Annotated in this window: 58 protein-coding genes and 4 pseudogenes (2 of these 62 only partly in view); 30 read left to right on the top strand and 32 right to left on the bottom strand. The window is 62.5% G+C overall.

What is annotated here, in order from left to right; all coding sequences use genetic code 11:
- From NOV72_RS22245 to NOV72_RS22230, 4 genes are all read right to left on the bottom strand, one after another.
- Positions 1-1,282, bottom strand: the 5' portion of a protein-coding gene (locus tag NOV72_RS22245; RefSeq protein WP_106856723.1) for an aspartate aminotransferase family protein. 128 nt of this gene lie to the left of the window's left edge; the window shows 1,282 of its 1,410 coding nt (coding positions 1-1,282); its start codon is at positions 1,280-1,282; the stop codon falls past the left edge of the window.
- Positions 1,283-1,445: 163 nt separating this feature from the next.
- Positions 1,446-2,372: a 2-hydroxyacid dehydrogenase gene (locus NOV72_RS22240; RefSeq protein ID WP_106856722.1), complete on the bottom strand. Its 927-nt coding sequence runs from the start codon at positions 2,370-2,372 to the stop codon at positions 1,446-1,448.
- A 4-nt stretch (positions 2,373-2,376) separates the two neighbouring features.
- Complete coding sequence (locus tag NOV72_RS22235; protein WP_106856759.1) at positions 2,377-3,249, bottom strand: GNAT family N-acetyltransferase; 873 nt, start codon at positions 3,247-3,249, stop codon at positions 2,377-2,379.
- 70 nt (positions 3,250-3,319) lie between these two features.
- Positions 3,320-4,513: a YbfB/YjiJ family MFS transporter gene (locus NOV72_RS22230; protein WP_106856721.1), complete on the bottom strand. Its 1,194-nt coding sequence runs from the start codon at positions 4,511-4,513 to the stop codon at positions 3,320-3,322.
- Positions 4,514-4,610: 97 nt separating this feature from the next.
- Here NOV72_RS22230 and NOV72_RS22225 point away from each other — a divergent pair, with 97 nt between their 5' ends.
- Positions 4,611-5,471, top strand: coding sequence for a LysR family transcriptional regulator (locus NOV72_RS22225; RefSeq protein ID WP_106856720.1), 861 nt, complete (start codon positions 4,611-4,613; stop codon positions 5,469-5,471).
- Here the strand turns inward: NOV72_RS22225 and NOV72_RS22220 are convergent, their stop codons facing one another.
- Positions 5,472-6,989, bottom strand: a complete 1,518-nt coding sequence (locus NOV72_RS22220) for a hypothetical protein (protein ID WP_106856719.1) — start codon at positions 6,987-6,989, stop codon at positions 5,472-5,474. It abuts the gene before it with no gap.
- Between the two features lie 97 nt (positions 6,990-7,086).
- Here NOV72_RS22220 and NOV72_RS22215 point away from each other — a divergent pair, with 97 nt between their 5' ends.
- Complete coding sequence (locus tag NOV72_RS22215; RefSeq protein ID WP_106856718.1) at positions 7,087-7,419, top strand: cupin domain-containing protein; 333 nt, start codon at positions 7,087-7,089, stop codon at positions 7,417-7,419.
- A 29-nt stretch (positions 7,420-7,448) separates the two neighbouring features.
- Here the strand turns inward: NOV72_RS22215 and NOV72_RS22210 are convergent, their stop codons facing one another.
- Both NOV72_RS22210 and NOV72_RS22205 read right to left on the bottom strand, forming a co-directional pair.
- Positions 7,449-7,691 carry a hypothetical protein gene (locus tag NOV72_RS22210; RefSeq protein ID WP_106856717.1) on the bottom strand — a complete coding sequence of 81 codons (243 nt, stop codon included), beginning with the start codon at positions 7,689-7,691 and terminating at the stop codon, positions 7,449-7,451.
- A 200-nt stretch (positions 7,692-7,891) separates the two neighbouring features.
- A complete protein-coding gene (locus tag NOV72_RS22205) occupies positions 7,892-8,275 on the bottom strand; it encodes a nuclear transport factor 2 family protein (RefSeq protein WP_106856716.1) in 384 nt (127 codons plus the stop codon).
- 162 nt (positions 8,276-8,437) lie between these two features.
- Between NOV72_RS22205 and NOV72_RS22200 the strand changes: the two genes are divergently transcribed.
- Complete coding sequence (locus tag NOV72_RS22200) at positions 8,438-9,244, top strand: NAD(P)-binding domain-containing protein (RefSeq protein WP_106856715.1); 807 nt, start codon at positions 8,438-8,440, stop codon at positions 9,242-9,244.
- Here the strand turns inward: NOV72_RS22200 and NOV72_RS22195 are convergent.
- A complete protein-coding gene (locus NOV72_RS22195; protein WP_106856714.1) occupies positions 9,208-9,837 on the bottom strand; it encodes a TetR/AcrR family transcriptional regulator in 630 nt (209 codons plus the stop codon). The genes NOV72_RS22200 and NOV72_RS22195 overlap by 37 nt on opposite strands.
- Positions 9,838-9,964: 127 nt before the next feature.
- Here NOV72_RS22195 and NOV72_RS22190 point away from each other — a divergent pair, with 127 nt between their 5' ends.
- Complete coding sequence (locus NOV72_RS22190; RefSeq protein WP_106856713.1) at positions 9,965-12,001, top strand: NADH:flavin oxidoreductase; 2,037 nt, start codon at positions 9,965-9,967, stop codon at positions 11,999-12,001.
- 17 nt (positions 12,002-12,018) lie between these two features.
- On the opposite strand, the gene NOV72_RS22185 is transcribed toward NOV72_RS22190, so the two are convergent.
- On the bottom strand, positions 12,019-12,612 hold the full coding sequence (locus NOV72_RS22185) for a BPSL1445 family SYLF domain-containing lipoprotein (protein WP_106856712.1): 594 nt from the start codon (positions 12,610-12,612) through the stop codon (positions 12,019-12,021).
- A 153-nt stretch (positions 12,613-12,765) separates the two neighbouring features.
- On the opposite strand from NOV72_RS22185, the gene NOV72_RS22180 reads away from it, so the two are divergent.
- Positions 12,766-13,230, top strand: coding sequence for a septal ring lytic transglycosylase RlpA family protein (locus NOV72_RS22180; RefSeq protein WP_106856711.1), 465 nt, complete (start codon positions 12,766-12,768; stop codon positions 13,228-13,230).
- Here NOV72_RS22180 and NOV72_RS22175 read toward each other — a convergent pair.
- Genes NOV72_RS22175 through NOV72_RS22165 form a run of 3 tightly spaced genes read right to left on the bottom strand, consistent with a single transcriptional unit; the run spans position 13,227 to position 17,811 of the window.
- The gene (locus NOV72_RS22175; RefSeq protein WP_245933128.1) at positions 13,227-14,612 is read right to left on the bottom strand and encodes a sigma-54-dependent transcriptional regulator; all 1,386 of its coding nucleotides are present in this window, start codon (positions 14,610-14,612) and stop codon (positions 13,227-13,229) included. The genes NOV72_RS22180 and NOV72_RS22175 overlap by 4 nt on opposite strands.
- Positions 14,605-16,446, bottom strand: coding sequence for a sensor histidine kinase (locus NOV72_RS22170; protein WP_106856710.1), 1,842 nt, complete (start codon positions 16,444-16,446; stop codon positions 14,605-14,607). The genes NOV72_RS22175 and NOV72_RS22170 overlap by 8 nt, the downstream gene beginning before the upstream one ends.
- A 6-nt stretch (positions 16,447-16,452) precedes the next feature.
- Complete coding sequence (locus NOV72_RS22165; RefSeq protein WP_245933127.1) at positions 16,453-17,811, bottom strand: 2-hydroxycarboxylate transporter family protein; 1,359 nt, start codon at positions 17,809-17,811, stop codon at positions 16,453-16,455.
- A 423-nt stretch (positions 17,812-18,234) separates the two neighbouring features.
- Between NOV72_RS22165 and NOV72_RS22160 the strand changes: the two are divergent.
- A pseudogene (locus tag NOV72_RS22160) lies at positions 18,235-18,945 on the top strand (GNAT family N-acetyltransferase); the annotation flags it as partial.
- Between the two features lie 37 nt (positions 18,946-18,982).
- Here NOV72_RS22160 and NOV72_RS22155 read toward each other — a convergent pair.
- Positions 18,983-19,381: an FKBP-type peptidyl-prolyl cis-trans isomerase gene (locus NOV72_RS22155; RefSeq protein WP_106856708.1), complete on the bottom strand. Its 399-nt coding sequence runs from the start codon at positions 19,379-19,381 to the stop codon at positions 18,983-18,985.
- Between the two features lie 50 nt (positions 19,382-19,431).
- Entirely contained in the window at positions 19,432-19,728 is a 297-nt protein-coding gene (locus tag NOV72_RS22150) for a DUF4148 domain-containing protein (protein WP_106856707.1), read from the bottom strand.
- A 239-nt stretch (positions 19,729-19,967) separates the two neighbouring features.
- Between NOV72_RS22150 and NOV72_RS22145 the strand changes: the two genes are divergently transcribed.
- Both NOV72_RS22145 and NOV72_RS22140 read left to right on the top strand, forming a co-directional pair.
- A complete protein-coding gene (locus NOV72_RS22145; RefSeq protein WP_106856706.1) occupies positions 19,968-21,230 on the top strand; it encodes an MFS transporter in 1,263 nt (420 codons plus the stop codon).
- A 57-nt stretch (positions 21,231-21,287) separates the two neighbouring features.
- A complete protein-coding gene (locus tag NOV72_RS22140; protein WP_106856705.1) occupies positions 21,288-22,217 on the top strand; it encodes a LysR family transcriptional regulator in 930 nt (309 codons plus the stop codon).
- 46 nt (positions 22,218-22,263) lie between these two features.
- Here NOV72_RS22140 and NOV72_RS22135 read toward each other — a convergent pair whose 3' ends face one another.
- On the bottom strand, positions 22,264-23,145 hold the full coding sequence (locus NOV72_RS22135) for a LysR family transcriptional regulator (protein WP_106856704.1): 882 nt from the start codon (positions 23,143-23,145) through the stop codon (positions 22,264-22,266).
- 320 nt (positions 23,146-23,465) lie between these two features.
- Here NOV72_RS22135 and NOV72_RS22130 point away from each other — a divergent pair, with 320 nt between their 5' ends.
- Both NOV72_RS22130 and NOV72_RS22125 read left to right on the top strand, forming a co-directional pair.
- Positions 23,466-24,653, top strand: coding sequence for an amidohydrolase family protein (locus NOV72_RS22130; RefSeq protein ID WP_106856703.1), 1,188 nt, complete (start codon positions 23,466-23,468; stop codon positions 24,651-24,653).
- 69 nt (positions 24,654-24,722) lie between these two features.
- On the top strand, positions 24,723-25,073 hold the full coding sequence (locus NOV72_RS22125) for an amidohydrolase family protein (RefSeq protein ID WP_245933126.1): 351 nt from the start codon (positions 24,723-24,725) through the stop codon (positions 25,071-25,073).
- On the opposite strand, the gene NOV72_RS22120 is transcribed toward NOV72_RS22125, so the two are convergent.
- Positions 25,057-25,893 carry a bifunctional allantoicase/(S)-ureidoglycine aminohydrolase gene (locus tag NOV72_RS22120; protein WP_106856702.1) on the bottom strand — a complete coding sequence of 279 codons (837 nt, stop codon included), beginning with the start codon at positions 25,891-25,893 and terminating at the stop codon, positions 25,057-25,059. The genes NOV72_RS22125 and NOV72_RS22120 overlap by 17 nt on opposite strands.
- Positions 25,894-25,912: 19 nt before the next feature.
- A pseudogene (locus NOV72_RS22115) lies at positions 25,913-26,281 on the bottom strand (amidohydrolase family protein); the annotation flags it as partial.
- Positions 26,282-26,875: 594 nt separating this feature from the next.
- Here NOV72_RS22115 and NOV72_RS22110 point away from each other — a divergent pair.
- Complete coding sequence (locus tag NOV72_RS22110) at positions 26,876-28,075, top strand: DUF2235 domain-containing protein (protein ID WP_106856701.1); 1,200 nt, start codon at positions 26,876-26,878, stop codon at positions 28,073-28,075.
- A gap of 45 nt (positions 28,076-28,120) precedes the next feature.
- On the opposite strand, the gene NOV72_RS32430 is transcribed toward NOV72_RS22110, so the two are convergent.
- The 3 genes from NOV72_RS32430 to NOV72_RS22100 form a co-directional block, all read right to left on the bottom strand.
- Positions 28,121-28,285, bottom strand: coding sequence for a hypothetical protein (locus NOV72_RS32430; RefSeq protein WP_181291141.1), 165 nt, complete (start codon positions 28,283-28,285; stop codon positions 28,121-28,123).
- 61 nt (positions 28,286-28,346) lie between these two features.
- The gene (locus NOV72_RS22105; protein WP_106856700.1) at positions 28,347-29,432 is read right to left on the bottom strand and encodes a tartrate dehydrogenase; all 1,086 of its coding nucleotides are present in this window, start codon (positions 29,430-29,432) and stop codon (positions 28,347-28,349) included.
- Positions 29,433-29,537: 105 nt separating this feature from the next.
- Entirely contained in the window at positions 29,538-30,461 is a 924-nt protein-coding gene (locus tag NOV72_RS22100; RefSeq protein WP_106856699.1) for a LysR family transcriptional regulator, read from the bottom strand.
- Positions 30,462-30,602: 141 nt separating this feature from the next.
- Here NOV72_RS22100 and NOV72_RS22095 point away from each other — a divergent pair, with 141 nt between their 5' ends.
- Complete coding sequence (locus NOV72_RS22095) at positions 30,603-31,907, top strand: MFS transporter (RefSeq protein WP_106856698.1); 1,305 nt, start codon at positions 30,603-30,605, stop codon at positions 31,905-31,907.
- Positions 31,908-31,928: 21 nt separating this feature from the next.
- Positions 31,929-32,105 (top strand): annotated as a pseudogene (locus NOV72_RS22090) (L(+)-tartrate dehydratase subunit beta); the annotation flags it as partial.
- Here the strand turns inward: NOV72_RS22090 and NOV72_RS22085 are convergent.
- Positions 32,098-32,748, bottom strand: coding sequence for a TetR/AcrR family transcriptional regulator (locus tag NOV72_RS22085; RefSeq protein ID WP_106856697.1), 651 nt, complete (start codon positions 32,746-32,748; stop codon positions 32,098-32,100). The pseudogene NOV72_RS22090 and the gene NOV72_RS22085 sit on opposite strands and share 8 nt — an antisense overlap.
- Positions 32,749-32,981: 233 nt before the next feature.
- Between NOV72_RS22085 and NOV72_RS22075 the strand changes: the two genes are divergently transcribed.
- The 7 genes from NOV72_RS22075 (at position 32,982) to NOV72_RS22045 (ending at position 39,182) form a co-directional block, all read left to right on the top strand.
- Entirely contained in the window at positions 32,982-35,270 is a 2,289-nt protein-coding gene (locus NOV72_RS22075) for a sigma-54-dependent transcriptional regulator (RefSeq protein ID WP_106856695.1), read from the top strand.
- 165 nt (positions 35,271-35,435) lie between these two features.
- Positions 35,436-35,633 carry a hypothetical protein gene (locus NOV72_RS22070; protein WP_106856694.1) on the top strand — a complete coding sequence of 66 codons (198 nt, stop codon included), beginning with the start codon at positions 35,436-35,438 and terminating at the stop codon, positions 35,631-35,633.
- 128 nt (positions 35,634-35,761) lie between these two features.
- Complete coding sequence (locus NOV72_RS22065; RefSeq protein ID WP_245933124.1) at positions 35,762-36,022, top strand: LysR substrate-binding domain-containing protein; 261 nt, start codon at positions 35,762-35,764, stop codon at positions 36,020-36,022.
- Between the two features lie 8 nt (positions 36,023-36,030).
- A complete protein-coding gene (locus NOV72_RS22060; RefSeq protein ID WP_106856756.1) occupies positions 36,031-36,663 on the top strand; it encodes an NUDIX hydrolase in 633 nt (210 codons plus the stop codon).
- A 231-nt stretch (positions 36,664-36,894) separates the two neighbouring features.
- Entirely contained in the window at positions 36,895-37,218 is a 324-nt protein-coding gene (locus tag NOV72_RS22055) for a DUF6566 family protein (protein WP_106856693.1), read from the top strand.
- A 124-nt stretch (positions 37,219-37,342) separates the two neighbouring features.
- Positions 37,343-38,386: a Dyp-type peroxidase gene (locus NOV72_RS22050; protein WP_106856692.1), complete on the top strand. Its 1,044-nt coding sequence runs from the start codon at positions 37,343-37,345 to the stop codon at positions 38,384-38,386.
- Complete coding sequence (locus tag NOV72_RS22045; RefSeq protein ID WP_106856691.1) at positions 38,379-39,182, top strand: family 1 encapsulin nanocompartment shell protein; 804 nt, start codon at positions 38,379-38,381, stop codon at positions 39,180-39,182. Before NOV72_RS22050 ends, NOV72_RS22045 begins: the two co-directional genes overlap by 8 nt.
- A gap of 26 nt (positions 39,183-39,208) precedes the next feature.
- Here the strand turns inward: NOV72_RS22045 and NOV72_RS22040 are convergent, their stop codons facing one another.
- Together NOV72_RS22040 and NOV72_RS22035 are read right to left on the bottom strand one after the other, a co-directional pair.
- Complete coding sequence (locus NOV72_RS22040; RefSeq protein WP_106856755.1) at positions 39,209-39,595, bottom strand: VOC family protein; 387 nt, start codon at positions 39,593-39,595, stop codon at positions 39,209-39,211.
- 183 nt (positions 39,596-39,778) lie between these two features.
- On the bottom strand, positions 39,779-40,390 hold the full coding sequence (locus tag NOV72_RS22035) for a TetR/AcrR family transcriptional regulator (protein ID WP_106856690.1): 612 nt from the start codon (positions 40,388-40,390) through the stop codon (positions 39,779-39,781).
- 113 nt (positions 40,391-40,503) lie between these two features.
- On the opposite strand from NOV72_RS22035, the gene yghU reads away from it, so the two are divergent.
- From yghU to NOV72_RS22000, 7 genes and pseudogenes are all read left to right on the top strand, one after another.
- The gene (yghU, locus tag NOV72_RS22030; protein ID WP_106856689.1) at positions 40,504-41,379 is read left to right on the top strand and encodes a glutathione-dependent disulfide-bond oxidoreductase; all 876 of its coding nucleotides are present in this window, start codon (positions 40,504-40,506) and stop codon (positions 41,377-41,379) included.
- A gap of 449 nt (positions 41,380-41,828) precedes the next feature.
- Positions 41,829-43,031: a glycosyltransferase family 87 protein gene (locus NOV72_RS22025; protein WP_245933123.1), complete on the top strand. Its 1,203-nt coding sequence runs from the start codon at positions 41,829-41,831 to the stop codon at positions 43,029-43,031.
- A gap of 38 nt (positions 43,032-43,069) precedes the next feature.
- Positions 43,070-43,996: pseudogene (locus NOV72_RS22020) on the top strand (LysR family transcriptional regulator); the annotation flags it as partial.
- Between the two features lie 388 nt (positions 43,997-44,384).
- Positions 44,385-45,395: a glycoside hydrolase family protein gene (locus NOV72_RS22015; RefSeq protein WP_106856754.1), complete on the top strand. Its 1,011-nt coding sequence runs from the start codon at positions 44,385-44,387 to the stop codon at positions 45,393-45,395.
- A 97-nt stretch (positions 45,396-45,492) separates the two neighbouring features.
- Positions 45,493-45,753: a hypothetical protein gene (locus tag NOV72_RS22010; RefSeq protein ID WP_106856686.1), complete on the top strand. Its 261-nt coding sequence runs from the start codon at positions 45,493-45,495 to the stop codon at positions 45,751-45,753.
- A 227-nt stretch (positions 45,754-45,980) separates the two neighbouring features.
- Positions 45,981-46,358 carry a hypothetical protein gene (locus tag NOV72_RS22005; RefSeq protein ID WP_106856753.1) on the top strand — a complete coding sequence of 126 codons (378 nt, stop codon included), beginning with the start codon at positions 45,981-45,983 and terminating at the stop codon, positions 46,356-46,358.
- Positions 46,359-46,386: 28 nt separating this feature from the next.
- Positions 46,387-46,917: a hypothetical protein gene (locus NOV72_RS22000; RefSeq protein WP_106856685.1), complete on the top strand. Its 531-nt coding sequence runs from the start codon at positions 46,387-46,389 to the stop codon at positions 46,915-46,917.
- A gap of 238 nt (positions 46,918-47,155) precedes the next feature.
- Here NOV72_RS22000 and NOV72_RS21995 read toward each other — a convergent pair whose 3' ends face one another.
- Complete coding sequence (locus NOV72_RS21995) at positions 47,156-48,952, bottom strand: ShlB/FhaC/HecB family hemolysin secretion/activation protein (protein ID WP_106856684.1); 1,797 nt, start codon at positions 48,950-48,952, stop codon at positions 47,156-47,158.
- Between NOV72_RS21995 and NOV72_RS32825 the strand changes: the two genes are divergently transcribed.
- Positions 48,915-49,193 carry a SymE family type I addiction module toxin gene (locus NOV72_RS32825; RefSeq protein WP_245933122.1) on the top strand — a complete coding sequence of 93 codons (279 nt, stop codon included), beginning with the start codon at positions 48,915-48,917 and terminating at the stop codon, positions 49,191-49,193. The genes NOV72_RS21995 and NOV72_RS32825 overlap by 38 nt on opposite strands.
- A gap of 50 nt (positions 49,194-49,243) precedes the next feature.
- On the opposite strand, the gene NOV72_RS21985 is transcribed toward NOV72_RS32825, so the two are convergent.
- The 6 genes from NOV72_RS21985 to NOV72_RS21965 form a co-directional block, all read right to left on the bottom strand.
- Positions 49,244-49,543, bottom strand: coding sequence for a contact-dependent growth inhibition system immunity protein (locus NOV72_RS21985; protein WP_106856682.1), 300 nt, complete (start codon positions 49,541-49,543; stop codon positions 49,244-49,246).
- Positions 49,540-50,643, bottom strand: coding sequence for an RNase A-like domain-containing protein (locus NOV72_RS21980; RefSeq protein WP_146150035.1), 1,104 nt, complete (start codon positions 50,641-50,643; stop codon positions 49,540-49,542). Before NOV72_RS21980 ends, NOV72_RS21985 begins: the two co-directional genes overlap by 4 nt.
- Entirely contained in the window at positions 50,630-50,911 is a 282-nt protein-coding gene (locus NOV72_RS32425; protein ID WP_181291138.1) for a hypothetical protein, read from the bottom strand. The genes NOV72_RS21980 and NOV72_RS32425 overlap by 14 nt, the downstream gene beginning before the upstream one ends.
- On the bottom strand, positions 50,908-52,011 hold the full coding sequence (locus NOV72_RS21975) for a hypothetical protein (protein ID WP_106856680.1): 1,104 nt from the start codon (positions 52,009-52,011) through the stop codon (positions 50,908-50,910). Before NOV72_RS21975 ends, NOV72_RS32425 begins: the two co-directional genes overlap by 4 nt.
- Before the next feature lie 95 nt (positions 52,012-52,106).
- Entirely contained in the window at positions 52,107-52,457 is a 351-nt protein-coding gene (locus NOV72_RS21970) for an immunity protein Imm33 domain-containing protein (RefSeq protein ID WP_245933121.1), read from the bottom strand.
- Between the two features lie 21 nt (positions 52,458-52,478).
- A complete protein-coding gene (locus NOV72_RS21965) occupies positions 52,479-52,895 on the bottom strand; it encodes an ESPR-type extended signal peptide-containing protein (protein WP_106856679.1) in 417 nt (138 codons plus the stop codon).
- Positions 52,896-52,999: 104 nt separating this feature from the next.
- On the opposite strand from NOV72_RS21965, the gene NOV72_RS32050 reads away from it, so the two are divergent.
- Both NOV72_RS32050 and NOV72_RS21960 read left to right on the top strand, forming a co-directional pair.
- Positions 53,000-53,266, top strand: a complete 267-nt coding sequence (locus tag NOV72_RS32050; protein WP_146150034.1) for a hypothetical protein — start codon at positions 53,000-53,002, stop codon at positions 53,264-53,266.
- Entirely contained in the window at positions 53,212-53,532 is a 321-nt protein-coding gene (locus NOV72_RS21960; protein WP_425428750.1) for a hypothetical protein, read from the top strand. Before NOV72_RS32050 ends, NOV72_RS21960 begins: the two co-directional genes overlap by 55 nt.
- Positions 53,533-53,541: 9 nt before the next feature.
- Here NOV72_RS21960 and NOV72_RS21955 read toward each other — a convergent pair whose 3' ends face one another.
- Together NOV72_RS21955 and NOV72_RS21950 are read right to left on the bottom strand one after the other, a co-directional pair.
- Positions 53,542-54,435 (bottom strand): tyrosine-protein phosphatase, encoded by an 894-nt coding sequence (locus NOV72_RS21955; protein ID WP_106856678.1) that lies wholly within the window; start codon positions 54,433-54,435, stop codon positions 53,542-53,544.
- Positions 54,432-54,489: the end of an ATP-binding protein gene (locus NOV72_RS21950; RefSeq protein WP_106856677.1), read on the bottom strand. Its footprint extends 1,250 nt past the window's final position; only the last 58 of its 1,308 coding nucleotides appear in the window; its start codon lies off the right edge, out of view; its stop codon occupies positions 54,432-54,434. The genes NOV72_RS21955 and NOV72_RS21950 overlap by 4 nt, the downstream gene beginning before the upstream one ends.

The raw sequence follows: 54,489 nt of genomic DNA, 5'->3' as shown, positions 1-54,489 counted from the left end.
AGCACAGCGCCGGTGCGAAGCCGAGAATGTTGTCGCCGAATGCGCGGAACACGAGGCCATTGCCATACGCTGCGGCGGCGATGCGGTCGGGCAGCTTGAGCGATGCATCGAAGCCGCGTTTGCTTTCCTTGTCGGCGACGAGTTCGAGCGCGCCGAGCAAGCCGCGATGACGCGAATCGCCGACGAGCGGATGGTCGAGCAACGCGTCGAGCCCTTGCGCGAAACGCGGCGCCTGCGCCTGGCCATTCGCGAGCAAACCGCCTTCGTGATAGAGCCGCATCACTTCGAGACCGATGGCCGCGCTCACCGGATGCGCCGAATATGTGTGGCCATGACCGATGACCGCGGATGCATCGGCGCCATCGGCGATGCCTCGATAGATTGCATCGGACATGAGGACCGCGCCCATCGGCGCATAGCCCGCCGTCAGGCCCTTCGCGACCGTCATCAGGTCCGGCTCGACGCCTTCGCCTTCACACGCGAAGAGCGGACCCGTGCGGCCGAATCCGGTGATGACTTCATCGGCGACGAAGAGGATATCGAGCTTGCGGCATGCGTCGCGCATCGCTTTCAGCCAGCCGGCCGGCGGCACGATCACGCCGCCCGAACCTTGAATCGGCTCGCAGAAAAATGCGGCGACGTTGTCCGCGCCGAGCTCCGCGACTTTCGCTTCGAGCGCCCGCACCGATGCCGCGATGAGCGCGGCGTCATCGGCGTAATCGCTGCGATACGCATACGGCGAAGGAATGTGATGCTGCGTCGAAAGCGGCAGATCGAAGTTGCGATGGAACGCGGGCAGCGCGGTCAGCCCCGCGCCGATCGACGACGAACCGTGATAACCGCGTTGCTGCGCGATGCAATGCTTCTTCGACGGACGGCCCGTCGCGTTGTAGTAGTGCGTGATGAAGCGCAGCGCGGAATCGACGGCATCCGAGCCGCCGAGCGTGAAGTACACGTGTTGCAGCGACGCCGGCGCGAGTTCGACGAGCTTCGCGGCGAGTTCGATCGCGGGCTCGGAGCCGAAGTGAAAATAGCTCGTGGCGTAGGGCAGTTTCGCCATTTGCTTCGCGGCGGCCTCGACGATGCTCGCGTGCCCATAACCCGTGTTCACGCACCACAGGCCCGAGAAAGCGTCGAGCAACTGCTTGCCTTCGATATCGCGCAGGAACACGCCATCGGCGGAATCGAGCACGGTGACGCCGCGCGCTTCATGCGCGCGATAACTGACGACGGGATGAATCAGATGTTGACGGTCGGACTCGACAAGCGACTTGATCGACATGATGCGGCTCTCTCTTCGCGAAGGGGCGGAATGGCTCTTGACCGTTTCATACTATCGGCAGAGCGGCATCGCGCGCATCGCCAAAAAAATCGCCAAAAAGCAAAATCGCGGCGTTTTTCAGAGGGCGCGCAGCATTTTGTGCTGCGCGCGTCCGACGCAGCGTTCAGTAGCCGCGCGTCCGGTCGATTTCGCCGATCATGCGCTCTCCCGCGCGATGACGGCGCAGATTTTCCAGCACGACATCGACGGCGCTTTCCGGCCTCGTCGCGCTCGCAATATGCGGCGTCAGACGCACGCGCGGATGCGTCCAGAACGGATGCGCCGGCGGCAAAGGCTCGGGATCGGTGACGTCGAGGATCGCGGCATGGAGATGGCCGCTGTCGAGCGCATCGAGCAAATCCTGCTGGATCACGTGCGGGCCGCGCCCGACGTTGATGAACGACGCGCCGCGCGGCAGCACACCGAACACACGTTTGCCGATAAGCCCGCGCGTCGCGTCCGTGAGCGGCAGGAGGCACACGAGAATGTCGGTGCGGGCGAGGAACGTATCGAGCGATTCGATGCCCGCATGACATTCGACGCCTTCCATCTCATGCGCCGAACGGCTCCAGCCCGCACAGTCGAATCCGAACAGACGCAGCGTTTTCAGCACCGCCATGCCGAGCATGCCGAGACCGAGCACACCGACACGCCGCGTCGATGCCGCGCGCACCGGCATCTCGCGCCATACGCGCTCGCGTTGCTGCGCGGCGTAATCGAAGAGATCGCGATGAAGGGTCAGCACCGCCTGCGTCACATATTCGACCATGCCTTCGACGATGCCCGGCTCGGTCATCCGCACCACGGCGACATGCGGCGGCACGCCCGACAGATCGAATTGATCGATGCCCGCGCCGACGGAAAAGATCACGTCGAGATTGGGGAAGGTTTGCATGACGCCGGCGGGCGGCTGCCACGCGGCGAGATAGCGCACGGCAGCGGGATCGCCGATGTCGGGCCACACGCGGAACGCCACGTCCGGCGCTTTTTGCGCGAAGTGCTGCGCCCATTGACGGCCGCGTTCGGGATCGGCTTTATAGAGAATCGTCATGGTGTCAGCCCAGCGCCTGATTGATGATCGCGAATTGCGCGACGGATGCGTCGTGCGGCGGCGTGCCGTTGCGCGCCATCTTGACGACCGTATCCACGCGTTCGAGCCCGATGCTTTCGAGCCAGTCCGACAGACCGCTTTCCTCCGGCGTGTCGATGCGCGTGAACGTGCCTTCGAGCGTCGCGAGCGCATGCGCGATGAGCGCTTGCGCGCGGTGCGCGTGCTGCTGACCGGCGGTGACGGCCACCACCGGCCCGATCGCGTGACCGCGCCCGAACGCGCGAATGAGCGAGAAGCCGAGCAATTCGCCATCGCGTTCGAGCACGATGCCTCGCGCGATGTTCAACAGCGCGGGCAGAAGCGCGTTTCGGTCGAGTCCGCCCGCGCGCGATGCCAGATCGACGATGACCCGCGTATCGCCCGGTTCGATCGCGCGCAGCCGCTCGCCTTCGGGCGGGTCGATGACGGGCACGTCGAAAGTGGCCGATTGATGCTGATGGATCGCGCCGATGCGTCCGAAGCCGAGCTTGGCGTAGAGCGGTTCGCCCGCAGGCGTCGCGTGCAGCACGGTGATTCGGTTGCCGAGCGCGTCGAGCAACAACGCCATCAGCTTGCGGCCGATGCCTTTGCCCTGACAGTCGGGCGCCACGATCACCATGCCGAGCGATCCGCCATCGTCGCCATAGGTCCAGCACAGCGCGGTGCCGACCACACGCTCGCCGTCCTGCGCGATGAAACCCATCCCGGCGTCGAGCACGAAGCGCCAGTCATCGGCGCGATGCGGCCATTTGACTTCGACCGAAAGCGCGTGCGCGGCGGCGATGTCACCGGCAGTGAAGGGGCGATAGAGAAGCGCGGATGTTTCAGCGGCGGACACGGCATGCTCCACGTGAGAGTATGCCTGCGACTTTGACACGCGGCCCCGTCGCGCGGATAGGACGATCCTGCTATCGCTGCTTGCCGCGCATGCCGAGCAAGATCAGTCCGACTGCACCGAGCGCGAGCGCCGCCGCCGCGATCCACAGCGCGATGGAGAACGTTCCCGTATGCGTGGCGATCGGCGCCGCGACGAGTGGACCGGCGATCTGTCCCAGCCCGTATGCGGCGGTCGCGTATCCCATCAGGCCGGCGGCGGCTTCGCCGCGCAACCGGCGCGCCTCGCGCATCGCGAACAGGGTGATCGCGGTGAACGGCAAGCCGAGCAGCGCGCTGCCGATGCCGAAGCCGAGCGCGCTCGGAAACACGATGCCGAGCAGTATGCCGAGCGCCTGAATGACATAGCACGCCGCCGACAGCAGCCGGTTGTCCCACGACAGCGGCAGCCGCGCGGCGATCAGCGCGCCCGCGATCAGCGCCAGCCCGAACGCCGGCCAGAACAGATCGGGCCAGGGCGAGCCCGGCAACGCCTGTCGCGCGATGACGGGAAGAAACGTCGCGGTGATGATATAGCCGAACCCCGCGAGGCTATAGAGGCCGACGAGCCCGATCGAATCGACGTGCGTCGATGCGGCCGCCGCGCGATCGGCGGCGTTCGCGCGAGCACGCGTCGCCGGTGCGTGATGCACGAGCGTCTTCCACACGAGCGCGCCCGCCACGCCCGACGAGACCGCGAATCCGATCCATACCCAGGGCGCGGGCACGTCGAGCGCCGCGGCCGCCGCGCCGAGCAAGCCGGTCGCGACAATGCCGACGCCCGGTCCCGCATAGATCACGCCGCCGAGGCCGTGCGCGTCGAGTTCGGCGAGCCGCCGCAAGCCCCATTGCGACGCGAACACGAAGGCCCACGCGCTGACCACGCCCGCCGCGAAGCGTATGGCCGCCCACACCCAGAAGACATGGACGACGCCCATCGCGAGCGTCAGCGCGATCGTCCAGACGAGCGCAAGGCGCACCATGCGCGCGTGATCGATGCGGATCGCCGCGCACGACAACGCGCCGATCAGATAGCCCGCGTAGTTGGCCGATGCGAGCCAGCCGCCGTGGCGGATATCGAGCGCGCCGCTTTTCAGCATCAGCGGGAGCAGCGGCGTGAAGGCGAATCGGCCGACGCCGAGCGCCACCGCGAGCACGACGGCGCACGCGAGCGCAGCGTTGCGCGCTTGATGAACCGGCAGCGACGAAGCGTGAACGGACGAGGCCATGATCGGATGAGCGTATCGGAAACGAACCACATCCTAACTTGACCGATGTATCTTGAAAAATGAATAATCGAGATGAAATCAATCTTCTGGAAAGATCATGGATTTGTCGGCATTGACGATTTTTCGGGCCGTCGTGCGCGAGAACGGCGTGACGCGGGCGGCGGCTAAGCTCAACCGCGTGCAGTCGAACGTGACGACGCGCATTCGTCAGTTGGAAGAGACGCTCGGCACGGACCTCTTCATCCGCGATGGCCGGCGTCTCGTGTTGACGCCCGCCGGCGAAACCCTGCTGCCCTACGCGGAACGTCTGCTCGCGCTCGCCGAGGAAGCGCGTCACGCGGTCAGCGAGAATCGTCCGCAAGGGCGTCTGCGGCTCGGGACGATGGAAAGCACCGCCGCGAGCCGTCTGCCGCGCGTGCTGGCGGCTTACCATCAGCGCTGGCCGCAGGTGACGCTCGAACTGGCGACGGGCGTGACGCGGGCGCTCATCGAGAGCGTGCGCACGTTCGAAGTGGACGCGGCGGTGATGGCCCGTCCGATCGAGCCCGACGCGCTGCCCGCCGAGCAGTTCGAGTTCGTGCCTGTGTTCGAAGAGGAGCTGACGCTCGTCACGCCGCGCGGACAGCATCCGGCGACGGCCACGAATCTGACGCTGGTGGCGTTCGAGCACGGTTGCGCGTACCGCTCGTACGCGATGCGCTGGTACGAGCAGCAGGGCATCAGGCCGGCGCGCGTGCTGGAGCTGGGTTCGTATCACGCGATCGTCGCGTGCGTGGCGGCGGGGGCGGGCGTCGCGGTGGCGCCGCGCTCGGTGCTCGAACTCGCACGGCTGGATGACGAAGTGGACCTGCATCCGATGGGCGAACTCGGGCGTGTCGATGCGCTGCTCGTCTGGCGCAAAGGGCACGTTTCGGCGGCGCTCAACGCGATGCGCGATTTGCTGGTGCCGATGAAATGACTAACGATGCAACGCCGTCAGTGTCGGTCCGGCGATACGGCATGCGACGCTCGAATCAGCGGGCGGCGTCAGCGCATAGACCGCGTAGCCGCGGCGGATCGCCGGCGCGCGGACTTCTCGCAGATGCCATCCGGTCGATTCCAGATCGCGGGCGAGCGAGGACCAGAAACCGGCCGTGTCCTGCATGATGACGGCGTACGTCGCGCCGGATGTCATCGCGATGGACGACACCGCGAGCCGCCGATCCTTGCCCTCCGTGGGCGCCGTGCAGGCGCGGTGATAGACGACGTTGCGCGGCGTTTTCAGCCCGACGAGATCGACGAGCCTGAACGACGTCGCGTAGGACAGATAGCCTGCATCGTGGATCAGCAGCGTGGCGTCGGGCGGAAGGTTCGTGTTGACCCACTTCGCCAGCGACACATATTCCCGGGCAGTGAGAAGTTCGTCCGCGTAGTAGTCGTTCATTCCGACGGGCAGCATCAGCGCGGTCCATCCGGCCAATATGACGAACCACATCCCGCTCAGCCGCGACGTCTTCAGGTAATCCAGCGTCAGATACAGAAACACCGGCATCAACACGAAAAAGTAACGGCCGTAGTTATGGATGAAACCGCCGGGAAACGTCGCCCACAACGCAAATAAAAACGAAACGACGTACAGGAATAGCGGCGTCCACAGTCTGGAGCGCCATGCAAGCGCGGCGAGCGCCGCGAGCGGCAGAAGCCCGGATTGCAACATTCCGACGATCAACATGCCCGCTTTCGCTTTCCAGGGCGCATGCTGATCGGCGAAGTAGAGTTGCTTCGCGTTGGCGGTCGTCGGAATCAGCGAGCCGATGGAGAGCCACGTCCACGTCAGAAACGGCAGCGCTATTCCTGCCGCGATCAGGACATCGCGGATCGCCCATTTGTGCTCACCGGCTCTCACGCGCATCCAGAACTGCCGGGCCATCAGCAAGCCGGACAGCGCCGCCAGTTCCGGACGCACGAACGGCATGAGACCGCATAGCAACGGAAGACGCACGGATCGCGATCGCTCGAGCGCGAAAGACAACGCCCACGTGACGACGGCCATCGCGAGGCCGGTCTCGAGTCCGTTCAGCAATTGAAAGGGCGTCGACCCGCACAGCACGCCGAGCGCGACGAACAGCGCGGCCGTCACGCACGACGCGCCGAGCTGGAAGGCGATGCGCGCCAGTCCCGTCGCATAGAAAACCGCGCTCGCCATTCCAATCATGAACAACGCGACGGATGAAGGCAGAAACAACGTGCCGAACGCGACGAGCAACAGATGAATCTCGCTCGTTGCGCCCGTCAGCGCAGATGTGCTGTAGTTGTGATCGACGCCGGATAGAAGTACGTCGGCGTTATGAATCGTGATGTACGGATCATCGAGCGGAAAAACCAGCGGGCGCGGCGCGACGAGTATCGACAGCAGCGCCACGACGAGCGCGGACGTCAGATAGAAGCGCGTTCTGGCGACAGGGCTGGTTTCCTTCCAAAGATGAATCCTGGACATTGCTCACTCGGATCGACGAGATTGACGGACACGCTGACCCTGTATAACGGCAATGACGCAGCGAAGTTGAATTCGAACCCAGACGCGAGGTCGATCCATGCAACTGCAAACGGGAAACCTGTTCGGTATCGAAGCGAAGCGCGGCATCGAAGAGCGGATCGACATGCTCGTCACGGGGCAGCGCCTGAACGTGGAGCGCATCGTGTCGATGGGGCACGCGAGCCCCGCAGGATTCTGGTACGACGACCCGCGCGCCGAATGGGTCGCGTTGCTATCGGGCGCGGCCGTGCTCGAATTCGAAGAGAACTCGACGCGGCACGACATGCGTCCGGGCGACTACGTTTTAATCGAGCCGCATTGCCGGCATCGCGTGGCGTGGACGCATGCCGAAGAGCAGACCGTCTGGATTGCGATCTATTTCGAACGATGAAGGCGCGTCGAGTCGGCCCCGGCCCGTGCTCAAAGCAGACGAGGGTCCTGCGTCGCGGGTTGCGGCGCAACATGCAACGGCAGCGGAAGGTTCAGTTCCTTCAGGATCGCGGCGGCGGTGGGCCACGACGCCGGCAGCGAGGGCAATCCGGGAAGCGTGTTCTCGTTGCCCGGCGGCAGGGTCACGTACGCGATGCCGCCGCGCACGGCGGACATCGTATCGCGGTCGAGGGTATCGACGCGAGGCAGATCGTTGATGGTCAAATTGGTCATGGCGGGTCTCCTGGCAAAAGTAAAGTGAATGACGACGTGTCTATCGCCATTCGTACATTTGCACGCGGCGTGCCAATGAGCGCGGAAGTCTTTGTTCATGGGCTTTGAGCCGATTTATGCGGACACGCAGCGGTGTAACGCGACGGCTCGCGAACGACAGTTCGAAGGCTTGCTGTCGGCGAGACACAGACATTCGCCTGTCAATTCATTCGCTGAACCCACTGACTTCGCCAGGCCGGTGCTTCGAATGGATAAGAAAAATATTGGGTTTCGTGAATCACCTTGCCATCGCGGAATTCCATGATGCTGACCGTATAGGCCGCCTGCCCCTGATACGAGATCATGTATTCCGTGATCCACAGATTGCCTTCGCCCTGAATGCGTTTGACATCGAAACCGGATGGCTTGTCCGGATGATGTCCCCGCAATGCCTGCAAATTCGTCCGTCCGCGGATACGTTCACCCGATTGCGGATAGTCGCATGTGGCATCGTCATCGTAGATATCGTGCTCGGCGTCGAGGTCGCCATTCGCCGATGCGAGCCAGTGCGCATTCAGCGCTTCTCGAATCCGCTGTTCGCTCATGAAGTCACTCCGAATATCGTTCGCGCCAGTCTATGCGCCGATTCGGATCCGTGCAGCGGAAGCGGCCAGGCGCGCATACGGATATAGTGCTTCGTGCAATGTGCGCCATCTGCACGATATTCGGTTCGACAACTCAGGCTTCAGCGAGGAGAAAGCAAGCGCATGATCAAGCTCGGAGTGCTCGGCGTCGGCGATCTGACCGAGAAGATGATTCGAGGATGGCATCGCGCCAGCAGCGACGCGACGTTTCTTCTCTCGCCCAGAAGCCGCGCGCGGGCGGAAAGTCTCGCCAGAGATATCGGCTGCAAGCTGATGCGCGATAACCAGGAAGTCGCGGATGCCGCCGATGTCGTGCTCATCGGCGTTCGTCCGGGACAACTCGACGAACTCGCGCAGGAGATCAGGTTGAAGCCGGACGTTCCGCTCATTTCCGTCGTCAGCGGCGTGCCGGCCGGCGATTTGCAGCGGATGTTCGGCGCCCGCGAATGCACGCGCGCGATGCTGTCTCTCGCTGCGGAGATCAATCGCTCGACGGTCGCGATTTATCCCGCCGATTCAGCGATGGCGCCACTGCTCGCGGCGCTGGGCAATCCCGTACCGCTCGCGACCGAACGCGAATTCGAACTCGCCACCGTCGGCGCATGCATGAACGGATGGTTCTACTTCCTGCTTCACGACCTTCAGCAATGGTTCGTTCAGAAAGGCTTCGCACCCGAAGACGCGAGACAACTGGTGCTCAGTGGCGTCGAAGATTGCGTGGCGTACTCGCGATACAAGTCGTCATCGGAGATTGGGGAAATCGGTTCGTCCATCGCGACGGCGGGCACTTATACGGCGCAAGGCCTCGATGTGCTGCAAAAACTCGGCGCCAATGCGGCATGGCAAGCCGCCTGCGAGCATGTGTTCGAGCAACTGACTCCGAAGGAACACGCTCACTCGAATTCGAACTCGAACCCGCGCCGCGAGTAGAAGCGCTGAAGCTCGTGCTTCTTCGGCCGCACGCCCGTGAAGACTTCGACGTACTCCGGAATGCGCATCATGCGAACGGACATGTCTTCGTCGGGCTTCGTCGACACATAGCCGGCCTGCGTGAAATAGGCGACGCGCGCGCGAACATCCGCGGCGCGCGGCTCATAGTCGAATCGCTCGAATAGCGCCGTCAGCGCGGCGATGCGCTGCGCATCGTCCTGAGCCATCCGTTGCGCGATGTCCGGCGACTGCTGCGCCCAGTTGCGGATCGCAGCCTCGAAGCGCGAGTCGAAAATCGTGTCGTCGAACCAGCAGTCGAAGACGTTCAGCATCGCTTCGCACACGCTGTCCGCGTAAGCCTCCGTGCGTGCGATCCAGTTGCCCGTGTTCTTCTCTTTCCATCGGTCGAGCAGGGCGGCAAGCAGTTCCTCGCGATCCTTGAAGAACCAGTAGAAACTCGTTCGCGAAAGATTCAGCTTTTTTGCGAGCGGCAGGATGCGAACAGCCTCCACGCCGCCTTCGAGAAGGCCTTCGAACGCCGCGTCCAGCCACATGTCGGCGGAGCCGCGCACCACGTCGAGCGTCTCGTCCATTTCATTTTTTTCCGGATTCAATCCGTTCACTGTACACCATTGTCTCCCTACTTGACACATGTGTACATAACTTCTACTCTTGGTTCACAACAGGCGTTTCGTCCCCACTCGCTTCGATGAGGCATTCATGTCCACGGATCCGTTGCTGCAGCCGTACACGCTGAAACACCTTACTTTTCGCAACCGGATCATGACGACGTCGCATGAGCCGGCGTACGCCGAGGACGGGCTGCCGAAGGAGCGCTATCGCGCGTATCACGTCGAAAGGGCGAAGGCGGGCATCGCGCTGACAATGACGGCGGGCTCCGCGGCGGTGTCAAAGGACAGTCCGCCGGTCTTCAACAACATCCTCGCGTACAAGGACGAAGTCGTGCCGTGGATGAAGGATCTCGTCGACGAATGCCACGAGCACGGCGCGAAGGTCATGATCCAGTTGACGCATCTCGGCCGGCGCACGCGCTGGGACAAAGGCGACTGGCTTCCCGCCGTCTCGCCGTCGCACAATCGCGAGCCCGCGCACCGGGCTTTCCCCAAGAAACTGGAGGAATGGGATATCGAACGTATCGTTCGCGATTTCGCGGATGCGGCGGAGCGCATGAAAGCAGCCGGCCTCGACGGGCTGGAAATCGAGTCCTATGGTCACTTGATGGACCAGTTCTGGTCGCCGCTGACGAACACGCTCGAAGGTCCGTATGGCGGCTCGCTGGAGAACCGCATGCGCTTCACGTTCGACGTGCTGCGCGCGATGCGCGGGCGCGTCGGCGAGCGCTTTCTTCTCGGCATTCGCTATACGGCCGATGAAATGATGGCGGGCGGCATCACGAAGGAAGAAGGCATCGAGATTTCGAAGCGCCTGAAAAACAGCGGTCTCGTCGATTTCCTCAATGTGGTTCGCGGGCATCTGGAAACCGACGCCGCGCTCACCGACGTCATTCCGATCATGGGCATGAAGAGCGCCCCGCACCTCGATTTCGCGGGCGAAATACGGCGAGCGACGGACTTCCCCACGTTCCATGCGGCGCGCATTCAGGACGTCGCGACCGCGCGCCATGCGATCGAGTCGGGCAAGATCGACATGGTCGGCATGACGCGCGCGCACATGACCGATCCGCATATCGTGCGCAAGATCATCGAGCGCAGGGAAGACGATATCCGGCCTTGCGTGGGCGCGAATTACTGCCTCGACCGCATCTATCAGGGCGGCATGGCGCTGTGCATCCACAACGCTGCGACGGGCCGCGAACTGGAGATGCCGCACACGATCGAGCCCGCCGCGACGAAGCGCAGGATCGTGATCGTGGGCGCGGGGCCGGCGGGTCTCGAAGCGGCGCGCGTCGCGGGCGAGCGCGGGCACGATGTCGTCGTGCTCGAAGCGATGAACGATCCCGGCGGCCAGATTCGCCTGACCGCGCAGAACGTTCGCCGCAAGGAGATGATAGGCATCATCGACTGGCGCATGGCGCAGTGCGAACGGCTCGGCGTGCGGTTCAAGTTCAACACGTGGGCCGACAACGACACGGTGCTCGCGGAGCATCCGGACGTGGTGATCGTCGCGACCGGCGGTATGCCGCACACGGAGATTTGCAGCGAAGGCAACGAGCACGTCGTCTCGTCGTGGGACATCATTTCCGGCGATGTGAAGCCCGGCGCGAACGTATTGATCTTCGACGATGCAGGCGATCACGCCGCGCTGCAGGCCGCCGAAACGATCGCGCAGGCCGGCGGCAAAGTGGAAGTGATGACGCCCGACCGCTCGTTCTCGCCCGAAGTCATGAGCATGAATCTCGTGCCCTACATGCGCTCGCTGCAGAAGCTCGCGACGACGTTCACGGTGACGTTCCGCCTCGAATCCGTCCGGCGCGAAGGCGGCGAACTGGTCGCGACGATCGGCAGCGACTATGGCGGCGTGAAGAAGGAGCAGCGCCACGATCAGATCGTCGTCAATCACGGCACGATTCCGATGGACGAACTGTACTTCGAGCTGAAGCCTTTGTCGTCGAACCTCGGCGCGGTCGATTACGACCGGCTCATCGACGGCAAGCCGCAAGTCGTCGAACGAAATCCGGAAGGGCGCTTTCAGCTTTTCAGGATCGGCGATGCGGTGTCGGCGCGCAACACGCACGCCGCCATCTACGATGCGCTTCGTCTCGTGAAGGATCTGTAGGCGCCTTTATCGGCGGATCACGGGCTCAACCGGCTGACCTTCGTTCCTTCGAGCGACACGCCCGCCATGAGCCCGGCATTCGTCAGCACGAAAACCTCGACAGGATTGGTCGCCGTCGTCGTATCGAGCTGGCCGTTGGCGCCCAGCTTCATCACCGCGACGGTCGCGTCGGTGCCGACTGCCCAGCCGTCGCGCCGGCGGAACTGCGCGAGCGCGTCGTCGGTCAGGAACACGTAGATCAGCGCCTTCGACTGAGCGCCGATCTGCAAGCCGAACGAACCGCCCGCCGTGCTGTAGTAGCCGTCGGTTCGACCATTCACACGCAGCGCGCCTTCGCCGTATTGCGCGCCGAGCCAGAAGCCCGCCGCGATCACGCGGGGAAAAACGAGCACGCCGCGCGCCTTGCTCACGAGTTCGCGCGATCCGTTCACGGACACATAGAGCCGCTGCAACGTTGCATCGACGGCGGCGTCGATGGCGCGATCGCGGTCGGCCGTGCCGGCGGCGGTTTCACCGGACGATGGACCCGTCGTCGTGCATCCGCTCACGCATAGCGCCGCCGCCGCAATGCCGCCCGCCAACAAGAGACGCCTTTTGTTCTTCTGGTTCATAGGGTTCCCGTGATCAACAGTTCATAGGCTCTCGCACTATACAAGTTGTCGTCCGGCGTGTGCAGACCCAACGCTTGGCATATGAACAGACGGAAACGGATCGATTACTGCTACTCGAAGCAGAGGAGATGTCGAGTTCGAGAGGAAACGAACATGAAGCGGCTTCGCGCATTCGTATGCATGATCCTGTCGTGCTGCTTGAGCACGGTGTATCCGGCGTCCGCGAGCGACCCTCACGCAAAGGCCAAGTCCACGCATGAGCGCGGCATCGACCGAAGCGGCAAACCGCGCAAGGGCGAGGCCTCGTACTACGGCCATAAGTTCTACAAGAAAAAAATGGCCGACGGCACGCGGATGAATCCGCAATCCGACTCCGCAGCCAGCAAGACGCTCCCGCTCGGCACCAAGGCGCGGGTCACGAATCTCGAGAACGGCAACAGCGAAGTGGTGCAGATCCGCGATCGCGGCCCGTATGTGAAGGACCGCATCGTCGATGTATCGCCGCAAACCGCGGACAAGCTCGGCATCAAGAAGGAAGGCACCGCGCCCGTCGAGGTCAAGCCGATCGAAGTCCCGCAACCCGATGGCACCGTGAAGCCGGGCACGGCTTCGCGCTAGTCGTCCTCGCGCTCCGGCTGGGCATCGCGCGCGGAGATGTTGAACTGCCGCAGCTTGTGATACAGCGTCTTGCGCGGCATGCCGAGCGCCTCGCTCGCCGCGCCGACGTTGCCGTTGTGACGCCGAAGCATGTCGTCGATCAGCACGCGCTCGATATACGCAAGCTGCTCGTTCAGCGGCGCTCCGCCGCGCGGCCGGTCGCCGGAAGGAATCAACTGGTCGCCCGCGAGGCCGAGCACGAAGCGATCGGCGACGTTCTGCAGTTCGCGCACGTTGCCCGGCCATTGATGCGCGGTCAGTTCGGACACCTGCGCGGCCGTGACCGTCGGCGCATCCTGGCCGAAGCGCTGCGCCGCCGCGAGCACGAAATGTTCGAAGAGCAGCGGCACGTCTTCACGACGCTCGCGAAGAGGCGGCAGGTCGATCAGCGCGACGTTCAGCCGATACAGCAAATCGGCGCGAAAGCGTCCTTCGGAAGCAAGCTGCGCGAGATCGGTCTTGGACGCCGCGACCACGCGGCAATCGACGGCAATCGATTCATTCGTGCCGAGCCGTTCCACGCGCCGTTCCTGCAACACGCGCAAGAGCTTGATCTGCAGCGCGATTGGCATGGTCTCGATCTCGTCGAGAAAGAGCGTGCCGCCGTCGCTCCATTCGATCTTGCCGACGCGGTTCTTCGTCGCGCCGGTGAACGCGCCCGCTTCATGACCGAATAGCTCGCTCTCGAAAAGCTGCTCGGGCAGTCCGCCGCAATTGAGCGCGACGAAGTGATGCGCGCGCCGGCGTCCGTAGTCATGCAGCGCCCGCGCGATGAGTTCCTTGCCGGTGCCCGTCTCGCCCGTGATGAGCACCGACACCGACGTGTCCGCGAGCCGCAGGATCTTCTTGCGCACGTCGGCGATGGCCGGCGACTTGCCGAGCACGAGCGCCTCGATGCCGCGCCCGTTTTGCAGCGCGGCGCGCAAGCCTTCGACTTCCAGCGTGAGCCGGCGCTTCTCGACGGCCCGCGCGACGCATCCGGCGATCTGCTCCGACGAGAACGGCTTCTCGATGAAGTCATAGGCGCCGACGCGCATCGCGCCGACCGCCGTCGAAATGTCCGCGTGGCCGCTGATGAGCACGACGGGAATCTGCGCATCGACCGCGAGCACGTGTTGCAGCAGTTGCATGCCGTCCATGCCGGGCATGCGCAGATCCGAAACGAACACGACGGGCGTGCCGGGCACGGCCGCGGCCAGCGCGCTCGCCGCCGATGCATGCGATTCCACCGGGAAGCCCGCGAGCGCCACCGCCTGTTCGACGCCGAGACGCACGTTCTCGTCGTCCTCGACGATCACCACGCGGATGTCGTCGCTTGTTTGCCGTATCGGGCTTTTAGTCACTGTCAGCGCTCCTGCCGTTCGCCGCTACGAATTCGATGGTGAATTGTGCGCCACCGCCTTCGAGATTGACAGCCGCGATCCGCGCGCCGAAGCCCTCGACGATGCGCGACGTGATCGCGAGTCCGAGCCCGAGGCCATGTCCGCTCGGCTTGGTCGTCACGAACGGTTCGAACAAGTGCGCGAGTACGTGCGGATCGATGCCGGGCCCGTTGTCGGCGATGAAGAAGTTCACGCGCGCGGGATCGCCGGCCCGGCTCGCGCCGACGCGAATGCGCGGCGTGTCGCGTCCGGCGAGCGAATCGAGCGCATTGCCCAGCAGGTTGACGATCACCTGTTGCAGACGCCCCGGCTCGGCCTCCACGATGGCATCCGGCGCGATGTCGATATCGAAATGCACACGTTCGTCGCGGATACGCGCGTCGTACATGAGCCGCGCATGGGCGACGGCGTCGCCGAGCGCGACCGGAACGGTGTTCGTCTCGGGCTTTCTCGCGAACGCCTTCAGCTCCGCCGTGAGCTGCGCCATATTCCCGACGAGCTTGCCCACGCGCTCCAGATTGGCGATGGCCTGCGCGGGCTGGCCGCGCTCGAAGAACGTGCGCGCGTTGTCGCACAGCGTGCGAATGGCGACGAGCGGCTGATTGATTTCGTGCGTCAGGCCGGCGGCCATCTGTCCGAGCACGGCGAGCTTGCCGGCGTGCACGAGTTCCTGTTGCGAATCGCGCAGCTTCTGCTCGGTGAGCACGCGTTCTTCGATCTCCTGTTGCAGCGCCGCCGTGCGCTGCTGCACGGTCGCTTCGAGGCGGTCGTTCGCGCGTTGCAATGCGTCCTGCGCCTTCAGCCGTTCGACGATCACGCGCCGCCGCTGCACGGCATAGAGCCCGTAGAGTCCCGCGATCAGGAATGCGCCCGTCACGAACGCGAAGGCGAGCTGCTGCTGACGCCGCGCCGTCGAGAGATCGAGGGCGACCATGATCGCGTCGCCCGCTTGCGGCGCGCTGCGCGACATCACGAGATAGCGCCGCGCGCGGCCGGGATGCGTCCAGTCGGGCAGGCGCGCGAACCACGCGCCGCTGCGCCAGTCGTCGAGCCGTTCGTAGCCGAGGTTGTCGACCTTGCGGCCCGCATACTGGCGCGATGCCTGAATCTGCTCCTGCCGGTTCGCGGCGATAGGCGCGAGCGCGGTGAACTTCCACGCGGGCACGGTCGAGATGACGACGACGCCGTTGCCGTCGACGACCATCGCGGCTTCGTTCGGCACGCGCCACGCGGATTCGAGCGGATCGACGCTGATCTTGACGGCCGTCGCGCCGAGCACTTTGCCCGCGCCGCGCACCGCGCTCGCGAAGTACAGCCCCGGCTGGCCGGTGTTCGTGCCGATGCCGAAGAAGCGGCCGCTGCCGCCCGCGATCGAATCGGTGAAATACGGGCGATACGCGACGTTCGTTCCGACGAAGCTCACCCGCTGATTCCAGTTGCTCGCGGCAATGACGTCGCCATTCAGGTCGATGACATCCACCGCGACGCTGCCCGCGTCGTCGTTGACCGCTTGCAGATAGCCGTTGACGGCGGGAAGGAGCGCGCGCCGCGCGCCGGGCGGCGCTTCGAGCAGCGCCTTGATGCTGTCCTGGCGCGCGGCGATCGCGGGAAGGATCTCATAGCGCCCCAGCTCGCTCCTGAGACTCGCGGCGTACAGATCCAGCCGATGCGCGCCCGCTTCCGTCAGTGCGTCCACGCCGCGATGCCAGGCGACTTCCACGGCGGCGGCCGCTGTGGCCAGATAGAGCACCAGGCTTGCCGCCAATGCCCACAGGGGAACGCCCGACATCGTCATACACGGTCATCCGAAATGCGCCAGCACCAGCAAGGTCAAGGTGACGACGATCGCACCGCCGATGCGCGTCGCGATCTGCGCGAAGGGCATCAGTGTCATCCGGTTGGCGGCCGTCAGGATCGCCACGTCGCCCGTGCCGCCCTGGCCGCTGTGGCAGGCATTCACGATCGCGGTGTCGATAGGGTACATCTTCATCAGCCGTCCGACCACGAAGCCCGTGCACATGAGGGTTGCGACCGTGACGACGATGGTCACGATGTTCGCCACCGTGAACGCCGCCATCAGCTTGTCCCAGGGCGTCATCGCCACGCCGATCGCGAACAGCAGCGGATAGGTCACCGCCGTCGAGAAGAACTTGTACACCACGAACGCGCCTTCCTGAAGCTGCGGCGACACCGCCCGCGCGAGCTTCACCAGCACCGCGAGGAACAGCATGGCCACCGGCGCGGGCAGGCCGAACATGTTTCTGCACATCAGGCCGAGCAGATACAGCGTGATCGCCGTGATGCCCGCCGCCGCGATGTGCGTCACGTCGATATGTCCGCTGATCTCTTCCTTCACCGGGTCCATCTCGTCCTGCTCGCCGACCTGCAGACGGCCCTGGCCCGTCAGATGCGGAAAGCGGCGGCCCACCATGTCGAGCATGCCGGACAGCACGATCGCGGTGAGGCTGCCGAGCATCACGGGCGGCAACACCTGCGCGAAGAGCTCGCCTTGCGGCAGATGCATGATCTCCGAATAGCCGATCGAAAGCGGAATCGCGCCCTCGCCGACGCCGCCCGCCATGATCGGCACGACGATATAGAGCAACGTGTGACGCGCGCCGAGCCCGAGCGCCGTGCCGACCAGCGTGCCCACGATCGCCGCCGCGATCGAGCCGACCGCGAGCGGAATGAAGATCTTGATGAAGCCTTTGATGAGCACGCGCCGGTCCATGCTCAGAATGCTGCCGACGATGATCGACGCGATGAAGAGATAGAGAAAGTTCGTCTGCTTCGTGAACTCGGTCGTGAGATTGAGGATCGGCTTCGGCAGCAGGTGATAGTAAGTGAGCGCCGACGGTATGAACGTCGCGAAGATCGCCGCCGCGCCGATGTTGCGCACGAGCGGCATGCGCTTGCCGATCTCGGCGCACGTGAAGCCGAAGAAGGCGAGCACGGCGATCGCCATCGAGATTTCGCCCGGCACCTTGCCCGTCACGGCGAATCCCGTGATCAGGGCGAGCAGCAGCAGATACACCGGCAGCGGAATGATGCCGATGCGCGTTTCCATCAGCTTCCACCAGCCTTCGGGCCAGAAGCGTTCCTTGTTCGTCGATGCTGGTTGCGCCTCGTCGTGCGGCGCGCTTTGAGATGTGATGTGCACGAATGTCTCCTTGCTGTTTGGGTGATGCGGGTGCTGCAATCCGGACGGCGGGCGCGCGTGTCCCGCGCCGCGCCGGGCGGATGATTGGGGGTGTCGTGTCGGGGAAAGCGGGGGCCGCCGGCTATCGGAAGAATGCGGATGTGCGCCGAGGCAATGGCAGGATCAAGATGTCGTCTCCGTTGTTGGCTGGCCCTCGGCCGCGAAAGGCGTTCGCGGCGGGGTCTATGCCTGGTACAAGGCAAGGGCCGTGCCAAGAGAGACGCGCCGATGCGACACGTCAAGTCGCTGATTTCATGACGATTTTTATTTGACGGAACCGGTCGGGCGCGCGCCGTTCTGAAATTTCAGAATCAGTCCGTTTTGATGGCCGAGGTTTTAGACTGTGAACTCATCCCTTTTAGCGCAACCGGAGTGCCTTCACGCATGACGAGAACCAACGAGTATCAGCAACTCATAGGCGAAGCGGTCACGGACTGGACGCCGCGCGAACGGCCCGCGCGCATCGGCATCGATGGAAGGCATTGCCGCATCGAGCCGCTCGACGTGGATCGCCACGCCGCCGATCTCTTCGACGCCTACGCGCAGGCGCAGGATGGCCGTGACTGGACGTATCTCTTCGTCGGACCGTTCACGGACTTCGACGTGTTCCGCGACTATCTGACGAAGGCCGCCGCGTCCGCCGATCCGCTTCACTACACCGTCGTCGATTCCGCGAGCGGCAAGGCGGTCGGCACGCTCGCGCTGATGCGCATCGAGCCCGTGCATGGCGTCATCGAAATGGGCAGCGTCACGTTTTCGCCGTTGCTCAAACAGACGCGCATATCGACCGAAGCGCAATATCTGTTGATGCGTTATGTCTTCGACGAGCTGGGGTATCGCCGCTACGAATGGAAATGCGACAGCCTGAACGCGCCGTCGCGAAAGACGGCGCTTCGGCTCGGCTTCGAATTCGAAGGCATCTTCAGGCAGGCGATCGTCTACAAGGGACGTAATCGCGACACGGCCTGGTACGCGATCATCGACGAGGACTGGCCGCGCGTTCGACGCGCATTCGAGCGCTGGCTCGCCGACGACAACTTCGACGCGAGCGGCAAGCAACGCGCGTCGCTCGCGCAGTTGCGGGACGAGGCCGCCTAGACAAGCGCCTCGCCCGCAAGCGCGCGGCGCCCGATTACTTCTTGATTTCGAGCAGCTCGACCTCGAACGTCAGGTCGCTGTTCGGCGGGATCGCGCCGACGCCGCGATCGCCGTAAGCCGTTGCTGCGGGGCACGTCAACTTCGCCTTGCCGCCGACCTTGATCTTCTGCACGCCTTGCGTCCAGCACGGAATCACGCGGTTGAGCGGGAAGGTCGCGGGGCCGCCGTGCTTGCTCGAACTGTCGAACTCGGTGCCGTTGGCGAGCGTGCCGCGATAGTTGACGCTCACGGTGTCGTCGGCTTTCGGTTGTGGGCCCGTGCCCTGTTTGATGTGTTCGACGACGACACCCGACGGCAGTTTGTCGACGGCGTTGGCGGCGAACGCGCTCGATGCGATGGCCGATGCTGCGAGCAAAGCGATGACTGATTTCATGCGATAACCTCGTTGGAAGGAATGCCGATTATATCGGCAGGCTTCCCGCCTCAATCCGCGCGCGCCTGCGGACACTCCGCCTGATACCAGCGATCCACCTGACGCTGCGCCGCGTGCAGGTCGTCCGGATAGTACGGGTCGTACCACTTCGACGGGTCGTAGCCCGCCCGCTCCAGCGCCGCGAGTTCGCTCAGGTTGCGCTCGCGCGAGGGCGGCGCGTGATTTTTGAGCGCGGTGAGATCGCGGCATTGCGTTGCGCTCAGGTTCGTCGTGCTTTGCTGCATGCCGCCCGCGGCGCAGCCGGCCAGCGCGAGCGCCAGTGCGGAGAGCATCGATAGTCGTTTCATGGTGCGTATTCCTTTGATTCGGACCGTCCATCCGAAGTATCCCTAGTTCGGCCGAAATCCGCTCGACCTGCATCGCCCAAGCCCGGCGACGCCTGCGGCCGCGCCATTGTTCGCATATCGCAAATGACGCATTCGCCGGTTCGCCCGTTCTTTTCAGAACGCGTCTGGGCCACCCTTTGTTCCATCGACGATGCCGAGCTTCGACGAAGCGGCCCGCGATTCTGACTCAGGAGACAAAGATGACCTCGAAACGGTGGGATACGTCCTACGAATGGAAAGCCGTGACGCTGCTGGCGCTCGGATTCGGCCTCGTGGGCCTCGACCGGTGGCTGATCGCGCCGCTGTTCCCGGCGATCATGAAGGACCTGCATCTCACCGCGCAGGACGTCGGCAACTGCATCGGCATATTGGGTCTCTCATGGGGCGTGTTCGCCGCGCTGATGGGCGGCATCTCCGACAAGATCGGCCGGCGCAAGGTGCTGGTTCCCGCGATCATCGCGTTCTCCCTGTTGTCCGGCTTCTCGGGCGTCGCGGGCGGTCTCGCCAGTCTGCTCGCCGTGCGGGCGCTGATGGGCGTCGCCGAAGGCTCGTTCTGCCCGACGAGCTTCGCCGCGACCGCCGACGCTTCTCATCCGAAGCGGCGCGGCTTCAATCTCGGGCTTCAGCAAAGCGGCTTCGCGCTCTTCGGGCTCGCGCTTTCGCCGATCATCGCGACGCAACTGCTCAACGTGGTCTCGTGGCGCTGGGTCTTCGCGCTCGTCTCCATTCCCGGCCTGATTCTCGGGCTGCTGATGTTCTTCGTGATCCGCGAGCCGCGCGCGATCGAGCCGGCGTCCGTGGAACGGCAGGCGCCGGTCGCGCGGGGCAACTGGCGCGACGTGCTGAAGCGCCGCAACATTCGCGTCGCGATGATCGCGCTGTTCTGCGCGATGACCGGCGTCTTCGTGCTGGGCGCGATGCTGCCGCTTTATCTCACCGAATACCTCGCGCTGGACACGCAGCGCATGGGCATCGTGGTGTCGGCGATCGGCTTTGGCGGCTTCGTCGGCCAGTTCGGTTTGCCGGGGCTCTCCGATCTGGTCGGGCGGCGGCTCGCCAGCATCGTCGGGTTCGCGGGGACGGCGGTCATGCTGTACGTGTTTCGCGGCGTCGGCGCACAGCCGCTGATCCTGTTCGTCGTGCTGTTCGTCGCGTCCTTCTTCACGCTGGGCCTCGTTTCGCTGCTCTCCGGGCCGGTCGCGACGGAAGCGGCGCCCGTCGGCATGATATCGACGGCGATCGGCATCGTCGTTGGCGCGGGCGAAATCTTCGGCGGCGGCGTGGCGCCGGCGCTCGCGGGATTCGTCGCAACACGATTCGGAATCCATAATATTCTCTGGCTGCCGATCTGCGCGGTGCTGCTCGGGATCGGCGTGAGCCTGCTGCTCGAAGAAACCGCGCCCGCCAAGCTGCGCCGGAATGCGCGAGCGATCGAACTCAACGGAGTCGGGCAGCCCGAGTAAGCGCGCCTGCACGCAGCGGATAAACTGACATGCTGGACGCCATCGAAAGGGACCAGCATGGATCGTTTTCTCAGCATCGAGGCCTTCGTGCGGGTCGCGGAGACCAGCAGCTTCGCAGAGGCGGCGCGCCAGCTCGGGGTCGCCAGTTCGGTGGTCACCACGCGCATCCAGCAACTGGAGAAGTTCCTCAACGTGCCGTTGTTTCACCGCAGCACGCGGCATGTGCGGCTTTCCGATGTCGGCGAGGCGTTCTATCGGGACTGCGCCGAAGTGGTGGGGCGCGTCAACGAGCTGACCGACCAGATGCGCGAGTTGCGCGCGACGCCGACCGGGCGCCTTCGCATCCAGATGCTGCCCGGCTTCGCGCTCGGTCACTTCGGCGCATCGCTTGCCGAGTTCAATCGCCGGTATCCGGGCATTCAGCTCGATGTGATCGTCAATGACCGCGTTGTCGATCCGATCGAGGAAGGTTTCGATGTCGCGTTCCAGATTTTCCCGCCGATCTCCGAATCGCTCGTCGAGCGGCGTCTCTTCACCGTCCGCCGCTTGTTTTGCGCCGCGCCTTCGTATCTGAACGCGCATGGCGCGCCGCGGCATCCGCGCGACTTGCTCGAGCACAGGACGGCGCTCTATTCGGGCTATCCGTCGCGCAATCGCTGGACGATGACGCGCGGCGAAGAGGTCGTCGAAATCGAATTGCCCGGCATCGTCCGCTCGAATTCCGTTCACTTGCTGCACGACTACGCGCTGACGGGCGGCGGGATCGTGTGCCTGCCGACGCTGGTCGCGAGCGCGTCGCTGCTGGATGGCTCGCTCGTGCCGATTCTCCCGGACTACGCGCTCTCGCCGATGAACTTCGCCGCCGTCTATCCGGCGACGCAACGTCAGGGGCTCAAGGTGAAAGCGCTGGTCGAGTTTCTCGCCGAGCGGCTGGGCCCGGAACCGGCGTGGGACGTGCCGCTCATCGAGCGCGGCTGGGTGAAATAGACACGCAACTAATGGTCTCTCGCGCAAACAACTTTATATACAGCCGCTAGCGACGCTGCGGCCCGAACATTCGCGACAAGGCCCGCGCGAGTTCCTTGACGACGGCATCGGCGGTCGGCCGATGCAGCAGCGCGATATCCATCGTCTCGATCGCCGGCAGCCCGCTTTTCGTCGTCAACACGACGTGTTCCGGCGACACGGCGCGCGCCGGAAGCAGACTGATTCCGAGACCATCGGCGACGGCCGCCTGGATGCCGCTCAGACTCGAACTGATGAAACTCAGCCGCCAGCGCCGTCCGATGCTTTCGATCGCGTTGGTCATGTCGTCGCGATACAGCCCGCGCGGCGGAAACGCGACGAGCGGAATCGGATCGAGGTCGATCGACGGATTCTTCGCGCTGTCGATCCATCTCAGTTGCTCCGGCCAGCTCGCGACCGCTTCGCGGCTATTGCGCCGCTGCTTCACGAGCACCAGATCGAGATCGCCGCGATCGTAACTGTTGCTGAGATCGCGGCTCAGTCCGCTCGTCACTTCGAGCTTCACCTGCGGATGCTTGCGATTGAACGCCGCGAGCATGTGCGTCGTCGGTCCGCCGACGAAATCTTCCGGCACGCCGAGACGCACCGTCAGGCCCACGTTCGCGCCCGATAGCGCCTCGATCATTTCATCGTTGAGCGCGAGCATGCGGCGCGCGTAGGCGAGCAGGGTTTCGCCGGCGTCGGTAGGCCGAACGTCGCGGCTGCCGCGTTCGAGCAGCTTGTGGCCCGCCATCTCTTCCAGCCGACGCACCTTCTGGCTCACCGTCGATTGCGTCGAATGAAGCCGCGCGGAGGCCGCGGTGAAGGTGCCGCAATCGGCCACCATGACGATGGCCTTCAGCAGATCCAGGTCGAAGAGCGGTGTACGTGCTTTGGGAACGTGTTTCATCGACCCGGTCGATCTTTCAATAAGGATGCTGACTTCTATCACGCGTGACCTGCGCTGGCAATCGCACGGTCGCTGCGCGTATTGGGCATTCGGTTTCCAACTGATGTCCATTAGAACATTTAATTTTTGAATGCAGAGTGAGATGGATAACATCAACCAACGTCGATGCAAATGGCGAGTCATCACCCGTCGACGTCAGACAAAAAGGCTCGAACGCAGGCGAAAAAAGGCCGCGTGACGCGACAAATGCCCGGAGACAAGCATGAAGAAAGCGCAGTCGAACAACTGGAGGATCGCGCGTAACATCTAGCATGACAAACATGACTCGCTCTCTCTATCTCTCCAATGTCCGGCTGGCCGATGGCCAGTTCGTTTCCGTATCGTCCGTCGATGGCCGTATCGAAGCGATCGGCGCGCACGTCACGGCGCCGCCCGGCGCGCATCTCGAAGACGGTGGCGGCGCGTTGCTGCTGCCGGGCTTCGTCGAAGGTCACACGCATATCGACAAGAGCAACTGGGGCCGTCCGTGGTATCGCAACGAAGTCGGCCCGCTGCTCACCGATCGCATCAGCAACGAACGCGAGTGGCGCAAGACATCGGGCCACGACGCGGCCGCGCAATCGCTCGCGCTGTCGCGCGCATTCGTGCAGATGGGCACGACGCGACTGCGCACGCATGTCGACATCGATACCGATGCGCGCCTGCGCCATCTCGAAGGCGTGCTCGCGACGCGGCAGACGATGCACGACGTGCTGGAAATGCAGATCGTCGCGTTTCCGCAGTCGGGCATGCTGGTTCGTCCCGGCACGGTCGAACTGCTCGGCAGCGCGCTCACCGAAGGCGCCGACGTGCTCGGCGCGCTCGATCCCGCGTTGATCGACGGCGATCCCGTCGCATCGCTCGATGCGACCTTCGCGCTCGCGGACCGTCATGGCAAGCCGATCGATATTCATCTGCACGAGCCCGGTGAAATCGGCGCATTCACGCTGAGACTGCTGCTGGACCGCGCCGAGACGATGGGCATGCAGGGCAGGGTGGTCGTCAGTCACGGGTTTTGTCTGGGCGCGCTGCCGGAGCGCGAACGCGATGCGCTGCTGGATCGCATCGCCCATCGGCGCGTGGCGCTGCTGACGAGCGCGCCGCCTTCGCGCACGGTCCCGCCGCTCAAGCTGTGCCGCAAGAAGGGCATCACGATGTTCGGCGGCAACGACGGCATTCGCGACACGTGGTCGCCGTATGGCGTTCCCGACATGCTCGAACGCGCGATGCTGATCGGCATGCGCTACGACCTGCGGCGCGACGACGATCTCATGATCGCGTTCGATTGCGTCAGCGAGGCCGCCGCGCGCGGCTGCGGTTTCGCCGATTACGGCCTGCGCGCCGGCGCGCGTGCGGACCTCGTGCTGGTCGATGCGGCGAGCGTCGCGCACGCGGTCGTGGCGCGTCCGGTGCGCAAGCTCGTCGTATCGAACGGACGCATCGTTGCGCGTGACGGAGCGCTCGCGTGATGAACGAACATGAACACGTCGACATACTGATCGAGCACGGCTGCGTCATCACGCGCCGTGTCATCGACGATGGCGCGGTGGCGCCGCGCGTTGTCGCTCGATCGGCAACTCGGTTCGCTCGAAGCGGGCAAGCAGGCCGACATCATTCTCGTCGACCTGTTCAAGCCGCATCTGATGCCGATGAACATAGCGGTCTATCGCGTCACGTGCTTCGCGAATGCGGGCGACGTGTGCATGACGATGGTCGCCGGAAAAATCCTGATGGAGGATTACCGCGTGTTATCGGTCGATGAAGGAGAGATACTCGAACGCGTCACGCAGGTTGCGGATCGCACTGCCGGATGCGCCGGCGACGCTGTGGGCGCGCAGCCACTATTGAAGCTGCGGCCCGTTTCGCGGACGTTCAACGCGGCGCGTTGAGCGTCAGCTTCATGTGCCGGTTGACGTCCTTGTACAGCAGATAGCGGAAGCGGCTCGGCCCGCCTGCATAGCACGCCTGCGGACAGAATGCGCGCAGCCACATGAAATCGCCGGCTTCCACTTCGACCCAGTCCTGATTCAGCCGATACACCGCCTTGCCCTCCAGCACGTAAAGGCCATGTTCCATCACGTGCGTCTCCGCGAACGGAATGACGCCGCCGGGCTGGAACGTGACGATGTTCACGTGCATGTCGTGGCGCATGTCGTTCGTATCGACGAAGCGCGTCGTGACCCAACGTCCTTCGGTGCCGGGCATCGGGATCGGCTCGATGTCCTGCTCGTTCGTCACGAAGGCTTCGGGAAGCGGCACGCCATCGACGGCTTCATAGTGCTTGCGGACCCAGTGGAAGCGGGCCGTATCCTTATGACGATTGCGCAACTGCCAGTTCGTGCCGGGCGGAATGAACGCATAGCCGCCGGTCTTCAGCACGTGCAGCGTGCCTTGCAGCGTCACTTCGATTTCGCCTTCGACCACGAAGAGCACGCCTTCCGCGTTCGGGTCCTGCTCGGGACGCTCGCTGCCGCCGCCGGACGCCACTTCCATGATGTATTGCGAGAACGTTTCGGCAAAGCCCGACAGCGGGCGCGCCAACACCCACAGACGCGTCTTGTCCCAGAACGGCAGATGACTGGTGACGATATCGCGCATCACGCCTTTGGGGATGACGGCGTACGCTTCGGTGAACATCGCGCGATCGGTCAGCAGTTCCTTCTGTGATGGATGACCGCCGTGAGGCGCGTAGTAGGTACTGGTTGACATCGTAAGTCTCCGTTAGGGTTCACGCCGTCGCGCCGATGGCGACGCCGTGTTGTTGTCCGGCTTTACCGGACTCGAATTGCAGGCGGGACGCATCGTCCCGGAACTTGCCGCTGCGCACGATCGCACGTTCCGAAGGCACGGCGGCGACGGCTGCGGGCGCGTTGGGCGCTTTCACGATGACGAAGCTCGCGTCGTGACCGGCCTTCAGTCCGTAAGCGTCGTGCCCGAGCACGGCGGCGCCGGCGTCGGTCGCCATGTGCAGCGCGACACGCAGTTCATCATCAGTATAGAAACCGGAGCGATAACCGATGAGCATCGCTCGTTGCAGCATGTCGCCGTTGCCGTAGGGCCACCAGGCATCCTGGATGTTGTCGTTGCCGGTGAAGACGCGCGAGGCTCAACGGATTGCCATCGGCGTCGATGGCATTGACGAAAACGCGGTCGAACATGCTAATGGCTCAAGGATTCGGGACCGGTTCAACGCGTCCTGAAGCGGTTGCGGCGTTGGGTTGGGTGGTCGTTGTGGGTGGACCTGTAGAAAATATAGGAACCGGTCAGTATCGACAAATTAAATGTTTGAATGCGTGGTAGTGGGGTTTTGAATGGGTTTTAGTAGTCGCCCCGTGATGACATTCTGGTTTCCTAATCAAATTGGGAGGCTACGGATCGTGAGTCGCTTGCATTTGGCGGACATTACAACTTAGCGGCAACAGACAAACCGTCGATCATAAACATTATGTTAACTAAAAGAGATCACCCGGGAACCGAGACTTGAATTGCACTGAAACATTAAAGAAAAACCCCGGCCAACGCTGTCGAACGAAGCCTCCCTTTGACGCAATGCAACAAACCCCGCCCGACGCATAGGCTCTTTCAGCCAAAGCGTCGCCGGCAGACGACGCGCGCCTTGCCGATCGACCCGCAAGAAACTAACAAATACTGAGTGAGTTTCGCGGCGTCACGAAGGAAAGGAAGGTGCATCATGGGCAAGAACATCATTTTCTGCGCGGACGGAACATGGAACGGTCCGGATACCGATCACGACAACGACGGCATTCCGGACACCACCAACGTATTCAAGGCATTTCTTCTGCTGTCCGGCGAGCCCGATCCCGCCTCCACGCTCCTCGCCTCCGAGCAGGAAATCGCGGAGCCTGGGCCTGACGGACAGGTCGCCAAATATCTGCATGGCGTGGGCGATTCGCGCAACGTCATCACGAAACTGGTGGGCGGCGCATTCGGCGACGGGATCATCGCGCGCATCGTGCGTGGCTATACCTTCATATCGCGCAACTACAAACCGGGCGATCGAATCATTCTGATGGGCTTCAGCCGCGGCGCATACACGGCGCGCGCGCTCGGCGGAATGATCGCGCGCGTCGGCCTGCTCGATACCAGCCGGTACGACATCGAAGACAAGGCGCTCGCGTATCGCATGGGCATTCTCGCGTGGCGCAAGTACCGCGAGGCGAGGCCGCCGGCACATGCCAGCAGCGGCGGCCTGAAAAGCCTGCTGGAGAAGATCGTCAATTTCGAGCCGTCGCTCGCATTCACGACGCTGCAGCCCGAAGACACCATTCCCGTCGATGAAATCCGGGCCATCGGCGTATGGGACACGGTGGGTGCGCTCGGCATTCCGCTCTATCTCGACAGCGAGGATTCGACCGTCGATCTCTTCCGCTTCGCCGATACCGCGCTCAATCCGAAGGTGAAGTTCGGCGTTCACGCGATCAGTCTCGACGAGCAGCGCGGCGATTTCACGCCGACACTCTGGGACAGCCGCGCGGGCATCACGCAGGTGCTGTTCGCCGGCGCGCACGCCGATGTGGGCGGCGGCTATCCGAACGATGAATCGGGACTCTCGGATATCGCCTGCGAATGGATGCTGAACCGGCTCGCCGATCCGTCGATCGGCGTCCGTCTCAAGGCGCCGCCGTGGAAGTTGCAGCCCGATTTTCTCGGCAAGGCGCACTCGCCGTGGACGGAACCGCCCTTCTCGCTGCGTCCGTCCGGTCCGCGCGGACCGTTCGCGTTTCCGCAGGACATCGGCGCGCACATTTCCGTCGCCCAGCGGCTGGGTCTCGTGACCGTGGCCGGGAGGTCGGTGCCGGTTCCCAATCCGTACTTGCCGGCCGTGCTCGGGACGGCCTTCACCGCGCACACGAGCTGGATCATGTCCTGAAAACGTTTCGGGCCCGGGACTTTCGTTCCCGGGCCCGCTTCGCTACTACCACTTCGCGCTCTTGTGGCGATTGCGTCCGATCGTGTCCCACAGCTTGCGCGCCTGCTTCTGCACCGATTTCGCGTGATCCTCGTGATGAGGCTCCGCGTCACCGGCGTGAGCAGCCGTGGCGCCGCGCTTCGGGCGCTTGAACATTTCGGCGATTCTCATCGCAACCTCCTTTCGCGGCAAACGCACCGCAAAGAACAGTCTACTCCGGCTGCGGCTCCTGTCAGGCGGCGTGGGCCGCTTTCGTGTCGATGAGCGCGCACACGGCATCGGTCACGTGCGCGGTGGTCGCGACGCCGCCGAGATCGCGCGTGTGCAGCGACCTGTCGGAGGTCACGGCTTCGATCGCCTGCATCACGCGCTTCGCGGCGTCGAACTCGCCGAGATGTTCGAGCAGCATCACGACGGACCAGAACGTGCCGACCGGATTCGCCAGGCCCTTGCCCATGATGTCGAACGCGGAACCGTGGATCGGCTCGAACATCGACGGATAGCGGCGCTCCGGATCGATGTTGCCCGTCGGCGCGATGCCGAGGCTGCCCGCGAGCGCGGCGGCGAGGTCGCTGAGAATGTCGGCGTGCAGATTGGTCGCGACGATCGTATCGAGCGATGCGGGACGGTTGACCATGCGCGCCGTCGATGCGTCGACGAGTTCCTTGTCCCATTTGACGTCCGGAAACTCCTTCGAGATTTCCAGCGCGATCTCGTCCCACATCACCATCGCGTGACGTTGCGCGTTGCTCTTCGTGATGACGGTCAGCAGCTTGCGCGGGCGTGACTGCGCGAGCTTGAATGCAAAACGCATGATGCGTTCGACACCGGCGCGCGTCAGGATCGACACATCGGTTGCGGCTTCGATCGGATGGCCCTGATGCACGCGGCCGCCGACGCCCGAATACTCGCCTTCCGAGTTCTCGCGCACGATCACCCAGTTCAGGTCTTCCGGCTTGCAACGCTTGAGCGGCGCGTCGATGCCCGGCAGGATGCGCGTCGGACGCACGTTCGCATATTGGTCGAGTCCCTGGCAGATCTTCAGGCGCAGGCCCCAGAGCGTGATGTGATCGGGCACGTCCGGATCGCCCGCCGAGCCGAACAGGATCGCGTCCTTGTCGCGGATCGCGTCGAGGCCATCGGCGGGCATCATCACGCCGTGCTGGCGGTAATAGTCCGCGCCCCAATCGAAGTTTTCGAATTCGAATGAAAAAGATTGGCTCGACTTCGCAAGCGCTTCGAGCACTTGCTGTCCGGCCGGCACGACTTCCTTGCCGATGCCGTCGCCGGGAATGGTCGCGATGCGATAAGTCTTCATGTCTCCGTCCTCCAGTTGTGTGGCTGTGATCGAACTCTACCCACATCCGGACGCGGAAACCGGCGTCAAACTTAAAGCATTATTAAGTTTTATGCATGAATAAAACTACCAGTTCGAACCGGCGCGCGCCGGGCCGTCGGCATGCTGGCCAAGATAGTCGCGCAGATGATCGACGAAGCACGCGACCTTGGCGGAAAGATTCAGGCGTTCGGGATAGACGGCGTAGATATCGGCGGGCGGCGTCTCGTAGTCGCTCAGCACCTGCACCAGCCGGCCGCTGCGCAGATATTTGGCGATGTCCCATTCCGCGCGCATCAGAATGCCGTGCCCTTCGAGCGCCCAGTTGAGCGCCACTTCGCCGTCGTTGGTGCTGAGTTTGCCGTGCACCTTGATCGTCTCCGTGCGTCCGGCGCGGGTCAGCCGCCAGTTGCCATACGCGGATTCGTTCTGCCGCAGCACGATGCACTGATGATGCGTCAGGTCATGCGGATGAACAGGCTGGCCCGCGCCACGGATATACCCCGGCGACGACACCAGCAGCCGCCGGTTCGACGCGATCTTCTTCGCGATCAGCCGCGAATCCGGCATCTCGCCGAAGCGCACGGAGACGTCGATGCTTTCATCGGGCAGATTGATCGGCCGGTCGGTGAGATGCAACTGTACTTCGACATCGGGAAAACGCTGACTGAACACCGAAATCGACGGACCGATATACGAGCGCCCGAATCCCAGCGGCGCATTGACGCGCAGCAGTCCTTTCGGCGCGGCGCGGCTGCTGGAAACGAGCTGCTCCATATCGTCGATGTCGCTCAGGATGCGCTGCGCGTTCGCGAAATAGACCTCGCCTTCGCTCGTCAGACTGATCCGCCGCGTCGTGCGATTGAGCAGGCGCACGCCGAGACGATCTTCCATCGCCGAGAGCCGGCGCGACACCGCCGGCGGCGTCAGATTCAACTCGCGCGCGGTGGCGGCGAGACTGCCCTGCTTCACCAGCAAGCAAAAGAAGCCCAGTTCCGAGTCCATGTTTATTCGTGATTTTTTTGCAAGGATGAATTAAGTCTAGTTCGATTCATACGCGATTCCATCGGTTTTAACCTTGGTGACACTAGAACAAAGCCGCATCAGACGACTGAAGACATCGGTTGGTCATCGGAAACAAGGAGACATTCCATGGAGATGGATCTGGAAAAACGCACCCTGCGCAAAGTGAGCTGGCGCATCGTGCCGTTCATCATGCTGCTGTACTTCATCGCTTATATCGACCGGGTCAACATCGGCTTCGCGTCGCTCACGATGAAGACGGACCTGGGCTTCACCTCGTCGATGCTCGGCTTCGGCGCGGGCATCTTCTTCTGGGGCTACTTCATGTTCGAAGTGCCCTCCAACATCGTTCTGCACAAGGTCGGCGCGCGGCTGTGGATCGCGCGCGTGATGGTCACGTGGGGCATCATTTCCGCGATGATGGCCTTCGTCCAGGGACCGACGAGCTTCTACGTCATACGCTTTCTGCTCGGCGCGGCCGAAGCGGGCTTCTTCCCCGGCATCATCCTGTATCTCAGCTACTGGTTTCCGGCGCGGCATCGGGCGGGCGTGACGGCGTTTTTCATGGCCGCCGCGCCGATCTCCACCGCGCTCGGATCGCCACTCTCCGCCGCGTTGCTCGAAATGAACGGCGTAATGGGACTGCGCGGCTGGCAATGGATGTTCATTCTCGAAGCCATTCCCGCGCTCGTTCTGGGTGTCGTCGTGTTCTTCCACATGACCGACAAGCCCGAAAAGGCGAAGTGGCTGAAGGACGACGAGCGCGCGTGGCTCGTCAACGTGATGAACGTGGAAACCGCGAGCCGCGCGACCTCGGGCGCGAAGCACGGCATCATCAGCGGCCTTGCGAATCCGCGTGTGCTGGCGTTGTCGCTGATCTACTTCGGCACGTCGGCGGGGCTCTACACGCTCGGCATCTGGGCGCCGCAGATCATCCGGCAACTCGGCGTTTCGTCGATGACGACGGGCCTGCTCAACGCGATCCCGCCGGTCGTGTCCGTGGTCGCGATGATCTTCTGGTCGCGCCATTCCGACCGCACCGGCGAGCGCACCTGGCACGTCGTGCTGGCGTGCGTGGCGGCGGCGATCGGTCTCGTGGTGGCGGCTGTGGCCAACAGCATCGTCGGACTCATTGCCGCGCTGACGCTCGTGAATATCGGCATCAGTTGCGCGAAGCCGCCGCTCTGGACCATGCCGACGATGTTCCTCTCCGGCGCCGCAGCCGCGACGGGCATCGCCACCATCAATTCGATCGGCAATCTCGGCGGCTTCGCCGGCCCCGCGATGATCGGCTGGATGAAAGACCGGACAGGCAGTTTCGCCGGCGGGCTCTATTTCGTCGCGGGGCTGCTCGTGCTCTCGGCCGTGCTCACGCTCTTGCTGGCTCGCTCGCAGAAAGCGCCGGTCACGCACGGCAATGCCGCCGCGCACTGAAAAATCGAAGGTGCCTAGCGGCAGGGCCTCGGCATGCCGGAAACGTCGTGGATCAACCGCGTCCGCGAGTTTGGGCCGCTGATCATTTGCATCGACACGAAGGGCAACGACCTGATCCGGCAGAACAAGGCCGCGTTCAACGAGAAGAAAAAGCCCGTTCTCGACAGAATCAGCGCGCAGCTCGGCTTTATCAGCTAAGCGGCGCCTGATTCGCCGGACGCAGATACGCGAGCAGCATGTCGAGATGCATGTCGGCAATCGACGCCTGATGGCGCTGCTCGACGTAATTCCGGCCGACGAACACGTCGATCGTGAAGCGGTTGGAAACGATGTAATAGCCCATGCCGACGACCGTCACGTAGAAGTCCAGCGGATCGACGCCCTGACGGAACTGCCCCGCTGCCGCGCCGCGCTCCAGCGTGACGCGCAGCAGATCCACCACCGGCGAGATGGTTTCGCGCAAGTGGCTCGAACGGTCCAGATAGCGTCCTTCGTGCAGATTCTCGTTATTGATGAGGCTCAGCCATTGGGGGTTTTCCCGCAAATGCGTCCAGATGGATTGCGCCAGTTCGCGGATCGCATCGGCGGGCTGGAGGCCAGAGAGGTCGAGGCGTTGCTCGCGCTCCGCGAATTGCGCGTACATCGATTCGAGCACGGCGACGTACAGCCCTTCCTTGCTCGCGAAGTAGTAGTAAAGCATGCGCTCGTTCGTGCCCGCCGCCGTGGCGATGGCGTCGACCCGCGCGCCCGCGAGGCCGAACTTCGTGAACTGCTCGGTCGCGGCTTCCAAAATGCGGCGTCGCGTGCCTTCCGGGTCTCGTTTTGCTCGTTGTTCGCTCATGGCTCCGCCGCTGCCGATCGAATTGGGACTGTTATTTGATGGCCCACATTATGCCGACCGTAATGGGCGTGGTGATAGCTCCGAGTATAGGCATTGTTGCCGCCTTGACGACGAGAAAATGAAACGCTAGCCAAATCGCCCGCATTGCCTCCAGCGCGCTCAAGGATCGCGGAAAAGCGCCGTTAACTGCGGCACAGACCGTTTCCGCCATCACTGACCTGGAGCGCTCAGCAATGAGTCGTACGCCAATCGTTCCGTTCGCCCACGGCGACGCAGATGGCAGTTTCATCGGCAAGTCGCCGGCGTTTCGTCAGCTCGTGCGCATGATCGACCGGATCGCGCCGACTTCGCACCCCGTGCTCATCTTCGGGCCGACGGGTTCCGGGAAGGAACTGGTCGCGCGCCGCGTTCACGCCGGTAGCGAACAGCGCGATCACCCGTTCGTCGATATCAATTGCGGTGCGATTCCCGAACATCTCGTCGAAGCCGAATTGTTCGGGCATGTCAAAGGCGCGTTCACCGGCGCGAGCGAGACGCGTCAGGGCCTGTTTCAGCAAGTCGGCCAAGGCACGCTGCTGCTCGATGAAATCGGCGAACTGCCGCTCGCCTTGCAGCCGAAACTGCTGCGCGTGCTGGAGACGCGCACGTTCCGGCCGGTCGGTTCGTCGGCGAATCTGCGCTTCGACGGGCGTATCGTCGCGGCGACGCATCGCGATTTGCGCGAGCTCGCGAACGAAGGCCGCTTTCGCGAAGACCTTTACTATCGGCTCGCCGTTTTCGTGCTGGCGGTGCCGGGGCTCGAACAGCGTGTCGAGGACATTCCGGCGCTCATCGCGCACTTCGCCGCAGGACATCCGCGCAAGCTCGAATTCTCCGCCGCCGCGATCAGGCAGCTATGCGCGCATCCGTGGCCGGGGCACATCCGCCAGTTGCGCAATCTCGTCAGCCAGTTGAGCGTGCTCGCGGAAAGCACGACGATCGATGCCGACGCCCTCGCGCCGTTTCTCGCCAACGAGAAGGCCGAGCGGGTCTCGCGCGCGAGTCTCGCCGACATGCTGCTGCAACTGGACGGCCGCGACAAGCTCGCGGCCGCCGAAGATCTGCTCGTCGATCGCGCGCTCGAACGGACCGGCGGCAACAAGAGCGCGGCGGCCGTTCTGCTCGGCGTCGGACGGAAGACCATCGAGCGCCGGCTCAAGGCGCGGGAGCAGCATCATCAGAACGCGCGCGCGGATCTGGCGCGCGCGCACGAACTCGTCGACGATTCCCGTTTCGCCGATGCCGTGCCGCTTCTGCGCCGCTGTCTGGAGACGCTGCAGGCGAACGGCGAGCAGGAGGACGTGCGGCGTCTTCAGTTCGATGCGTATCGTCTGCTCGGCACGAGTCTGCGCAGCGTGCACGGCTGGCTGCATGCCGAAGCGACCGCGTGCTACGCCGCCGCGCTGAAAATCGGCGAAGGCCTTTGCGATGCGCGCGAAATCGCGATGATCCAGTTCGGCATCTGGACGACGCAACTCACCACGCTGCAACTCAAGCACGCGCGCGCGACGGCGCAGGACATGCTGCAACGCGCGCAAAACAGCGGCGATCCGGTCGCGCTCGACGAGGCGCACATCGCGCTGACCAACACGCTGTTCTGGCTCGGCGACAGCGAGGAAGCGCTCGCCTGCCTCGCGCGCGGCAATCTTTCTGGCATCGGACGGCACGATGCGCGCACCGGTTCGCAAGGCATCGATCTGGCCGGGCTGGCGCTGACGTTCGAAGGGCTTTCGGCCTTTCACACCGGCGCTTTCGATCGGGCGCGCCACGCGATGGACATGCTCGCCGAACGCGCGTCCGATGCCGGCGGACACGCGTTCGCCCACGCGGTCAATTTGCAGGGCGCCGCGTGGCTCGCGTGTCTCTTCGACGACATGGAACGGCTCGGCACGCTCGCGAGCGAGCTGGAAGGCATATCGATCAAACACGGTTTCGCGTTCTATCGCGGCGTGGGGCAGGTGTTGCGCGGCTGTCACGTCGCGTCGCTCGGCCGTTTCGACGAAGCGCAAGCCGTCATGCTCGATGGCTTCGATAACCACATGGTCTGCCACGGCGGCGCGCTGTTCTTCTCGTTCAAGGCGTGGCAGCACGGCGAATTGCTGTTGCGCGCGGGCCGCGCCGCGGAGAGCCGCGCGATGCTCGCAGCCGCGATCGAAGAGACGCTCGCGCGCCAGGAGCGTGTCTATATGGGCGAACTGCTTGTCACGCAGGCGCGCGCGCAATGGGCGCTCGGCGATCTGAGCGCAGCGGAATCGGGATTGCGCACGGCGCTTTCGACGGCGCTCGCGCTCGGTTCGGTGCCCGCCCGCGTGGATGCCGCGCGCCATCTCGCCGAGTTGTTGCGTGTGAGCGGACGTATCGACGAAGGCATCGATACGCTCGAACGCGCCTTGCGCGCACTTGCTCCCGGTGTCACGCCGCGCGCGGATGCCGCGATGGATCTGCTACACACGCTGACGGCCGCACGCGTTCAAGTCGGATGAAGTGGACGGAATCGTCCACATCGGCTCGTTCGTGCGGACGTGGCTGGCCGCTTTTCCGGCGCGATCGGCACGGGCGAGTGCGGCAGCGCATCGACATCATGCGTTGGCACGACGGTTGCTTGCCATCCGTTCCCGTCACCTCATACGCGTTCGTGCGTCTCGACCATGCTTCAATTCATCATCGAAAGAGACTTGCTGCATCTCGAGCGCGTCGTTCAACAGGATTGCGATAGCACGTTCCCGTTCGCCTACTGGCATGCGCGCATCGATTCGCTCAGAGCGCCGACGCTGGCGCTGCCGCTCGCGCAACGTCTCGATCGTCTGAAGCGAAGGTTGTCGACGCTCGAATCGACGCAGCGCTGAAAGCCGTCAATGCAGCTTGACGCGCGGCGTGAGCACTCGTCCGAGACCATGCGCGGCGAGCCCGATACGGCGACGAGATGTTTGCGATAAAGCGCCGCATACATCCGCTTCGCGACGAACCCTTCGACATGAAGGGCCAGCGATACGAGTTGTTCTCGATGCTCGTCGAAGCGGCCAAAGCCGGTCTTGGAATCGCACTGGTGCCGAGGTTTCTGGTTGCGCACGAGCTTCGATCCCGCGAACTTATGCGGCCTTTCGAACTGTCACCGCCGAGCGACAAGGGCTACTACGTCGTCTATCCCGAGCGCAAACAGAACTCTCCGCTCTTGCGGACGTTCGAACACTGGCTGCTGAACACGGCGCAGTCGTACATCGAGAACGAGGAGTGAACGTGACGATGCAATCCGATAACCCATCATCCCATCGACGGCTCGAACAGGCGCGCCGCCTGCTCGCGCTCGCGCAAACGGGACTGCACTACACGGCCGGTGTCTTCGACAAGGAGCGATACGAGGAAATAACGGCGATCGCTCATGCGCAGATCGCCGACATCGCCTCGATGGAAACGAGCGAAGTAGCGGAACTCTTCGCCTTCGAGTCGGGTTATGCCAATCCGAAGCTCGACGTCAGATGTGCCGTATTCAACGAGACCGGGCAAATCCTTCTCGTGCGCGAGGCCGCCGACGGACTGTGGTCGCTTCCCGGCGGATGGGCCGACGTGGGATTGTCCCCTTCCGAGAACGCCGCGAAGGAAGTACGCGAGGAAAGCGGCTATACGGTCGAAATCGTTCGTTTGCTCGCCGCGTGGGATACGGCGAAGCATCCTCATCCGCCTTCGGTGTTCCATATCTGGAAGCTCGTTTTCCTCGGTGAGATCGTGCGGGCGGGCGACGTGATCGGCACGGAAACCGATGCCGTCGCATTCTTCGATCTCGATGCCCTGCCATCGCTCTCGCTGGGCCGGATCATGCCCGCGCAGATTCGACGACTCGACGAATTGCGGCGCGAAAGCCTTGTGGATTTCGACTGAAGGCTATCGCTTGATGGCGAAGCTGTGACAGGTCTAGGGAAAACAGACGGTTAGTTGCATCGATATAATAGTTAGATATCCGATTCAAATCGAAAACCGTGCGTTCCGGAGTATTCGTTGCATCGAGTTGGTGTATCGTCGGCTCACTGCTTTGGTTTAAAGCGCGTGAAATACACCGGCAATATAATCCTATGAATCTTCAGGTTGTCTTGATCCGCATCGGAGGAACGGATGGAATCTGCCTTTGACGTCTATGCGGGATTCGAAATCTCAGTCGCGACGCGACGCAATGAACGCGGCGCATGGGTTGCGGACCTGTCCGTGAATCGCGATGGCAACGCCGCGCTCTCCCCCTGGCCCGAAACCGTTCAACCGGAATGGCGCACGCAGGACGAAGCGATCCGCGACGGCATCGAACGGGCGCGGCGCGTGATCAGGCAACACCTCGACGACGGCGCCAATCACTCCTGGGTGGCAACGCGCAGCCACGCTCAGACATGGTTCACCACGGAAACGGAGCGACTTTCCGGCCATACCTTTACGCGCGGTAGATAAGGCATTTCGTCGATTCCGGATGCATCTTATAGAACGCGCCGGACACACCGCGGGAAATCACGCGCGCGTCGCTTTCGAAAAGCGCGAGCACTCGCCAACTGCTTCATGCAATCGATTTCTTCAGATGCCCGACAACACACCCGAACCCCAAGCCGTCTGTAATCCGATTTCCCGAAGCGCGATTTTTATCGTCGCGACCGTGGCACGCGGCGAAGGCAAAGCCGATGTCGTGCGCTCATGGTGCGGCGATATCGCGGCGCTGGTCCGCGCGGTCGGCACGCGTGCGCCGACCGCGAACCTGTCCTGCGTATGCGGCTTCAGTTCCGATGCGTGGGACCTGCTTTTCGGCGCGCCGCGTCCCGCGTCGTTGCATTCGTTTCGCGAGTTCGGCCAAGGCGATCGACGCGCGATTGCGACGCCCGGCGACATCCTCATGCATATTCGCGCCGATCACATGGACCTGTGTTTCGAGCTTGCATCGCAGATGCTCGACAAACTGGGCGATGCGGTCACGGTCGTCGACGAAGTGCATGGCTTTCGCTACTTCGATCTGCGCGACATGGTGGGCTTCGTCGACGGCACCGAAAATCCGACGGGCAAAAGCGCCGCGCATTACACCATCATCGATGAAGAAGATACGGATTTCGCCGGCGGCAGTTATGTGATCGTGCAGAAGTACTTGCATAACCTCGATGCATGGAATGGCCTTACCGTCGAACAGCAGGAACGCATCATCGGACGTGAAAAGTTATCCGATGTCGAACTCGACGAGTCGATCAAGCCTTCCTGCTCGCATAGCTCGCTTACGACGATCGAAGAGAACGGCAAGGAAGTGAAGATTCTTCGGCATAACATGGCTTTCGGCCGTCCGGGCGCAAAGGAGTTCGGCACGTATTTCATCGGCTATGCACGCGCGCCCGCGCCGATCGAACAGATGCTCGAAAACATGTTCGTCGGCAGGCCGCCGGGCAACTATGACCGGCTGCTCGACTATAGCCGCGCGGTGACGGGTGGCCTGTTCTTCGTGCCATCCAACGATCTGCTCGACGAGCTTCCCGACCGGAATCCGGCCGCCGCGCCGTCGTCCATCGGCGAAAGCCGGCAAGAGAAAGACCAAGAAGGCACGCTGAACATTGGCTCACTCAAAGGAACATCACAAGATGAATAACTTGCATCGGGAGCTTGCGCCAATTTCCGGCGCCGCATGGTCGCAAATCGAAGCGGAAGTCGCCCGCACTTTCAAGCGCACGCTTGCGGGACGCCGGGTCATCGACGTGAAGAGTCCGGGCGGCGTGGCGCTATCGGGCATCGGCACGGGACATCAGACGAGCATTGCAGCGCCGATGAAAGGCGTGCAGGCAAACCTGTACGACGTGAAGCAACTCGTGCAACTCACCGTACCGTTCACGCTGCAGCGCGAAGCCATCGACAGCGTGGAGCGCGGCTCGAACGACGGCGACTGGCAACCCGCCAAGACCGCCGCGAACGAGCTCGCGCTCGCCGAGGACAGCGCGATCTTCGACGGCTTCGCGGCCGCCGGCATCACCGGCATTCGCGAAGGCAGTTCGAACGCGCCCACGCTTCTGCCCTCGGATGTCGCCGACTATCCCGCCGCGATCAGCCAGGCACTCGAGAAGCTGCGTCTCGCCGGCGTCGATGGTCCCTATTCCGTGCTGCTCGGTGCAGATGCCTATACCGCGCTCGCCGAAGCCAGCGATCAGGGCTATCCGGTCATCCAGCACATCAAACGCATCGTGAGCGGCGATCTCGTATGGGCGCCCGCGCTTCAGGGCGGCTGTGTGCTGTCGACGCGCGGCGGCGACTACGAACTGCACATCGGACAGGACTTGTCGATCGGCTATACGAGCCATACCGATTCAGCCGTCCAGCTTTATCTGCGCGAAACGCTCACGTTCCTGATGCTGACGAGCGAGGCTTCCGTTTCCATCGCAACGGGAGAATAAGAAATCTGAGTATCGAAGCACGTTCGTCAATTGTCGAACGTGCCTCGATACTCGGGCGCGGCATCGGACCGCGTGTTCATTTCGAACATCACGCCGCCCGGCGCGCGGCAGAAGAAGCGCGAGCCCCGGCCATTGTTGAAGATGTCCGTCTCCATTTCCACGCCTTCGGACTTGAAGCGCTCGTACAGTTCGCGCACATCATCGAGGCCCGGCAATTCGAAGCCGACATGAAACGCGCGCGGCCAATCCGGCATGCCGTCGCGAGCGTGATCGATCACGACATCGAAGCCGGGACGCTTGAGGATGTACGACTGCTCCCACGTTCCCGAAATCGTGAAGCCGAGATACTGCTCGAAGAAACGCGCTGTGGCAGGCGTATCGGCGGAAGGAAAACTGAGGTGATTGAGTTTCATGCTTTGAGTCGAATCTTTCATCGTCGGTCTCTCGTTGATTGAATCGCGATGGTCTTTTGAATGACCGCCCGAGGACTTCAGAATATAAGCAAAAGCTCACATTCGACTACTCGCATTGCGGAAACCCGCGAAACCGCGCTGGCAAGCGATCCAAGCCGACGCATCCGATTCGATTGCTCACATTCACTCGCTTGCGCTTCGCGACAGATAGCCGAAAACGGCGGCACGCACGCGGCGCTCCAGATCGTCGAGATCGCGCTCGCCGCGCTCACCGGCTGCATCGACCATGCCTTTGACGATGGCGAGCAGATCGGCCGACGCGACATCGGGGCGCGGATGCCTTGGCGACGCGCGCCCGACGATCGTTTCGACCAGTTCCTCCATCTCCGTTTTCGTGACTTCGCCACGCAATGCCGGGCGTCCTTCCGCGATATCGAGCAGCCGCGCGAGCATCGGTCGCTGCAGTTGCTGGCGCACGGCCGCGCCGATCAGATACTCGAGCGCCGCCTTGCCGCTTCGCTTCGAGAGCGCGATAGACGCATCCTCGTAGAATCGTGTGCTTTCACGACGAATCAGCGCGACAGTCAGCGCGTCCTTGCCCGGAAAGTACTGGTAGAGCGAGCCGATGCTGACGCCCGCGCGACGCGCGACCGCATTCGTGTTGAAGCCGTCGAAGCCTTCGCTTTCGAGCACCTGCGCCGCTGCTTCGACGATGGAAGCGACGGTCGCTTCGGACCTCGACTGCGCGGGCGTCTTGCGAGGCCTGAACGGTTTGTGCGATGGACGTTGGCTCATTCTTTTTGTCTCGTGGCATGCAACGCTGATTGTACAAAGGGCGATCGAGCACGTTTGCCGTCGAACTGCTACCCTCGGCGAATTCAATCGAGTTGCAACGAGGAGCGTTGAGCATGAGCGCATTGCCCGAATACGTGCCGCCGTCCGTGTGGAGCTGGACCAAGGAAAGCGGCGGCCGCTTTGCCAACATCAATCGGCCGATATCGGGACCGACGCATGAGAAAGCGTTGCCGATCGGTCGTCATCCGCTGCAACTCTATTCGCTGGCGACGCCCAATGGCGTGAAGGTCACCGTGATGCTCGAAGAACTGCTCGCGCTCGGCCACAGCGGCGCCGAGTACGATGCATGGCTCATTCGAATCGGCGATGGCGATCAGTTCGGCAGCGGCTTCGTCGATGTCAATCCGAACTCGAAAATTCCGGCGCTCGTGGATCGCAGCGGCGCGACGCCCGTGCGGGTGTTCGAATCGGGCGCGATCCTGCTTTATCTCGCGGAGAAGTTCGGCGCGTTCATTCCCACGGACCCGGCAAAACGCGCGGAATGTTTGTCCTGGCTTTTCTGGCAGATGGGCAGCGCGCCCTATCTCGGCGGCGGCTTCGGACACTTCTATGCATATGCGCCGAGCAAGATGGAATATCCGATCGACCGCTTCGCGATGGAAGTGAAGCGTCAACTCGACGTGCTCGACAAGCGTCTCGCGGACAGCGCATTCATTGCCGGCGATGCGTACACCATCGCCGATATCGCAATCTTTCCGTGGTACGGCGGCCTCGTGAACGGCTGGCTGTACGACGCGGCCGAGTTCCTGTCCGTTCATGAATACAGACATCTGCGACGCTGGGCAGACATGATCGGCGCGCGTCCCGCCGTGCAGCGCGGCCGCATGGTCAACAGGACGTTCGGCGAGCCTTCGAGCCAGTTGCACGAGCGGCATGACGCGTCGGACTTCGCTACGCGTACGCAGGACAAAGTCGCCACGGAAAAGTGACGCACGGAGCTGCGGCATCTGCGGCTCGCGGGCCGTCTTTTCGATCCGCATGAGCCGTGGCGAACGCGAGCGCACGATACCCGATGAAAGCGCGAGAAGCGGCGCATGGCTTTATCTCGCCGCAAACGTTTGCTGCATCGCGCTTAATAACAATAAAGACTCGCAGACCGCGTCAAAGCATAAAAACAAATGGACGTCATCATTTTTCAACATTGATCTGTCGTTGCAGTGCGCAAAAACTCGATTGACGCCGCCCCGGTGATGCTGTCACGATTCGTAGGCTGTAAGGATCTGCTCATTCGCTTTCATGCGACGAATGGCAGAGCGATCCCGACACTGATTACAGCGCTCATACAAAGCGATAGCCGATACACGGGAGAACGACCATGCTGAACGCTCGGGCGGGCGCCAGATCCGCGGATAACGTCCGGATCATTGCGGCATTTCTCATGCTGGTCGCCGCGGGATTTCTCGCGATCCGCATGGTCATCATCTATCACTACTCGCTGAGCTATGCGTCCGATCATCCACGGGCCTTCAGCGATTTCAATTTCTACTATTACGCGTTCAGCACTGTGCTGAACGCGTCGCACGATCCATCGCTCATCTATAACAACGAACATCTGGTTGCGTATCTGACGACGCTCGGCGCAAACCTGGACGATATCCTCATCTATTGTTATCCGCCGCAATTCGCGGTGATCTTCGCTCCGTTCGCATTGCTGCCTTCGTTCACCGCGAAACTCGCGTGGGTCGCGATGTCGGTCGTGCTATGCATCGTCGGTGCGATCCTGCTCGCGAAGATGGCCTATCGCGGTGAAGACAAGCGCGTGACCGCGCTGCTCATCGCAGTGACGCTCTTGAGTTTCCCGGTGCTGCATGACGCGTATCTCGGGCAATCGAACGAGCTTCTGTTCTTTCTGCTCGCGACGCCGTTTTTCTTTATCGAACGCGGCAATCGCTGGCTGGCCGGAGTCTTTCTCGCGTTCGCGGTCGTCTTCAAGGTGACGCCGCTCGCGGTCGTCGGCCTGCTGCTGTTGCGGCGTGAATGGCGCACGGTGATATCGGCGGGCGTCTGCGCAATCGCGCTCACGCTTCTTACCGCCAGCCAGCTCGGCTTTCGCGTGATTTGGGAATATCTGACCGTCGAGATCGGGCGGGCGCAGACCTTCATCCTGAGCGCGGGCGGATTGCCCGGCAACAGCTCGGTGCGCGGCGCGTTGCAGACGTTATCGGAGAAACTCGGCATGCCCGCATCCGAAGCAATGCTGCACGCGACGCAGACGGCCTTCGCCGCGATCATCTGTCTGTTCGCATGCTATCTCGTGCTTCGCCGCAGTCGTGAACGACGCATGGATTACGCGCTCGCCTGCATGACGATGCTGCTCGCCGCGCCGATCCTCGAACCCATTCATATGGTCGTCGCGCTGATCCCTCTCGTGATTCTTCTTGGCACAGCGCTGGAGCAACGCGATCTGCGACTCTCCGCGATTCCGCCTCGCGCCGAGATGTTGCTTCTCGCGATTGCCGTGCTCCTGCTGTTCTTCATGGAGCGATCCGCGATGTACACCATCTCGGCGCTGATTACGTACGTGCTCTGCGTCGCGCGTTATTTCCCGCCTCTGTCGACGCGCGTCGCACCGGCCTACTAGCGAACGCCCAGCAACGCCTTCGGTTCGAGAAACGCTTCGCCGGTCTCGCAGAACTCGAAGCCGTGCTGGCCGTCTCGCGACATCGTAGTTTCCGCGCCGCCGCGAACGAACTGAACGTATCGACGTCGGCACTCAGTCATTCGATCGCCGCGCTCGAGGCACGCATCGGCGTGCGGCTTTTCAATCGCACGACGCGCAGCGTGTCGCTGTCCGAGGCCGGCGCGCAGTTCGTGCAGAACGTGGCGCCCGCGCTGTCCACGATCCGCGATGCGCTCGAACAGGCGGGCAGCTTTCGCGACACGCCGTCGGGCACGCTGCGCATCAATACGTCGGTGGGCGCGGCGCATCAGGTAATGCTGGTTTTCATCGCGTTCCTGCAGCGCTATCCCGACATGAAACTCGATATCGTCACCGAAGGACGTCTGATCGATATCGTCGTCGAAGGCTTCGATGCGGGCATCCGTTTGCTCGAAACCGTGCCGCAGGACATGATCGCGGTGCCCTTCGGCGAGCGTCAGCGTTTCGCCGTCGTCGGCAGTCCGGCGTACTTCGCGCAGCACAAGCCGCCGCGCACGCCCGCCGATCTCGCCGCGCATCGCTGTATTCGCAGCCGCATGCCGAGCGGGTCGATCTATCAGTGGGAATTCGAGCGGCACGGCGAGGCGATTCGGATCGACGGCGACGGCGCGCTCACGCTCGACGAACCGGGCATGATGCTGGCGGCCGCGCGCGCCGGGCTCGGCCTTACCTATCTGACCGAATGGAACGTCAGCGCGGACCTCGTCTCAGGCACGCTCGTGCGCGTGCTCGAAGAATGGACGCCGCCGCTCGACGGGCTATGTCTCTACTATCCGGGCCGGCGTCATGTGCCAGCCGGATTGCGCGCGTTGACGGAGACGATCCGCGAATATGCCGATGCGAAGCGAAAGCGCGGCGCGACGAACAAGAAACGCAGGCGGCATTAGTTTTATTTATCGCGACTTACGTTTTGCGTAGAAGGAACTAATCGAACTTTTGCATCACGCTAGATGTTTTTTCGCCCGCGCGGTTTACATTAACATCAGAACAAAGTAACCTTTCCTCGCTGCATTTAATCCCCGAGCGCTGCCCAGGCATCTGGCGGCTGTCCCACTATCCGATCTCTGCACGGTTCCGACTGTTCGCGCGCACCGATCCGCGCCCGACGCGGCAATCGATCTTCAGGAAATCATTCGGATGACTAACTACGCTAGCTGAGAACCCGTTATGCCATCGCTATGGCTGCGTGCGTCTCCGCTAGTCTAATTAATCGATATGAAGCGTCCAGCCATTTCCGTATTCTCCCCTTCCGTCGCAGCGGCGGCCGTCGCGAGCATGATGCTCGCAGCGTGCGGCGGCAGCGACAGTTCCGCCGACTCCGCGGCATCCACGCAAAGCGCCGCATCGTCGAAGTCCACCGCGAAAGCCGCCAGCGGCAGCGGTTCGATCTTCTACGGCGCGAACGGCCATAACAGCAACGGCGGCGCATACGACTTCACGAGCGTGCAGACGCAGCTTTCGCAATTGCAGGATCTTGGCGCGACGATCTATCGCAACGACGTGTACAGCCAGACATCGGCGAACATGGTCGCTGGTGTCGCGAAGACGATGGAGGAAGGCGGCGTCACGATGTATCCCGTGATGCTCGTGAATCTCAACTACAACAGCGAGGACGAGGCGTACAACGCAGGCTTCAAACTCGGCCAGCAAACCGCGAACAGTTATCGCTACAAGTACTACGAAGTCGGCAACGAACTGGAAGCGAAGGCGCTCATCGGCAATGTCGACGGCACCGTCTGGAATCAGTACAACAACTGGTCCTACATGCTCGCGCGCGGCGCGATCCGTGGGCTGATCGCGGGCGTGAAGTCCGTCGATGGCTCGGCGAAGATCGTGCTCGGCGGAACCTGGATGCACACCGCGTTCTTCCAGATGCTCGCGGACGGCTCGCAACCCGATGGCACGTGGGGCCATCCGGCCGTGAGCTGGGACGTCACTTCGTGGCACTGGTATTCGAACGAAGGCGACATCACGCACGCCTGCGGCGGCACGGGATGTCACGACATACTCCAGATGCTTCACGACATGGGCAAGCCGATCTGGATCAACGAATTCGGCGTGCGCCCGGACTTCGGTTCATATGACCAGATCGCAACGTACATGACAGGCAATCTGATGATGGCGCAATTCGCGAGCGTGGCGTCGAAATACAACATCCAGTCGATTCAGGCGTTTCAACTCTATGACGACGGCGAAGGCGCCTACGGTCTTCTCGAAGGCGACGGCATCACGAAGAAGCCCGCTTACTGGGCCTATAAGAACTTCGTGCAGAGCCATCCGATGTAATCGATCGAAGTAAGAAACGGAAAGGCGCTTGCGTTCAAGCCTGCACGCGAAATAGCCGTTATGGCGGCTTTGCGGAAACGGACAACGGAGGCCAACGATGCAGATCAACAGCGCGTCCACGAGCACGTACACAAGCGCCGACACGCCCTCTTCCCGCCGCGCCACCGCTGCGGATGACGCGACCAGCGCATCGACCGATGATGCCGACGCGCCGTCATCGGTGAAATCATTCGCTTATGGCGCGCTCGGCCTCGAACGCCCCGAAGTGCAGGCAACCGACACGAACGGCTTCTATACAGCGGGCAAGTGGGTCGCTGCGGCGGTGACCATCGGCGGCATCGTGTCCCTGTTCGTTTGATGAGGCCGCGCGCGAATTAATAGCTGGAAATAACTTGCGCGATTGGCGCTTTGCTCCGCCTTTCGAATCGCGGTGCATCGCGGGAACATGCAGATGCGTGATGTCGCCGACGACATCACGCTCATCTTCCCTCGACACTACGCCAGGTCATGCAAGCTCAACGCTCAAGCCATCTCCGCCTTGTTTCCGCGCGCCGCGCGCTCGTCGCCGTAGCGCTTCTCGCGCCGATGCTGTCCGCATCCGCCGAAGATCTCCCCGATGTCTGTTCCGCGCTGAAGACCATCGTCGATGCGCCCGCGTTCGATACGCTCGCCAAAGGACGCGCGCTGCTGCCGCCTGCATCGCCGGGCCAGGGCGCATGTCGCGGCAGCGCGCATGTCTACGATTGCCGCTGGCGAGCGCACTGGGGCCCGGACGGCGTCGTCGGCGACCCGCTGCAAGAACTGGGCGCGGACATCGCCGCCTGCTTTCCCGACGTGCGACACGACGTGAACACGTCCACGCGCCAGCACTTCGCGCTCCTCGACGCGAGCGGCAAGCACGTGACCACCCTGACCGCCACGATAGAAACGCCGAACACGATGCGCCTGCGCATCGTCCGTTGATCGCCCGAATACGGATGACCGCAAGAGCATGTTCAGAACGCTCGTTTATCGCGCGCTGCTTGCAGTCGGCGCGGGCGCGCTTTCGGGCTGCACGTGGACGCTGATCACGGCCGCCGATGCCGCTGGCTCGCTCGTGCAGGCGGGGTTCACGGTTGCGTCGAATTATTCGTCGCCGACTTCGGTGACGGGACCGCCCGCCGCGCTGCAATCCGTATGCATCGAACTGAATCAGAGCGTCGCGACGGGCGATTTCGTGCCTGTGCTGCAAGTCGCGTTGAGCCGGCGCGGCGTGAATTCGATGGTCTATAACCCCGGCACGTCGCCGCCCGGTTGCGAGGCGATGCTCGTGTATGGCGCGACGACCAGTTGGGACCGGCACGCGTTCAGCAGCGAGCCGGTGTCGTATCTGTCGGCGATCGATCTGACGCTCGTGCGGCAAGGGCAGATCCTCGTGACCGCGCGTTATGGCACGAATGGTCTGAACATCGACCGGTTTGCAAGCGCGAGACAAAAGCTGGATGCGCTCGTCGACCGAATGGTGGTCTCCCGCACACAGTAGGGCGCGCTTTCCTTACGGCATCTTTCCGATGCGAATTCGCGTATCGAACCGGTGCTAACCTGCCGACGCTGTAGTTGTTGACCGATCCCTCTTGCGGCTCGCCATTGTTTTACGGCGAGCCGTCTTTTTTGGTCTGACTATTTCGACTGACGTCGATCTCTTGCGTCTGGCGCCATTGCTTTTCATCTGCTATGGAGCGTCTGGGGCGAGCGCCTCGCTCTTCTCGTTCGTACGCTTATCAGAACTGCGCGGTCATCTGAAAACCGAGCGTCACGCGCGACGTGTCGAACGCGGCCGGCTTGTAGATCGGCGTGCCGGCGAACAGGTCATAGCTGAAGCCGACGTACTTCGACGGCACGCCACCACGAATACCGATCACCGCGCCCACGAGCTGCGTCCCCGCAAGAAATGCCGTGTTCGGTCCGAACACGCGTCCGTAGTCGATGCCCGCGTACAGCGTCTGCCCGCTCTTGCCGATCGGCGCTTGCAGTTCGTTGCGCCAGAAGAAGCCCTTCTCGCCCGCCAGCATCTGCTCGCCGTCGAAGCCGCGTACGGTGTAGCGGCTGCCGATGGTCAGATCGTCGAGATAGAACAACGTGTCGTTCGTGTATTGACCGTGGAAGGTCGTCACGTAGCGAAGCGGCTGCGATGCGATCGCGAACGGCACCGACAGGTTCGCATCGAGCACCGCCATGTGGAACCGGTAGGTCGGACCGTCCGGTTTCGTCGCAGGCGTCGGCGCGATGTTGGCGTCGGGCGGCAGCGACGGATCCGGCGTCGCACCGAATGCACCGATGCCCTGCCGATACGCGAGCGTGCCGTCGAACTGCGCTGCGCCGAAGTAGTGACGATCGGTCAATCCTGCTTCGAAGAACGTGTTGTTGCGATGCTGAAGCTCGATCTCCGTGTCATCGATGAAACTCGCGCCGAAGCGCTTCGACAGTTGCACGTAGCCGCCGAACACGTCGTTTTGGCTGCGACGCAGCACGCGGGCAAGCTTGAGCCCGGCGGTCTGCGCGTTGCCGCTCGACACGAACGTCTGATTCACGCCCGCGATCTGCTGATAGTACGTGTTCGTGTTGCCGAACAGCGTCGCGCTCCAGTAACCCCACGGAATCGAATACGAGCCGTTGAAGCCGTGTGAACCGAGGCCCTTGTCGGCGAATTCGAGGTCCTGATTCGCGCCGAGGCTCAGGATATCGTTCAAGCCGAGCGGGTTGTCGACGCCGAGACTCAGATTGCCTTGCAGCTTGCCGGTCGCGCGGCTGCCCGAGTTGTCGACCGACGCGACGAGCGACCACGGTTTGACGCGCTTGAGCGTCAGCACGACATCACTTTCACCGGGGATGTTGGTCGGCTCGATCTTCATATCGACGTCTTGCGATGCGACGCGCTTCATCTGCTCGACGCCTTGTTCGAGGTCGCGCAGGTCGAGGATGTCGCCGGGGCGTGTCGGGAACGCGGTTTTCCATGTGCCCCACGACAAGGGTTCGGCGAATCGGACGTCGTGGATGACGCCCGGTACGAGCGCGAACTTCAGTACGCCGCCTGACAGGTCCTGTTCGGGCAGCAGCACGCGGGTGGTGATGTAGCCGCGACTGAGAATTGCTTGCTGCAAGCCCTTGGTCAGTATGCTCACGCCTTCCTTGCCGACGCATTGTCCTTTGTAGTGATCGAGCCATTCACGCGCGAAGGCGAACGGATCGAGCGGTAACGTGGATCCGCCTTTGGCGCGTACCGCATCGGGCAGCATTGGCGGCACGTCGAGCGCGAAGGTGTCGATGCGGAAACACGGCGTCTCCGATGGCAGCGTCGCGAAGCCATGATCCTCCGGTAGGGTTGAACGTACTGCCGGCGATTGAACCGCCGCCGCACGTTGTTCAGCCTCGCGTTGCTGTTGATTTTGCTGATCTTGGATCGCGTTCGCCCGCGCGGCGGCGGCTTCGTCGATAGGGGTCGGGATTTGCTGCGCATGCACTGCGAGCGACATCAGGGCTGTGAGTGGCAATGCCGCCAGCCTCTTACGCTTTACCATTTTTGCTTACTCACTTTCCAAATTACGTAAAGCGCGTTCGACAGACGCCGAACGCTTCAAGCCTTGCGAGGCCACTGTGCGAGAGTCCGATTTCACGAAGAAACACGGACCATACGAACCGCCGCTGCCCGCGCCGCGCATTCGACTCGTCGGCCGATGGCCCGAACAGGCCGGCTTCAAACCACAAAGCCGCGTGCGCGTTCAAGTCGAGGACCGCAAGCTCACCATCACGCCGGCTTGAATGACTCTGCAAACAACAAACCCAGCGCAAGGCTGGGGTTGTTGTTTCAATTAGAGCAACTCAAATTTATGGCGCACTTGTTTCAGCCATTGCGAGCAAGTACTCCCCTTTGCTTTTGGGTCAAAGTAACAGCCCAACTGATCCACGAGCACCAAGCTTAACTCGGCCTCGGAAAGCCCCAAACCTAAAAGAACGTCAAGCTCTGCCGCAGCTGCGGCAAGCCGATCCTGCGACGCAGATTCAATAATCGCTTGAAGGGCCAACGTATCTTCATCGAACTCTTCTGTCCAGTCCTGATGGAAATAACAACCCAGCAACTGTTCAAGCTCAGGAAACTTTTGATGAGTCATGGCTTTGTTGGATATCCAGTAAGAATTTTATATCCCGTTGGCATCGATGGGTCACGAACGAGAATAACCCGAGCGGAATTGACATCTACCGCCCCCGACGTTCCCTTCGCAACAGAGATTCCTGTGGGATCAGATGACGAATAGTCCAATCTCAGACGGCTGGAGCTTCCCGCTAGCCAATCTGTAATGGTGGATTTATTTGCATCCAACGCTTGCGACACGAAATTTTCCGCCGTTGCTCGATCGGGAAATGATGATGAGCCGCTAATCTTCGGGTCGTTGGCAAGGCGTGTTGCAAGATCTTGCTCCGATTTCCCAACGTGCTTATCCAATAGGTGCCCGCCAGCATCTTCATGCGCTTGTAATCCGCCCCCATCGGCAAGACGACTCGAATCACCATCGTTCCCACTATTTAGCGTCGCATTACTCGGCACTGGCGCTGCGAGGCTCCTTACGCCGCCCGCCGCCGAATCCACCAGCACCAACCCCGGACTTGCCATAGGCGGCTTACCGCCTCCCGCGCTTACAACCGCGTTCAGCCCATTCGCCGCGCCCTGCGCCATCAGATCCGATGGCCGCTCCCCCGCCTTCGCCGTAGCGTCCGCGTTCATGCGCCTTGTGAGTTGATTGCTCCACTCGCTCAGGGTACCCGGTATGTCACCGTAGGTGTTCTTGAGCCAATCGGACACAGCATTCGCAGCGGCAACCCCTTTGTCCATCAGTTCGCTTCCCGTGCCGCCTTTGCCTTGTCCGTTGTCGTTATTGGCGTTATACAGCTCCATATTCGCAGCCGAGAACGCGCCGGAGTTACCACCGACCAAGCCGCCGATGCCGCCCGCAACCAAGTTCGCCGCAAAATTGCCAGCCGTCAGCCCCGGATCCATCCCGCTACCGTCGCCAGTTTCGAACTGGTCCGCCATCTGATTCAACTTGCCCGACAGCGCCGACGATATTCCCGCGCCGGCCGCACCGCCGACCGCACTGCCGCCGCCAAGCCCCGCAATCAGCGCACCGCTTGTCGTGTGCATCGCCACGCGATACGTGCCACCCTCATCCCAACAAACCCGGCAATTGCCGGGTTTGTTGTCAATGAAGATCAAACGATCCTGCAATGCACTCGATCACATCGCCTGACTGGACCTCAAGTTTCGCCGTGACGCCATTCCCAGCATTACTTACGCTGACTTCGTTAATGCTCACACTTGGCCCCCATGGATGTTGACGCGGAAGAACCAGAGAAACGAGATTCCTTGCAACCCAGACCCGTCGCTGTGAAGACGAATCCAGCATTTCTATCTGTAGTTCTCCGATTTGCCAGTTGACGCTCAGACCAATCAGTGTCCAATCGTGACAGTTGTTCATGTTCATTTCTTAAGCGGTAAATGTGCATCTGGTGATTCAGACGGTACTCGATTGCCATTTATATCAAGTCGCGCTCCTGACGAATCGTTTACGTGACAATGAGGACATTCACCGTCAGGATGAATCAACACTCGCTGCTGCCCTGTAACTGGATCAAGATAAGCGCCTTTCCCACTCATTGGGTCCGGTCCTTTCGGCACTAATCCTTGATCGGTTGCATGTTGCGCGATGTCTTGAGGCGTCTTCCCTGCAACATCAGTTGGATTGATTTGAGGTGATCCCGCTTGGTTTCTGCTTTGTCCATCTGAACCGCCATTCAGTATGGCATTACTGGGCACATACCCCGGCTTGCCTATAGCTGGTAACCCTGCCGCCGCACCTGCCGTCGAATCTGCGAGCGCTGTACCCGGATTGGCCATTGGCGGTTCACCGCCTTTAGAGCCGAGGACGGCATTGATACCGTTGGCTGTACCTTGCGCCATCAGATCGGTGGGCGACTGCGACGCCTTCGCCTGCGCGTCGGCGTTCATCAGCCCGGTCGCCTGAGCGATCCAGCGCTTCACGTCACCTATCGGGTTACTGTAGGTGTCCTTCGCCCAATCTAATGCCTTGTCGACAACACTATTCTTCGTACTTCCCTTGCCCTCGCCGTTTTCGCTACTGCGATTGTAGAGGTCCGCATTGCCCGCCGCAAATGCCCCCGAGTTGCCGCCGATCAGACCGCCGACCGCGCCCGCAATCAGGTTCGCCCCGATGTTCCCTGCCGTGAGCGCCGGATCGACACCGCCGCCGTTGCTGAACTGATCCGCAAGTCGGTTCAGATCGCCCGCGAGCGCGGCCGAGACGCCTGCTCCCGCCGCGCCGCCCGCCACGCTGCCGCCGCCGAGTCCTGCGATCAGTGCTCCGCCCGCCGTATGTAGCGCGATTCGATACGTCCCACCCTCATCCCACGACTTCGCCTCTGCCGCGTACTGCGCCGCGAGTTCCGAATTGCCGTCCTTTGCCGCCTGTTCTGCCGCCTGGTTCGCCGCATCGCGCTTCGCATTGGCAATCGCCCCAATCTGCGTCGCGACCGCCTGACCGGCCGCGCTCGCGGCGTTCATCATGTGTCGCTGGAGCTCAGACACACGCGGCCGATACCGTGTAGAAGAACCCGACGAGCGAGACGAGCCCGCTCAAATATACGCAAAACACGAATCCACTAATCATCAAGCAGGGAAGTATCTTCCCAAACATCCTCGTACTGCTCTGTGACTAGGAATCTCCAACCCGGGGGTAACCCCAAATATGGAACGACCAGCGGTGCCCATTTGAAAAGATGCGAAGCGTGTAGAGGAACGAAAAAATCGGACGCCGTTGAGTATTCCTCACCTGCCCAAATGTACCAGCCACAGGTGTCACCTTCAGGCCGGATGCGCAAGCCATTTACCGGTCTCAGTCCTTCCTTGACGTTCCGAGAAATACCTATTTTCAAGTTTAGGTCGCACCCAAAGTGCGGCGCACTGAACTTGGCACACACTTCGCGTTGCAACTCGTCGATCTGGCTGTTCATCTCAGAATCCAAAATATTTCCTCATCGAGCGTCCAAATGCACCCAATTGGCCGCCTTGGATTGAAGAGCACGTCGGACAATGGGGTTGAACGGCGTCACCGTCGCGCTATACAACGCATCATACGCAGCATCTGCTGAGGGGTTGTAGACAAATTGCCCGCCCGTCTTCAGCGCACTCTGCTCGCTCGCATAACCTGCTCCACGTTGCTGCGAAGCCAAAGCCGCTGCCTTGTCCGGATTGTTATCGGCCATCTGCGCTGCGCATTGCACCAGATAACACGCCGCATCCGCCATCGGAAGCGTCAATGCAGCGCTCGACGCCACTGGCGCGCATCGCGCCGCGCGCGGTCCCGCACCGTGTGCGCGCGCAAACTCCACGACCGGAACCATCAGACCCCGAAGGCGGCAGAAAATAAGCTTGTAGCGATTCTGGTTCATTCTTTTTGATATTTGCAACAGTCGGCTTATTGATTCGATATACTAATCAATGCCGTGTAAAAAGCAGCCGCCGCCCCTGCTTCATCACGATGTCCCGAGTACCCATGCTCTGCAAACTCGGCAACGCATCGCGCGCTGTCTGGGCGCAATGCATTTGCGGCGTATTGCTTCGAGCATATAGTCGTCGAATCGTCCCAAAAATCAGAGATGTCTCAAACGCAGTGCAGCGCATCGTTGTCACCGCCAAAGACGCGTTGCGATGCGTGTTCGAGCGCCTCGGTCTCATGCCTGAACACATGAGCGATCGCTTGTTGCAATGGCTGAGCAAGCGTCTGCCGGCGCAACTCACGGGAAATGCGTCGCGTTTATGACGCAGCGTTTCGCGGATTCGCGAAATGGAGGAATTCGTCGCGCTCGATATCGCGTTACGGCGTTCGAGCGGCTGTCGGAGAAGATCGCGCGACCGATTATTACGGGGCACTTTCTGTGTCACGTGTGCCATCAGCACTACATCGTCGCCAAGGGCAACGCTGCATGGCGCCGAGCACAACGTCGGGCATCTGTACGAGGCGAAGCCGCAGCTTGCCGCGCTCTAGAAAAGCAATTGCTTCAACCCTGGGATCGGGACGAAGCGTGAACGCGCTGTCTACGCAATCATCTTCGCGCGCAACATCGACACATCCGCGCTATTCATCGACAAACCTTGCGCGAGATAGCGGCTCAGCGTGCCGTACTCGCGATGCATCTCGTCGAACGCCGCTTCGATCGTCGCGCTTTGCGCCTGATACAGCGGCGCGACCGTCTGCGTATCGGTTCCGAGCCGCGCCGCGTGCGCCTTCATGCGTGCGTCGATCTGCGTTTGCGCCGCCGTGTTCGTCAGCAGATAGTCCTGGATGATCACGTCGAGCGGCACGTTGGCGATCGAAAGCAAAAGCGCCGCCGCCCAGCCGGTGCGATCCTTGCCCGCCGTGCCGTGAATCACCTGCGCGCCCGACACGCGCGCGAGCCGCGTCAGCAGCAGGCCAAACTGCAAACGCGCGACCGGATCGGTGACGAGTTGCCGCTGCCGCTCGGCGAACCATGCGCTCGCGGTTGCGGCATTGGCCGGTGCGGCGGCGCAAGCGTCGATCGGTGCGATCTCGTGCGTCTCACGCACCGCGCTCGAAGGCACGCGATCCGGCGCCATCGCAGCCTCGCCCAACCATCGAAGATCATGCACCGCGCGCAACGACAGACGCGCGAGCGCGGCCGCGTCGGCATCGCCGGGCGTGAGCGCGCCCGAGCGATAGAACACGCCGCGCCGCAAGCGTGCGCCATCGACGGTCGGATAGCCATCGCCCGTTCCGGCGACATCGCGGAAATTTTCGATCGTGGACAGCTTCGGCGTGTCGGATACGCTCTGATCGTCGCTCGCGCCGCCGCATGCCGACAACAGCGCGCTCGCGCCGAACGCGGTCGAAAACAGCGCCGCGCGCGCGCCGCCCCGAATGAAAGCACGGCGCGACAAGGGCGCCGAATGCATGGACGAAACGAGCATCATGTTTCTTCGTAGGGAATGACGATACGCACGATCAGCCCGCCGCCTTCGGCATTG

This window comes from Caballeronia novacaledonica (assembly GCF_900258035.1).
GTDB lineage: Bacteria > Pseudomonadota > Gammaproteobacteria > Burkholderiales > Burkholderiaceae > Caballeronia > Caballeronia novacaledonica.
The sequence above is the reverse complement of the archived record's forward strand: the minus strand, read 5'-3'. Positions and strand labels throughout refer to the sequence as shown.

What these genes read in the sequence shown, in the direction of transcription:
- NOV72_RS22240 (WP_106856722.1), bottom strand. Translation starts at nt 2,372, where the DNA reads ATGACGATTCTCTATAAAGCCGATCCCGAACGCGGCCGTCAATGGGCG.
- NOV72_RS22230 (WP_106856721.1), bottom strand. Translation starts at nt 4,513, where the DNA reads ATGGCCTCGTCCGTTCACGCTTCGTCGCTGCCGGTTCATCAAGCGCGC.
- NOV72_RS22225 (WP_106856720.1), top strand. Translation starts at nt 4,611, where the DNA reads ATGGATTTGTCGGCATTGACGATTTTTCGGGCCGTCGTGCGCGAGAAC.
- NOV72_RS22220 (WP_106856719.1), bottom strand. Translation starts at nt 6,989, where the DNA reads ATGTCCAGGATTCATCTTTGGAAGGAAACCAGCCCTGTCGCCAGAACG.
- NOV72_RS22215 (WP_106856718.1), top strand. Translation starts at nt 7,087, where the DNA reads ATGCAACTGCAAACGGGAAACCTGTTCGGTATCGAAGCGAAGCGCGGC.
- NOV72_RS22210 (WP_106856717.1), bottom strand. Translation starts at nt 7,691, where the DNA reads ATGACCAATTTGACCATCAACGATCTGCCTCGCGTCGATACCCTCGAC.
- NOV72_RS22205 (WP_106856716.1), bottom strand. Translation starts at nt 8,275, where the DNA reads ATGAGCGAACAGCGGATTCGAGAAGCGCTGAATGCGCACTGGCTCGCA.
- NOV72_RS22200 (WP_106856715.1), top strand. Translation starts at nt 8,438, where the DNA reads ATGATCAAGCTCGGAGTGCTCGGCGTCGGCGATCTGACCGAGAAGATG.
- NOV72_RS22195 (WP_106856714.1), bottom strand. Translation starts at nt 9,837, where the DNA reads ATGGACGAGACGCTCGACGTGGTGCGCGGCTCCGCCGACATGTGGCTG.
- NOV72_RS22190 (WP_106856713.1), top strand. Translation starts at nt 9,965, where the DNA reads ATGTCCACGGATCCGTTGCTGCAGCCGTACACGCTGAAACACCTTACT.
- NOV72_RS22185 (WP_106856712.1), bottom strand. Translation starts at nt 12,612, where the DNA reads ATGAACCAGAAGAACAAAAGGCGTCTCTTGTTGGCGGGCGGCATTGCG.
- NOV72_RS22180 (WP_106856711.1), top strand. Translation starts at nt 12,766, where the DNA reads ATGAAGCGGCTTCGCGCATTCGTATGCATGATCCTGTCGTGCTGCTTG.
- NOV72_RS22170 (WP_106856710.1), bottom strand. Translation starts at nt 16,446, where the DNA reads ATGACGATGTCGGGCGTTCCCCTGTGGGCATTGGCGGCAAGCCTGGTG.
- NOV72_RS22155 (WP_106856708.1), bottom strand. Translation starts at nt 19,381, where the DNA reads ATGAAATCAGTCATCGCTTTGCTCGCAGCATCGGCCATCGCATCGAGC.
- NOV72_RS22150 (WP_106856707.1), bottom strand. Translation starts at nt 19,728, where the DNA reads ATGAAACGACTATCGATGCTCTCCGCACTGGCGCTCGCGCTGGCCGGC.
- NOV72_RS22145 (WP_106856706.1), top strand. Translation starts at nt 19,968, where the DNA reads ATGACCTCGAAACGGTGGGATACGTCCTACGAATGGAAAGCCGTGACG.
- NOV72_RS22140 (WP_106856705.1), top strand. Translation starts at nt 21,288, where the DNA reads ATGGATCGTTTTCTCAGCATCGAGGCCTTCGTGCGGGTCGCGGAGACC.
- NOV72_RS22135 (WP_106856704.1), bottom strand. Translation starts at nt 23,145, where the DNA reads ATGAAACACGTTCCCAAAGCACGTACACCGCTCTTCGACCTGGATCTG.
- NOV72_RS22130 (WP_106856703.1), top strand. Translation starts at nt 23,466, where the DNA reads ATGACTCGCTCTCTCTATCTCTCCAATGTCCGGCTGGCCGATGGCCAG.
- NOV72_RS22125 (WP_245933126.1), top strand. Translation starts at nt 24,723, where the DNA reads ATGGCGCGGTGGCGCCGCGCGTTGTCGCTCGATCGGCAACTCGGTTCG.
- NOV72_RS22120 (WP_106856702.1), bottom strand. Translation starts at nt 25,893, where the DNA reads ATGTCAACCAGTACCTACTACGCGCCTCACGGCGGTCATCCATCACAG.
- NOV72_RS22110 (WP_106856701.1), top strand. Translation starts at nt 26,876, where the DNA reads ATGGGCAAGAACATCATTTTCTGCGCGGACGGAACATGGAACGGTCCG.
- NOV72_RS32430 (WP_181291141.1), bottom strand. Translation starts at nt 28,285, where the DNA reads ATGAGAATCGCCGAAATGTTCAAGCGCCCGAAGCGCGGCGCCACGGCT.
- NOV72_RS22105 (WP_106856700.1), bottom strand. Translation starts at nt 29,432, where the DNA reads ATGAAGACTTATCGCATCGCGACCATTCCCGGCGACGGCATCGGCAAG.
- NOV72_RS22095 (WP_106856698.1), top strand. Translation starts at nt 30,603, where the DNA reads ATGGAGATGGATCTGGAAAAACGCACCCTGCGCAAAGTGAGCTGGCGC.
- NOV72_RS22085 (WP_106856697.1), bottom strand. Translation starts at nt 32,748, where the DNA reads ATGAGCGAACAACGAGCAAAACGAGACCCGGAAGGCACGCGACGCCGC.
- NOV72_RS22075 (WP_106856695.1), top strand. Translation starts at nt 32,982, where the DNA reads ATGAGTCGTACGCCAATCGTTCCGTTCGCCCACGGCGACGCAGATGGC.
- NOV72_RS22070 (WP_106856694.1), top strand. Translation starts at nt 35,436, where the DNA reads ATGCTTCAATTCATCATCGAAAGAGACTTGCTGCATCTCGAGCGCGTC.
- NOV72_RS22065 (WP_245933124.1), top strand. Translation starts at nt 35,762, where the DNA reads ATGAAGGGCCAGCGATACGAGTTGTTCTCGATGCTCGTCGAAGCGGCC.
- NOV72_RS22060 (WP_106856756.1), top strand. Translation starts at nt 36,031, where the DNA reads ATGCAATCCGATAACCCATCATCCCATCGACGGCTCGAACAGGCGCGC.
- NOV72_RS22055 (WP_106856693.1), top strand. Translation starts at nt 36,895, where the DNA reads ATGGAATCTGCCTTTGACGTCTATGCGGGATTCGAAATCTCAGTCGCG.
- NOV72_RS22050 (WP_106856692.1), top strand. Translation starts at nt 37,343, where the DNA reads ATGCCCGACAACACACCCGAACCCCAAGCCGTCTGTAATCCGATTTCC.
- NOV72_RS22045 (WP_106856691.1), top strand. Translation starts at nt 38,379, where the DNA reads ATGAATAACTTGCATCGGGAGCTTGCGCCAATTTCCGGCGCCGCATGG.
- NOV72_RS22040 (WP_106856755.1), bottom strand. Translation starts at nt 39,595, where the DNA reads ATGAAACTCAATCACCTCAGTTTTCCTTCCGCCGATACGCCTGCCACA.
- NOV72_RS22035 (WP_106856690.1), bottom strand. Translation starts at nt 40,390, where the DNA reads ATGAGCCAACGTCCATCGCACAAACCGTTCAGGCCTCGCAAGACGCCC.
- yghU (WP_106856689.1), top strand. Translation starts at nt 40,504, where the DNA reads ATGAGCGCATTGCCCGAATACGTGCCGCCGTCCGTGTGGAGCTGGACC.
- NOV72_RS22025 (WP_245933123.1), top strand. Translation starts at nt 41,829, where the DNA reads ATGCTGGTCGCCGCGGGATTTCTCGCGATCCGCATGGTCATCATCTAT.
- NOV72_RS22015 (WP_106856754.1), top strand. Translation starts at nt 44,385, where the DNA reads ATGATGCTCGCAGCGTGCGGCGGCAGCGACAGTTCCGCCGACTCCGCG.
- NOV72_RS22010 (WP_106856686.1), top strand. Translation starts at nt 45,493, where the DNA reads ATGCAGATCAACAGCGCGTCCACGAGCACGTACACAAGCGCCGACACG.
- NOV72_RS22005 (WP_106856753.1), top strand. Translation starts at nt 45,981, where the DNA reads ATGCTGTCCGCATCCGCCGAAGATCTCCCCGATGTCTGTTCCGCGCTG.
- NOV72_RS22000 (WP_106856685.1), top strand. Translation starts at nt 46,387, where the DNA reads ATGTTCAGAACGCTCGTTTATCGCGCGCTGCTTGCAGTCGGCGCGGGC.
- NOV72_RS21995 (WP_106856684.1), bottom strand. Translation starts at nt 48,952, where the DNA reads ATGGTAAAGCGTAAGAGGCTGGCGGCATTGCCACTCACAGCCCTGATG.
- NOV72_RS21985 (WP_106856682.1), bottom strand. Translation starts at nt 49,543, where the DNA reads ATGACTCATCAAAAGTTTCCTGAGCTTGAACAGTTGCTGGGTTGTTAT.
- NOV72_RS32425 (WP_181291138.1), bottom strand. Translation starts at nt 50,911, where the DNA reads ATGAACATGAACAACTGTCACGATTGGACACTGATTGGTCTGAGCGTC.
- NOV72_RS21975 (WP_106856680.1), bottom strand. Translation starts at nt 52,011, where the DNA reads ATGATGAACGCCGCGAGCGCGGCCGGTCAGGCGGTCGCGACGCAGATT.
- NOV72_RS21970 (WP_245933121.1), bottom strand. Translation starts at nt 52,457, where the DNA reads ATGAACAGCCAGATCGACGAGTTGCAACGCGAAGTGTGTGCCAAGTTC.
- NOV72_RS21965 (WP_106856679.1), bottom strand. Translation starts at nt 52,895, where the DNA reads ATGAACCAGAATCGCTACAAGCTTATTTTCTGCCGCCTTCGGGGTCTG.
- NOV72_RS32050 (WP_146150034.1), top strand. Translation starts at nt 53,000, where the DNA reads ATGCTCTGCAAACTCGGCAACGCATCGCGCGCTGTCTGGGCGCAATGC.
- NOV72_RS21960 (WP_425428750.1), top strand. Translation starts at nt 53,212, where the DNA reads ATGGCTGAGCAAGCGTCTGCCGGCGCAACTCACGGGAAATGCGTCGCG.
- NOV72_RS21955 (WP_106856678.1), bottom strand. Translation starts at nt 54,435, where the DNA reads ATGATGCTCGTTTCGTCCATGCATTCGGCGCCCTTGTCGCGCCGTGCT.